The organism is Hyphomicrobium sp. (assembly GCF_041674905.1).
Classification (GTDB): domain Bacteria; phylum Pseudomonadota; class Alphaproteobacteria; order Rhizobiales; family Hyphomicrobiaceae; genus Hyphomicrobium_B.
In genome coordinates this window covers 1-57,372 of sequence record NZ_JBAYUV010000005.1, presented here as the reverse complement: position 1 = coordinate 57,372, position 57,372 = coordinate 1, and the positions used below count along the sequence as shown (strand labels likewise).

The window sequence follows — 57,372 nt, the reverse complement described above, 5'->3', positions numbered from 1 at the left end:
CGCACACCTGCACGGGTGACGGCAATGCCATGGTGCTCCGCGCCGGACTGCCGCTCCAGGACATGGAATTCGTGCAGTTCCACCCGACCGGCATCTACGGCGCTGGTGTTCTGATCACGGAAGGCGCGCGCGGCGAAGGCGGCTATCTGACGAACTCCAAGGGCGAGCGCTTCATGGAGCGTTACGCGCCGCACGCCAAGGATCTGGCGTCTCGCGACGTCGTCTCGCGCTCGATGACGGTCGAAATCCGCGAAGGCCGCGGCGTCGGTGCCGAAGGCGATCATATCTTCCTGCACCTCGACCATCTCGATCCTAAGATCCTGGCCGAGCGTCTGCCGGGCATCACCGAAAGCGCCAAGGTCTTCGCCGGTGTCGATCTACGCCGTCAGCCGATCCCCGTGCTTCCGACGGTCCATTACAACATGGGCGGTATCCCGACGAACTATCACGGCGAGGTTCTGACCAAGAAAGACGGCAATCCCGATCACGTCGTCCCCGGATTGATGGCGATCGGTGAGGCCGCGTGCGTTTCGGTGCACGGCGCCAACCGCCTCGGCTCGAATTCCCTCATCGACCTCGTCGTCTTCGGTCGCGCCGCCGGTCTGCGCTGCGCCGAAACCATCGAGTCCGGCGCGATGCAGCCGGAATTGCCGAAGGATACGGACGACAAGATTCTCGCACGCTTCGACCGCTTCCGGTACGCGAAAGGCTCGACGCCGACCTCGGCATTGCGTTTGCGTATGCAGAAGATCATGCAAGCGAACTGCGCCGTCTTCCGCGACGGTCCGGTGCTGAAGGAAGGCGTCGAAAAAATCGCGGCCGTCTGGCGCGACGCGGCCGACATTTCCGTCACCGATCGCTCGCTCATCTGGAATTCGGATCTCGTCGAAACGCTCGAGTTCGACAACCTGATCGCTCAGGCCGCCGTGACGGTTACGGGCGCGGAAAACCGCAAGGAAAGCCGTGGCGCGCACGCGCGGGAAGACTATCCCAAGCGCGACGACGTCAATTGGATGAAGCACACGCTCGCCTGGGTCGACTATGACGCGAAGTCGGTGAAGCTCGACGAGCGGCCGGTCCACACCCGGACGATGACGAACGAAGTCAAGTACATCGAACCGAAAGCCCGCGTTTATTGATCGTCTCGTTATGCGTGCGGTGGGTAGAAATAGCGCGTCGCCATGAAGACGCGGTATGGTGTGGCGCCTTGAGGAGCCGCATCCATTGAGCAAGTCCACATCAGAACCAGCCGACGAAGCCGACACACGCATGCCGCCCGATCCGTTCGCGGCCGTGCTGCCGGCCCTTGCGGCGTTGGGAGCGATAACCTCGATCGCCGCGATCAATTGGTCGGGCGAGGGAAAGCTCGCCGCGCGCACGCGCACAAAACGCAAGACCTCGGCTTCACTCCGCGATCTCGAAACGTGCTGCCTTGGCCTCGCTGAGATTTTCCGCCGCTTCCAGCGTCATCCGCGCGTCTTTGCGGGCGAAGGCGGACAGGCTTCGGCTCCGTTGAAGTTCGGCGTGCACGGCCAGCGCATCCGGGCCGACGCACAGCGGCTCTACCTGCAACTCATGAACGACATCGCGTCGATGCTCGTTCTTGCCGCCCAGAACGCATTCGACGTGATGACCGCGATCGAAGACGGCGACATCGACGCGCCGGAAGAGATCTTCTTTGCATTCGGAGAGCAGCAGGATCGTCTTAACACCGTGCTTCAGACGCGCGTGACGCTGCGCGCCGCCGTCGATACCGGCGCCGGCATCGCCGAACGTCTGGTAGACTTGGTGCGTGAGTTAAAAACCTATCAAAAGCCTGCCTAGAGTGCTTCCGGAAAGTGAGTATCGGTTTGCCGATAAGAAGTACGAGAAAACAAAAACCTGGAGCCATCCGCGATTCAACGAAAGGCGGAAAGGCTCTAGGGACCAAAGAACGGCATCCCGCGACGAGGGCTGCCGTTGACAGAGCTGCCCGATAGGGGCTTCTGTCTTGCCGGTCTTTTCTCGCACGCGGGGTCACCCGGCAATCACATGGTTCAGCTCACACTTCCGAAAAATTCCAAGCTCACGCGCGGCAAAACGTGGAACCAGCCCGACCACGAAGGCGACTGGAAAGAGTTTCGCATTTATCGCTGGAATCCGGACGATAGCGAAAATCCCCACATCGATACGTATCAGATCGATAAAAAGCAGTGCGGGCCGATGGTGCTCGACGCCCTGATCAAGATTAAGAACGAGATCGATCCGACGCTGACGTTCCGCCGCTCGTGCCGCGAGGGCATCTGCGGGTCCTGCGCGATGAACATCGACGGCACGAACACGCTCGCCTGCCTCAAGGGCATGGACGATGTCAAAGGGCCGGTGAAGATCTATCCGCTCCCCCACCTTGAGGTCGTGAAAGACCTGGTGCCGGATTTGACCAACTTCTATGCCCAGCACCGTTCGATCGAACCTTGGCTCAAAACCGACACCGCGACGCCGCCGACGGAATGGAAGCAGTCGCGCGACGACCGCAGCAAGCTCGACGGTCTGTACGAATGCATTCTGTGTGCATGCTGCTCGACGTCATGTCCAAGCTACTGGTGGAATTCCGATCGCTACCTCGGTCCCGCAATCCTGCTGCAGGCCTATCGCTGGGTCATCGACAGCCGTGACGAAGCGACGGGTGAGCGGCTCGATAATCTCGAAGATCCATTCCGTCTCTATCGCTGCCACACCATCATGAATTGCGCCAAGGCGTGCCCGAAAGGGTTGTCGCCTGCGAAAGCAATCGCGGAATTGAAAAAACTGATGGTCGAGCGCCGCGTCTGAGGCGGCGGAATACTTCGCGCGCCGGATCTCAGAAAGGGTCATGCTATGCAGGACATCCTCGATCACATCGGCTTTCCCATCGCCGATTACGCGCGTTCCGTCGCATTCTATAAGCAGTCACTGGCCCCGCTCGGGATCGCGATGCTGAAGGAAGTCAGTTTGTCGGAGGATGGCTCCGACGGTTACGCCGGATTTGGACGTCAGCGGCCGCAGTTCTGGATCGGCACCGGTTCACCGCTAAAAGGCCGGCTGCACGTGGCGTTCGCCGCCACCAGCCGCGAGCAGGTGCAGGCTTTTTACGAAGCCGCGCTCGCCGCGGGCGGCCGTGACAACGGTCCGCCCGGCCTCAGGCCGCACTATCATGAGAATTATTACGGCGCTTTCGTTCTCGATCCGGACGGCCACAATATCGAAGCCGTGACCCATTTGCCCGAATAAGCCGCGCTTTAAGCCTCGGATTTTATGCGAAAGCGGCTCTGAAAAGAGAAATGGCCGGTGACGCTAATCGCTGTCTCCGACCATTTAAAAAGTATTGACACCGAAGTGCCGGTAATCGGTTCACTCCCAAGTTCGAATGCCCAATCCGGAACCCGGGAGTTGCAAACCGAATTAGGCGGCTTTCCGCTTCGCGGTCTTCTTCACTGCCTTGCGCACCGTCTTCTTCGCGGCTTTCTTCGCGACGGGCTTCTTTCTCTTCGCAGGTGCCTTCTTTGCTGCTTTAGCCATAGGATTAGTCTCCCTCTAGAGTTCGAATCAGCTCGAACTCAACAAACATGAGCAAATTCGCGAAGTTTGTAGACAGAGAAGTTTGATATATCGCATAAAAAGGAGTTTATTAACGCAAATTGTTGCGTAAATGTCGCAATTTTTCTTATTTTCGCCGCCCTATTGGCCTTTCCGAAGATTGAGAGATGCGAATTCCCGCTGATTTCGATTCCCAATTTCGAATCCTGATTCGTATTTCTCGCCATTCATTAGTCGTCAAACCGATCAGATTTCTTGCGATCCTCTGATGCGCGTCTGCATGTCGAGCGCGGCGTGCAGATAGGCCATCGGCTCATCAATCATGTCGGCGACGAGAGATCCGTAGTCGGCGCGATTGGGAACGATGTCGGCGAAGATGGATCCATCTTCGATCTTGAGGTCCGCACCATAGTGGCGCGCGATCGCCTGCATCTTGGCATTGTTCGGCATACAGACGAGTGTGAGGTGGCTGTAGCCGCGATTGCGCGCCGTCCGGATGACGCGTCCCATCAATTGCGTCGCGATACCGCGATTGGCGAATGCTCTTTCGACGGAGAATGCGACTTCGGCATTCGCATTGCGCATCAACGTCCCCGGACGCAATTCAGCGACGCCGCGCACGACCCCGTCGACGAAATAGCCAAACGTCACGTTTCCGAAATCGCTGGCGTGCGCCGCATAGGTCTCGACGAAAGCATCCGAGACGTCATGTCCGAACCGCCGGTGACGCGCGTCACCGTCGAGACGCTGCAGGTGATCCCTGAACAGATAGCTTTCGCTCGCCAGGAGCCGCCGAATAAATCCGAAATGCGCGTCGTCTTCGACGTGAGCTTCATCAAGCATGACTAGCCTCTCGTAGTCTGGGGCCTACCGCCGCCGGGGCGCCAAGTCCTCGTAATATAAAAGGAAATGATGCTTAATTTGTGCGAAGCAACAAGTCTTTGCTGCAACGCAGTAGTGCATTTTCGGCCGACGGATGTCAGAAAAGCTCAGCGAGCGGCTCTTTTCCCGGGGTGGGGTATCCCCAATCGACCCATAGGTGACATTCGGTCGCGCACCGGGGAGACCAGCCGCGCCCTCGCGTTATTGCGTGCCGAGCTCCATCCCGACTACCGAGGCATTGCAGTTTGGGCGGGGCGCATGGGCACGATCATCGACGGTTACCGGGAACGTTTGGCGGAGCATGAGATCGAGCCCGATCCGGCGCAGGCTTCGCTCGCGGCCCGGCTCGACGCATTGCAATCGGATCTCGTCGCGAGTCACCACCACCGAGGTCTTTTCTCGCGCCTGCTGGGGAAGTCCTCGGCAGCCCCGAAGGGACTTTACATTTGGGGCGCCGTCGGCCGTGGCAAGACGATGCTGATGGATCTGTTTTTCGAAAGAACGGAATTCGAACCGAAGCGGCGCGCGCACTTTCACGAATTCATGGCCGACGTGCATGATCGGATCGGCGCGGCGCGCGAGAACACGCCCGGCGATCCCATCCCGCATGTTGCGAGCGCCATTGCACGCGAGGCTCGGCTTTTGTGCTTCGACGAAATGCATGTCTCCGACATCGCCGACGCGATGATACTCGGTCGGTTGTTTGAGAACCTGTTCGCGGCTGGCGTAACAGTGGTGGCGACATCGAATGCTCGGCCATCGGAGCTTTACAAAAACGGCCTCAACCGCCAGCTCTTTCTGCCGTTCATCGATCTTATTAGCGCAAATATGGATGTCTTCGCGTTGCAATCCGAGAAGGATTTCCGGCTCGACAAGCTGTCCGGCGCGCAGCTTTATTTTTACCCCGCCGATGCGGCCGCGCGCGCCGCGCTCGATGCGCACTGGGACCGCCTCACGGGCAAACATCCGGGCAAATCTCAGACGCTTGAGGTCAAGGGTCGCAAGCTCGTCGTGCCGCTCGCGTCCGTAGGCGTTGCCCGCTTCAGCTTCGACGAACTTTGCAATCGGCCGCTCGGCGCCAACGATTATCTGCACATCGCCCACGCCTTTCACACGGTTATCATTGACGACATCCCGGTTTTGACGCCGGACCGCCGCGACGTGGCGCGCCGCTTCATCAATCTGGTCGACGCGCTTTATGATGGCCGCATCTGCCTTATTGCGTCCGCCGCCGCCGAACCGGCCGCCCTCTATCCTGAAGGCAGCGGATCGGAGGCCTTCCAACGTACCGCCTCGCGTCTGACCGAAATGCGCTCGGAGGCCTATCTTGCCGGTCATTCGGGTGGCCGGGCCCGGCACTGAAGACAAGCACCGACGACATGTGATTGTCGTAGGTTTGCCAGCAAAGGGTTCATACCAAAGTTGCGGCTTGCCTTTGAGCCGCCAACGAACTTGATTAGGCCGGAGGGCGGAATGTTCGCCCGCATAGGCAACTGGTTAAAATTCCTTGGGGGTAGCACGAATGGCGCGCGCCAAAATCGCATTGATCGGCTCAGGACAGATTGGCGGCACCTTGGCGCTGCTCGCCGGCCTCAAGGAACTCGGCGACATCGTGATGACCGACATCATCGAAGGTGTCGCGAAAGGCAAAGCCCTCGATCTTGCGCAGGCCGCCGCCGTCGAAGGCTATGACGCCAAGCTGTCGGGCGCTGGACCCGATGGCTATGCGGCGATTGCCGGAGCCGATGTCTGCATCGTGACGGCGGGCGTTCCGCGAAAGCCGGGAATGAGCCGCGACGACCTCCTCGGCATCAATCTGAAGGTGATGGAGCAGGTTGGCTCCGCCATTGCGCAGCACGCGCCGAACGCCTTCGTCATCTGCATCACGAACCCGCTCGACGCGATGGTGTGGGCGTTGAGAAAATTCACCGGCCTTCCGGCCAGCAAGGTGGTCGGCATGGCGGGCGTGCTCGATAGCGCCCGCTTCACCTGCTTCCTCGCCGAGGCGGCCGGCGTGTCGATCGAGGATGTTCGGGCTTTGACGCTCGGCGGACACGGCGACGACATGGTGCCGCTGGTGCGCTATTCGACAATCGGTGGCGTCCCCCTCCCCGATTGCGTGAAGCTCGGTTTCTTCAGCCAGGAACAGCTCGACGCGATGATCAAGCGCACGCGCGGCGGCGGCGGCGAGATCGTTGCGCTGCTAGGGACGGGCTCGGCGTTCTATGCGCCGGCTGCGTCGGCGATCGCGATGGCCGAGAGCTATCTCAGGGACAAAAAGCGGATGCTGCCGTGCGCGGCCCATCTCGACGGCGAATACGGCATCAAGGACACCTATGTCGGCGTCTCCGCGATTATCGGCGCAGGCGGCATCGAGAAGGTCATCGAGTTCGCACTCGACGACAACGAAAAAGCGATGTTCGATAAGTCCGTCGCATCCGTTCAGGGTTTGATCGAAGCCTGCAAGAAAATCAGCCCGGCGCTCGCAAGCTGAGGAGGCGGACGCGCGCCGTGCACGCGATCCGCTCCAGGCATTGTCGCGTAAACGCGCCGGCGCGCGCTTCAGCCGAAATGAAAGACCTTCTTCAGAGCGTGGGACAGGGCCCCGCGCCTTTCCTTCCGGGCAACATCTTCTTCACTGCGAAGCCACGTCATCTGCACGACGCGGCGCTCGCCGACGAAAGGCGTATGGCCATGCCAGGAACAGTCGGATCGGCGGAACGCGAACACCGTTCCGGTCAGAGGGCTGATCTGCTCAACGTAGTCTTCGAAGTCCTTGCCATTGCGCAGAACGCGCAGGCATCCGGCAGCGGTGCCGTCCCATTTGTCGTTGAGGTAGGTGAGCATCGTCGCGATCTTGGCTTCACCGTCGGTGTGAATGCGGCCGTCTTTAGCCTGCGAGATCTTTCGGATTGTGATCATCTTCGGCTTGTCGACGAGATCGATATCGAGCTTTTCGGAGACAATCGCCGAAACCTCGGGGCTTTTCAGATCGTCGAGCAGCTTTGCAAACGCGCCGTGGGAGCGACTGCCAACATCGGCTTCGGTGAAAAAACCGGGCTCTCTGAGATCGGGATAGTCGGCCTTCAAGGGCTTGACGGCCTGCGGTTGGATGAAGTTCTCGCCGGTGAGGAAATTATATGGGTCGCGCCCGGTCCGCGCGGATTTCAAGCTATCGATGTCGATGCATGCAAATTCCTGAGACATGAATATCTCCCGTTGCCGACCATCCCATTTTCCAAACTGAATTCACGGGGGCGCAAAACACGCCGCAAAGGGCGCCGCTCCGGAAATTCAGGGACGAGGCGCCAACATCGATTTCACCGGCCTGAAAAACGGCCTAATGACGGCATGTGCGGTAAAATGTGCGTGCTGACTTTTCACGATATACCGCGAAACGGAGTCCAAGCATGAACATCCACGAATATCAGGCCAAAGAGCTTTACCGCGCCTACGAGGTGCCGACGCCGAACGGTTTCGCGGCCTTTTCTGTCGCCGAGGCCGTTGAAGCGGCAAAAAAACTTCCGGGACCGGTGTGGGTCGTCAAGGCGCAAATCCACGCTGGAGGACGCGGCAAGGGAAAATTCCTCGAACCGTCGGCGGGCGACAAGGGCGGCGTTCGCCTCGCCAAGTCGATCGACGAGGTGAAGGAATTCGCCGAGCAGATGCTGGGTAAAACGCTGGTGACTGTTCAGACCGGACGCGCCGGACGCATCGTCAATCGTCTCTATATCGAGGACGGTTCCGCGATTGAGCGCGAGCTTTATCTCTCCGCGCTCGTAGATCGCGCATCCTCGCGTGTCGCTTTCATCGTCAGCCAAGCGGGCGGCATGAACATCGAGGACGTCGCGCACGAGACGCCGGAAAAAATTCACACTCTGACAATCGATCCGGCAACCGGCTATCAGCCGTTCCACGGCCGCAAGGTCGCCTTCGCGCTGGGTCTCAAGGGAGATCAGGTGAAGGCGGCGGGCAAGCTCGTCGAAAACCTTTATCGCATGGTCGTCGAGAAGGACATGAGCCTGCTCGAGATCAATCCGCTGGTCGTCACGAAAGACGGAAAGCTCATTTGCCTCGACGGCAAGATGAACTTCGATTCCAATGCGCTTTATCGGCATCCCGAAATCGTCGAGCTGCGGGATGTGGGCGAAGAAGACCCGACGGAGATCGAAGCCTCGAAGCACGATCTCGCGCTCGTCAAGCTCGACGGCAACATCGGCTGCCTCGTCAACGGCGCCGGCCTCGCGATGGCGACCATGGACATCATCAAGCTCTATGGCGCCGAGCCGGCGAACTTCCTCGACGTCGGCGGCGGCGCATCCAAGGAAAAGGTGCGCGAAGCCTTCAAGATCATCCTCGCCGATCCGTCCGTGAAGGGCATCCTGGTCAACATCTTCGGCGGCATCATGCGTTGTGACATTATCGCTGAAGGCGTCATCGCGGCGGCCCGCGAAATGGACATCAAGGTGCCCCTCGTCGTGCGCCTCGAAGGCACGAACGTCGATCTTGGTAAGAAAATCCTGAAAGAGTCCGGTCTGAAGATCATTCCCGCCGACGATCTGGCCGACGCTGCCAAAAAAATTACCGACGAGCTGAAACAGGTGGCCTGATCTTCGCCGAACTGCGGAAATATCTGGCATTGGCACGATAGTTGGTCTTGCTGCACCGCAAAAGATGAGCGACATTCCGCGCCATGAAATGCGGTCAATGCGGGGATGGAATGTCAATTCTGGTCGACAAGACAACAAAGGTCATCTGCCAGGGCATAACAGGCAGCCAGGGAACGTTTCACACCAAGCAGGCGCGAGCTTACGGAACGAAGATCGTCGGCGGCGTAACGCCCGGCAAAGGGGGCACCAAGCACCCCGATGCCGAGCTTGCCGACGTGCCGCTCTTCGACAGCGTGGCGGAAGCCATCGCAACGACAGGCGCCACGGCGTCGTCGATCTATGTGCCGCCCCCATTCGCGGCCGACGCGATCCTCGAAGCCATCGATGCCGAAGTCCCGCTGATCGTCTGCATCACCGAGGGCATTCCGGTGATGGACATGGTGCGCGTCAAGCGCGCGCTCGACGGATCGAAGTCGCGGCTTGTCGGACCGAACTGTCCCGGCATCCTGACACCCGGTCAATGCAAGATCGGCATCATGCCGGGAAACATCTTCAAGCATGGCAGCGTCGGCATTGTATCGCGGTCCGGAACCCTCACATATGAGGCAGTGAAGCAGACGACCGATGTCGGCCTCGGCCAGACGACCGCTGTCGGCATCGGCGGCGACCCGGTGAAAGGCACCGAGTTCATCGATGTCCTCGACCTTTTCCTGTCCGACAAGGAAACACAATCGATCATCATGATCGGCGAAATCGGCGGCTCCGCCGAAGAAGATGCAGCGGAGTTTCTGATACGCGAAGCCCGCAAGGGCCGGAAGAAGCCGATGGCCGGGTTTATCGCCGGCGTGACCGCGCCGCCCGGACGGCGCATGGGACACGCGGGCGCCATCATCTCCGGCGGCAAGGGCAAGGCGGAAGACAAGCTGGCGGCGATGCAAGCCGCAGGCGTCGCCATTTCACCGAGCCCCGCCGCCCTCGGGCGTACACTTATTGAAATCTTGCGAGCGTAAGATCTCACTCAGCACATGGCCGAACCGATCGGCAGCGATTTCTTGATCTCGACCGTGCGCGTCATCCAGAGCCCTCGATAGGCAACCAAGCCTCAAAAGGACGAATCAGATGTCACGAAATGGCCAGAACGAAGCGTTTCTCCGCACCTCGTTCTTGAGCGCCGCCAATGCCCCCTACATCGAAGACATGCAGGCCGAATACGAACGCAATCCCGGCGCCGTCAGTGACGAATGGCGATTGTTTTTCGACAGCATCAAGGAGCCGGCCGCGGGGCAATCCGTTGCCGGCGGCCCGGCCTGGGCCCCGCCGCTCGAAGCGCTGCTGAACGAGACGGCCACCGATCACGATCTGGTCGGCGCGTTGACCGGCGACTACGGCGCGGCGGAACGCACCATTCGCGACAAGATCGAGCGGCGCGCGCAGATCTCGGGCTTCGAGATGTCGCCGGCCGCCTCGCTGCGCGCGACGCAGGATTCGATCCGCGCCCTGATGCTGATCCGCGCCTATCGCGTGATCGGGCATCTGGCCGCCGACCTCGATCCCCTCGGCATCGCGGATCGCCGCGTCCATCGCGAGTTGCTGCCCGAGACGTATGGCTTCACCGAAGCCGATCTCGACCGCCCGATTTTCATCGATCGCGTGATGGGTCTCGAAACGGCGACGATGCGCCAGATCGTGACGATCCTGCGCCGCACGTATTGCCGCCAGATCGGATTCCAGTTCATGCACATCACGGATCCGGCGCAGAAGAGCTGGATTCAGGAACGGATCGAAGGCCCGGAAAAGGACATCAGCTTCACGCCGGAAGGCCGCAAGGCGATTCTGCGGAAGCTCATCGAAACCGAGACCTTCGAGAAATTCTGTGATCTGAAATATACCGGCACGAAGCGCTTCGGCCTTGAAGGCTCGGAATCGATGATCCCGGCGCTCGAGCAGATCATCAAGCGTGGCGGCCATCTTGGCGTCAGGGAAATCGCGCTGGGCATGGCGCACCGCGGCCGCCTCAACGTGCTGGCCAACGTCATGGCGAAGCCGCTGCGCGCGATTTTCAAGGAGTTCAAGGGCGGCTCATTCAAGCCTGACGATGTCGAAGGTTCCGGCGACGTCAAATACCACCTCGGCGCCTCCTCGGATCGCATGTTCGACGGCAACGGTGTGCATCTTTCGCTGACGGCGAACCCGTCGCATCTCGAAATCGTCGACCCGGTGGTGCTCGGGAAAGTGCGCGCGAAGCAGGATCAGCAAGGCTGTTCCGGCGGCGACCGGACGCCGGTGCTACCGCTTCTCATCCATGGTGACGCGGCGTTCGCGGGCCAGGGTGTCGTCGCGGAATGCTTCGGCCTCTCAGGCCTGCGCGGTCATCGCACGGCGGGTTCGATCCATTTCATCATCAACAACCAGATCGGCTTTACGACGGCGCCGTATCACTCGCGCTCGTCGCCCTACTGTTCCGACGTCGCGTTGATGATCGAAGCCCCAATCTTCCACGTCAACGGCGATAATCCCGAAGCGGTCGTTCACGTCGCCAAGATTGCAACCGAATTCCGCCAGCGCTTCCAGAAGCCAGTCGTCATCGACATGTTTTGCTATCGCCGTCACGGTCACAACGAGACCGACGAGCCGATGTTCACGCAGCCGGCGATGTACAAGCAGATCAAGGCGCACCCGACCATCGTCGAAATCTATTCGCAGTCGCTCATCGACGAAGAGGTCGTTACGGTCGCTGAGTTCGATGAGATGAAAGCCTCCGTTCGCGCCAATCTCGATAATGAGTTCGCCGTCTCCGACGGCTACAAGCCGAACAAGGCGGACTGGCTCGATGGCCGTTGGTCGGGCATCACGCGGTCCGACAGCGATGATTGGCGCGGCAACACCGGTATCCCGATTGAAACGCTGAAGGATCTCGGCCGACGCCTGACCTCGATTCCCAACGATTTCCACATCCACAAGACGATTGCGAAGCTTCTCGAACGCCGCCGCGAAATGACCGAAGCTGGGGTCGGAATTGACTGGGCAATGGGCGAGCACCTCGCGTTCGCCTCTCTGTTGATGGAGCGATTCCGCGTCCGGCTATCGGGCCAGGATTGTGAGCGCGGAACATTTTCGCAGCGCCACGCCGTGTTCATCGATCAGGAGACGGATCGCCGCTTTGCGCCGCTCAAGCATCTGGCGCCCAATCAGGCGAACTTCGAGATCGTCAATTCGATGCTTTCCGAAGAAGCCGTGCTCGGTTTTGAATACGGCTACTCGCTCGCCGAGCCGAATGCGCTGACGCTTTGGGAAGCGCAGTTCGGCGACTTCGCCAACGGCGCGCAAGTCGTGTTCGACCAGTTCGTGTCTTCGGCCGAGCGCAAGTGGCTGCGCATGTCCGGTCTCGTCTGTCTTCTGCCGCACGGCTACGAAGGCCAGGGCCCGGAACATTCGTCCGCGCGCCTTGAACGCTATTTGCAGCTTTGCGCCGAAGATAACTGGCAGGTCGCGAACTGCACGACACCCGCCAATTATTTCCATATTCTCCGGCGTCAGTTGCACCGGAACTTCCGCAAGCCGCTGATTTTGATGACGCCGAAATCGCTGCTCCGGCATAAGCGCGTCACGTCGAAGATTGAAGAGTTCGGGCCGGGAACGAGCTTCCACCGCCTGCTCTGGGACGACGCGGAACGCGGTGTCTCCTCTCTCAAGCTTCGCCCCGACGATGAGATCAAGCGTGTCGTCGTCTGTTCCGGCAAGGTTTACTACGACCTATTGGATGCTCGCGACACGCAGGGACGTGACGACGTCTATCTGCTCCGAGTCGAGCAGCTCTATCCGTTCCCGGCGCGCGCTCTGATCCAGGAACTCGGTCGTTTCAAATTTGCGGAAATTGTCTGGTGCCAGGAAGAGCCCAAGAATATGGGCGCCTGGTACTTCATGGACGCGAATATCGAGTGGGTCTTGACTCATTTGGGGTATATTCACCGCCGCCCACGTTACGCTGGGCGGGCGGCGTCCGCGTCGACCGCGACCGGCCTCCTATCGCAGCATATCAAGGAACAGACCGCGCTCGTCGCCGACGCGCTCGGAGCATGACAAGCAACCGCGATCGGCGGCCGGCTCCGCGAAGTGGAGTCGCCGATCGCAAGCAATGATGTTCCGGACTCGTTGCCGATTGGCTCGGAACATGACAAGCAACCGCGATCGGCGGCCGGCTTCGCGAGGTGGAGCCGCTGATCGCAAGCAATGGTGTTCCGGGCTGATTTCTGACGCGCTGGGAACATAACAAGCAACCGCGATCGGCGGCCGGCTCCGCGAAGTGGAGTCGTCGATCGCAAGCAATGGTGTTCCGGGCTGATTTCTGACGCGCTGGGAACATGACAAGCAACCGCGATCGGCGGCCGGCTCCGCGAAGTGGAGTCGCCGATCGCAAGCAAAGGTATGAGGGCTGAGATGTCGATTGAGATTCGCGTTCCCGCGCTTGGGGAAAGCGTCACGGAGGCGACCGTTGGCAAGTGGTTCAAGCAGCCCGGCGACTCCGTGAATGCCGACGAGCCGCTGGTCGAGCTTGAAACCGATAAGGTGACAGTCGAAGTCCCGGCGCCGGCATCGGGCGTGCTGGGCGACATCCTCGTCAAATCAGGTTCGACGGTTGCCGTCGGATCGCTTCTTGCCGCCTTGAAAGCGGGCGCGGGCAAAGCATCGGCCTCCGCCCCTGCCCCCGAGGCAGCAAAGCCCGCCGTATCGCCGGCACAGCTGAAGCCCGAGCGCGTCGCGCCGAGAGCCTCAGAAGCCGGAGCAAGCGTAAGCGCCCCGCCCCCTCCGCCGGCGGCGCTCAAGGCGCTGACCGAAGCAGGCCTCGAACCCTCCGATGTTCATGGTTCCGGGCGCCGTGGACAAATCCTGAAGGAAGACGTCATCAACGCCGTTGCCGCCGCCGCTGCGAAGCCTGCGGCCACGCCACCGCCGCTCCGCAATACGTCGGGCGCGCCGATCTCTCCGAACGCTGTTGCAATTCCCGGCGCGCCAACGACGATTGTAATGCGTGACGTGCGGCTGCCGTCACCCGCCAACGACGCGACGCGCGAGGAACGCGTCAGGATGTCGAAGCTCCGCCAGACCATCGCGCGCCGCCTGAAAGAGGCGCAGAACGCCGCCGCGATGCTGACGACGTTCAATGACGTCGACATGAGCGCCATCATGGCGCTGCGCGCGCAATACAAGGATGTGTTCGAGAAACGGCATGGCGTGAAGCTCGGCTTCATGGGCCTGTTTGTTAAAGCTTGCATCCAGGCGCTTCGCGACGTGCCGTCCGTCAACGCCGAGATCGATCACGAGGATATCGTCTACAAGAATTACTATCACATCGGCGTTGCGGTCGGGACCGAGAAGGGTCTCGTCGTGCCGGTCGTGCGTGAAGCCGACCGGCTGAGCCTCGCCGAGATCGAGCAGAAGGTCGCCGAATATGGCAAGCGCGCCCGCGACGGCAAGCTGTCGATCGAGGACATGCAGGGCGGTACCTTCACGATCTCGAACGGCGGTGTCTACGGCTCGCTGATGTCGACGCCGATCCTGAACGCGCCGCAGTCCGGCATTCTCGGCATGCACCGCATCGAGGAACGCCCGGTCGTGCGCGGCGGCCAGATCGTGGCGCGTCCGATGATGTATCTTGCGCTGTCCTACGATCACCGCATCGTCGACGGTAAGGAGGCCGTGACCTTCCTTGTCCGCGTCAAGGAATGCCTTGAAGATCCGCAGCGCTTCATCCTGGAGCTCTGAGGAATGACAGCACCCTATGATTTGATCGTGATCGGCACCGGGCCTGGCGGCTACGTCTGCGCCATCCGCGCCGCGCAGCTAGGTCTGAAGGTCGCCGTCGTCGAAAAACGCAGCACGAACGGCGGAACGTGCTTGAACGTCGGCTGCATCCCGTCGAAAGCTCTGCTGCACGCCTCGCACGCTTATGATGAGGCCAAGCACGCGTTCGGCGCCATGGGCATCGATGCGTCACCCGTCCTCGATCTGCCGAAGATGCAGGCCTTCAAGCGCGAAGGCGTCAAAGGCAACGTCGAAGGCGTCGCTTACCTGCTGAAGAAGAACAAGATCGACAGCTATTTCGGGACCGGCCGCATCGTCAAAAGCGGTCAGGTCGCCGTCACCTCGCCCGGCGGCGAGACGCAGACGCTCGAAGCGAAATCGATCGTCATCGCGACCGGATCGGACGTTGCGCGCCTCCCCGGAATCGAGATCGATGAAAAACGCGTCGTGTCATCGACCGGCGCGCTGGACCTCGCGTCCGTTCCCCGCAAGCTGCTGGTGATCGGCGCCGGTGTCATCGGCCTTGAACTCGGCTCCGTCTGGCGCCGCCTCGGCGCGGACGTTCTGGTCGTCGAATATCTAGACCGCGTCCTGCCGGGCACCGACAATGAGGTTGCCCGTGCGTTCCAGCGCCTACTCGAAAAGCAGGGCATCGCATTTCGCCTTGCAAGCAAGGTCACGGGCGTTTCCGGCCCCGAGAGCTCCGGCAAACCGCTCAGTGTTCAGATCGAACCGGCCGCGGGCGGCGTCGCCGAAACAATCGAAGCCGACGTCGTCCTCGTTGCGGTCGGGCGCGTTCCTTATACCGATGGCCTGGGCCTCGCCGAGGCGGGCGTCGCGCTCGATGCGAAGAAGCGCGTACTCACCGACGGTCATTTCCAGACCAGCGCATCCGGCATCTTCGCAATTGGCGACGTCATCGCCGGTCCGATGCTGGCGCACAAGGCCGAGGACGAAGGTGTCGCCGTCGCCGAGATCATTGCCGGCCAGGCCGGGCACGTGAACTACGACGTCATTCCGAACGTCATCTACACGTCGCCTGAAGTCGCGAGCGTCGGCAAATCCGAGGAAGAATTGAAAGCCGCCGGCATCGCCTACAACGTCGGTAAGTTTCCGTTCACCGCCAATGGGCGGGCGAAATCGATCCGCATGACGGATGGCTTCGTCAAAATCCTCGCCGATGTCGCGACGGACCGCGTGCTGGGCGTCCATATCATCGGCGCGAACGCTGGCGAACTCATCGCGGAAGCGTGCGTGTTGATGGAATTCGGCGGCTCGGCTGAAGACCTCGCGCGGACCTGCCACGCGCATCCGACATTGAGCGAGGCCGTCAAGGAAGCGGCCCTTGCCGTCGGCAAACGCGCGATCCACCTCTAGGTCGTTCCCGGTGGCCGGGCTCGAACCCGGCCGCGAGGCGCTTACTCCACCGCCGTAACGGCGTAGCCGCGCTCACGCAGCAGCGCCACGAGGCCGGTCGGCCCGACAAGGTGCAGCGCCCCGACGGCGATGAAAGCGCTGCCGTCCTGAAGCAAGCGTTCGGCGGCATCGCGCATTCTGACGTTGCGATCTGAGAGAAGCGCCGTCTTGAAACCGTCGAAAGCCGAAGCCGGAACACCGGATTCGGCGGCCAGCGCCAATTGAAACGGCATCGCCGCGCCGATTTCTCGCCGCAGATACATCTGCACGATCGATTCCATCAGATCATCGGTGCGGTCGGCATACTTGAGCCCCACCTTCAGCATCTCGATCTGCTGATCGTCGGCAATCGAAGCCAGAGATTCGAGCTGCTGTTCGATGGTTTCCAGACCTTTGACCGTCAGGCCGTTCTTTTGCGCCTCCTGCGCGACTTGCAAATCGAGCACCTTGGCGCCCGACTCCACCTGCTTGCGTTCGCAATCGGACGTCGCGAGCATCATGCTGATGAGCCACGGCTTTATGAGAGCCGATGATTGTTCCGGCATGCCGGCCTGTTTGACGATGCGCTGGACGACTTTGAATTCATCGTCCGACAACTGCGAATTGAGCGTGCGCCCATCCGTATAAACGAGAAGGTGACCGGCCTTCAGCATCGCGTCGCCGACGGCTTTTTCTGACAGGTCGGCAACTTCAAGTGCCACCGATTTCGAATGCGCGATGAGATCTTGCTGCCGCGTAGACAATCGCGAAATGCGCGGATCGGAGAGATGCATCGTGCCCAGCAGATACGATGGCGCGACTTCAGGCTTCTCGATCTTCCACAGCACGGCTTCGGTGTTTGATGTCTGACGGCTTTCTTCGATTATGGTTTTGTAAGTGTCCGGCGACCGCGTCTGCAATTCCGCCAGCATGTCAGTGCCGCGGCACGGGGGCGGCGCGTCGTTTGCCCAAACAGTTGAAACGCCCGCGAAGAACAGGCTGAAACAAACAAAGAGAAACGTTCGAAAATTCGGTGTCATAGGGCACTCAGATATAAACGGTGAACGCTCAACCTCGAGCCGCGCGCGGGTGCGCCTGGTCGTAAACGGAAAGCAGGCGCTCTCGATCGACTTCAGTATAGACCTGTGTGGTCGAAAGCGAGGCGTGGCCCAAAAGCTCCTGAATTTGCCGTAAATCCGCTCCCGCCGAAAGCAGATGCGTCGCAAACGAATGCCGAAGCGCGTGCGGAGTCGCCGTTTCCGGCAGTCCAAGATCACGGCGCATGCGCTCCATCGCCAGTTGGATCAGACGCGGCGACAACGGCCCGCCGCGTGCACCGAGAAACAGCGGCCCATCGCCGGAAAGCGGAAACGGGCAAAGCCGCATGTACTTCGCGATGGCGTCTGAAATAATCGCAAGGGCCGGGACGAGCCGATCCTTGCCGCCCTTGCCCGTGATGTGCATCACGTCGCGACCGTTGAGCGGCGCCGAGTTCGGCGTCAGGCTCAACGCTTCGCTGATGCGCACCCCCGCGCCATAGAGCAAAAGCATCACCGCCGTATCGCGGGCTCCGATCCATTCGGCCCGGTCTTCATTTTCCGCCGTAACGAGTTCGGCGGCCCCGTCGACGGTCAACGGCTTCGGCACCGAATGTGGAATTTTCGGCAGGGCAACTTGCAGCACGGCGCGGTTCTGCAGCTTGCCCTCGCGTTCGAGCCAGCGAAAAAATGTCCGGAGCGACGAAAGCGAGCGGGCGAGCGACCGCGACACGACATCGGATTTGCGCCGATGCGCGAGGAACGCCCGAAAGACCTTCGTATCGATGCGGCCGAGATCGCCAAGGCATGGCACGCGTCCGAGATGCGTCTTCAGGAACGCCAGGAACTGCGTGAGATCGCGCGCGTAGGCTTCGCGCGTCGCCGGGCTTTGTCCGCGCTCGTTGATGAGATGCGCCAGCCAGTCTTCGACGGCGCGCTTGAGGTCGCCGCCCAGTGGCAGCTCAGCCTCGGTCGCCAAAATTTCGTCGAGTGAAGTCACCGGCAGCGCCCTCTTGTCGGAAAATCAGCGTTCCCCGACACGGTTACCAAACCGTTAACGCACGCAAGAGTTACAGCAATTTGCCCGGATTCAGAATGCCCTTGGGATCGAGCGCCTGCTTGATCGCGCGCATGACGTCGAGTTCGACCTGCGATTTGTGCAAACGCAGAGCCTCGCGCTTCATCTGGCCAATTCCGTGCTCTGCCGAAATCGAGCCGCCAAGCTCCGAGACAAGCTCGAAGATCGCGTCCGACATCGGCTCCCAAAGCGACAGGAATTGCGCTTTGTCTGCGCCCTCGGGCTGGCTGATGTTGTAATGCAGATTGCCATCGCCGAAGTGTCCGAACGGCACCGGACGCGCGCCCGGCGCAATCGCCTCGACGATCTCGGCCGCGTGCATCAGGAATTCCGGAATGCGCGCAATCGGCACGGAAATATCGTGCTTGATGCTGCCGCCCGCGCCTTTCTGCGCTTCGGAAAACGCTTCCCGCAAACGCCAGAAATCCTGCGCCTGATGTAGCGACCGTGCCATCGCCGCGTCGCGAACAAGCCCTTGCGCATGAGCAATGGTCAAAAGCGATTCAAGCGCACTCCCCGATCGTGTGCCATCGCCGCCGTGCGAAAGCTCGATCAGCACGTACCAAGGATGCGCATCGATAAACGGATCGCGCGTATTGGGCATATAACGCAGCGCGAACTCCTGCGCCCGATGCATCCAGAATTCAAATGCCGTCAGGGACGCTCCCGCTTCGGCTTCCGCAATCCGGAAGAGCTTCAATGCTGCTGACGGAGACTCGACGGCGACAATCGCCGTCTCGCGTTCCGCAGGAATGGGAAACAGCTTCAGGCTCGCCGCCGTGATAACGCCGAGCGTCCCCTCCGATCCGATCAGGAGGTCACGAAGATCATAACCCGTGTTGTCTTTTTTCAATCGCCGCAGTCCGTGCCAGACGCGGCCGTCTGCGAGAACGGCCTCAAGACCGAGCGCGAGATTGCGCGCGTTGCCGAAAGCGAGAACGGCGGTTCCGCCCGCGTTGGTCGCCAGCACGCCGCCGATCGTGGCGCTGCCTTCCGACGCGAGACTGAGCGGGAACAGCCGTCCCGCGCCCTCGGCCGCGTTTTGTGCCTCGGCAAGTGTCACGCCGGCTTCGACGATCATCGTGCCGCCCGCCGCATCGACATCGCGGACCTTCTTCATGCGCGTCAGCGACAGCACGATCTGATCCCCGGCAAGCGACGGAATTTGCCCGCCGACGAGACCCGTATTGCCGCCCTGCGCAACGATGTTGATGCCTTCATCGTGCGCCAGCGTTAAAATGCGCGCGACTTCATCGGTCGTCTGAGGGCGCAGCACGACCGGCGTCTTTCCCGTGTAACGATCCCGCCATTCGCGAAGATAAGGCGCCTTGTCGTCCGTGCCGGTCAACGCGTTCGCCGCGCCGACGATGTCGGCGAAGCGGGAAATCAATTCGGTAGAAAAGATTTTCGATGCCACGCGCGTTGATCCGAAACAGCGGCCGATGCCGCGATCACACGATTGTCTGACCCGTCTTCTTCCAGTCGTTGACGAAAGCCGTCAGGCCCGCGTCCGTCAGCGGATGCTTGACCAGTGCCTTCAGAATGGCGGGCGGAATGGTCGCGACGTCGGCCCCGATCATCGCCGCTTCCTTGACGTGATTGACGGTGCGGATCGACGCCGCAAGAATGTCGGTCGAAAGATCGGGGTAGTTGTCGTAGATCGTCCGGATCTCACGAATGACGTCCATGCCGTTCAATCCGATGTCGTCGAGCCGCCCGATGAACGGCGAAACGAACGTCGCGCCCGCCTTCGCCGCAAGCAACGCCTGGTTCGCCGAAAAGCAGAGCGTGACATTGACCATCGTGCCGTCGCTCGTCAGCACCTTGCACGCCTTGAGACCGTCCATTGTCAGCGGCACTTTGATCGTCACGTTCTTGGCGATCTTTCTCAGCACCTCGGCTTCGCGCATCATGCCCTGGTAATCGGTCGCGGCGACCTCCGCCGAAACCGGCCCCGGTACGACGGCACAAATTTCCTTGATGATATCCTTGAAATCACGCCCGGCCTTGGCGACCAGCGTCGGGTTCGTCGTCACGCCGTCGAGCAGGCCCGTCGCGGCTAACTCCTTGATCTCAGCCACATCGGCGGTATCGACGAAGAATTTCATTTCAGGCTCCTGGTTCGTCTCTTAACTTTTCGGCTTGCCTTTGGTGCGCCGCAACTTAAGGCAAACCTAGCACGCTCGATTCTCGGGAGAAGCTTCTAGTCCGTTGAACGTCCCTTTGGATAGTCTGCTCGAAATCCTGGATAACGGCGCCCCATCCGGCGCTCGCAGCGTGCCCGTGCTGATGCCGGTCGCGCTCGATCAGACGTACGACTATCTGGTGCCGGATGGCGTCGAGGTTCCTCCAGGTTCGTTCGTGCTCGTACCCTTCGGGCCGCAAACGCGCATCGGCATTGTATGGGACGGCCAACGTGGCGGCGGCAAGGCCGTCGATCCTAAGAAACTCAAATCCCTGACGAGCCTGATCGACGCACCGCCGCTGCCTGAAATTTCGATGCGGTTCGCCGAGTGGGTGGCGCGCTACACGCTGGCGCCGCTCGGCATGGTCGCGCGCATGATGATGAGCGCCGACGCCGCCTTCGAGCCGCCGAAACACCGCTTCGGGGTGCGGCTAGTGGAGGGCGCGCCGCTGCCGTCAAACATGACCCAGGCGCGCACGCGCGTCCTGGAGATTGCCGCCGACGGTCTCATCCGCGCCAAGTCGGACTTGGCGAACCTCGCTGCCTGCTCGACGGGTGTGATCGACGGATTGGCGGCCGCCGGAAACCTCGTCGAGGTCGCAATCCCAGAGCGCGTCTTTCCGCGTCCGAAGCCGGAGCACGCAACGACAGATTTCATCATCGAGCAGGCGCGCGCCGTCGCCACGCTCGTCAGCGCGGTGGACGCAAAGAATTTCTCCGTGACGCTGCTCGACGGCGTGACGGGATCGGGCAAGACAGAAGTCTATTTCGAAGCCGTCGCACGCGCGCTCGAAGTGGGCGATCAAGCTCTGATCATGCTCCCTGAAATTGCACTGACGAGCCAGTTTCTCGACCGTTTCGCGCAACGCTTCGGCGCGCCGCCCGTCGAATGGCATTCGGCATTAAGCCCGGCGGAACGCGGCCGCATCTGGAAAGGCGTCGCGCGCGGCGACGTGCGTTGCGTGGTCGGCGCGCGATCGGCGCTGTTCTTGCCGTTTGTGCAGCTCCGCCTCATCGTTATCGACGAAGAGCACGATCAAGGCTTCAAGCAGGAAGATCGCGTTCACTATCAGGCGCGCGACATGGCAGTGGTGCGCGGCAATCTCGGAAAGTTTCCCGTGGTGCTCGCCTCCGCGACGCCGTCGATCGAAAGCCACGTCAACGCACTCGTCGGCCGCTATCGCCACGCGGTGCTTCCGGGCCGCTTCTCGGGCGTCGCGATGCCGGACGTTTCGTTGATCGATTTGAAGGCCGAGAAACTCGAACCAGGCAAATGGCTGGCGCAGCGCCTTGTCGCCGGGATTACGGAAACACTCGAAAAAGGCCAGCAAACACTGCTGTTTCTCAATCGTCGTGGTTACGCGCCTTTGACGCTCTGTCGCGCTTGCGGTCACCGCCTTGAATGTCCGCAATGCACGGCATGGCTCGTCGAACATCGCTTCAAGAAAAAGCTCACCTGCCACCATTGCGGTTTTTCGCTGTCGCTTCCTGAGAAGTGCCCGAAGTGCGGCGAACCCGGAACGCTCGTCGCCTGCGGCCCTGGCGTCGAGCGCGTGCAGGAGGAAGTCAAAGAACGCTTTCCCGACGCCCGCGTCGCGCTGCTCTCGTCGGACCTCATCCCAGGCCTTACCGAAATGCGCGAAATCATTCGCGGCATCGAGGCGCGCGAATTCGATATTATCATCGGGACGCAGATCGTCGCCAAGGGTCATAACTTTCCTGGCCTCGCCCTCGTTGGTGTTGTCGACGGCGACCTAGGCCTCGCGCACGGCGCCGATCCACGCTCCGCCGAACGCACGTTCCAGCTCTTGCATCAGGTGACGGGCCGCGCCGGTCGCACGAGCTTCGTCGGGCGCGGCTTCGTCCAGACTTATTCGACCGATCATCCCGTGATGCAGGCGATCGTCGCGGGCGACCGCGATGCGTTTCTAAATTACGAAGTGAAAACCCGCCAGGCGGGCCTGCTCCCACCCTACGGGCGCCTAGCTGCAATCGTGATTTCAGCGCGCGACAAGGCCCTGACCGAAGTCACCGCCCGCGACGTCGCGCGACGGGCGCCACCCTCGGACGTGATCTCGGTATTAGGCCCCGTCGAAGCTCCCATTGCCGTTGTGCGCGGCCGTCACCGCTGGCGATTGCTGGTTAAAGCCCCGCGTGACGTGGACCTGCAGAGCTATCTCCGAGCTTGGGCTGGAACGATTCCAAAACTCAAAAGCGACGTTCGCATCACCGTCGATATCGACCCCTACAATTTCCTCTGACGGCGCTCGCTTAGCAGCGGTCAAATGCGGCATGTTTGCCATAGCCGAAAGCGGGCCTCCACAGCGCCGCGAAGCAGCGTTTCGCAGACACCACAAATCGGCTAAACGACCAGCAGGTGCCGACGCGAAGCTGCGGCATGAAATTGGCGTCTACAAGTCATCGAAAGACCTCCATGCCCCTACGCATTGCCGTGCAGATGGACCCGATCGATCGCATCGACATCAAGGGCGATTCGACGTTCGCGATCCTGCTCGAAGCGCAAAAGCGCGGGCACGAAATTTTCTATTACACGCCCGCCGATCTCTCGCTGCACGGAGACAAGCTGCTAGCGCGCGGCCAGAGCTTAAAAGTTGAAGACAAGCACGGCGCGCATTTTGCGCTATCGAATTCGCGTGTCGAAAATCTTGCGACCCTCGACGTCGTCCTGCTGCGCCAGGACCCGCCCTTCGACATGGCCTACATCACGACGACGCACCTGCTCGAGCGCATTCATCCGAAAACGCTCGTCGTCAACGACCCCGCGCACGTGCGCAACGCTCCGGAAAAGCTGTTTGTCCTGGATTTCCTCGACCTGATGCCGCCGACACTCGTCACGCGCTCGCTCGCCGACGTCCAGGCGTTCCGCAAAGAGTTCAAGGACATCATCGTCAAGCCGCTTTACGGCAACGGCGGCGCCGCCGTGTTCCGCATCAAGCCGGACGACGGCAATCTGGCGTCGCTGGTCGAACTCTTTCAAACCGTTTTCCGCGAACCGTTCATGGTTCAGGAATTTCGTCCCGAGGTGAAGGACGGCGACAAGCGCATCATTCTCGTCGATGGCGAAGTCGCGGGTGCGCTCAATCGCGTGCCGCAAGCCGGCGAAACGCGCTCCAATCTGCATGTCGGCGGAACGGCCGTCGCGGCCAAGCTGACGAAGCGCGATGAAGAAATCTGTGCCCGGCTGAAGCCCGAGCTCAAGAAGCGCGGCTTGATCTTCACCGGTATCGACGTCATCGGCCCGTATCTGACCGAAATTAATGTCACGTCCCCGACCGGTATCCGCCAGGTCAAGGCATTTGGCGGCAACGACATCGCCGCGATGATCTGGGACGTTATCGAAAAGAAAAGAGCACATGCTGCGTGACGTTCCGGCCGGAAGACGCGCGCCCAATCGCAATGGGAAGGTTGGCCAATCCATGACGTCACGAACCTTGGGATACAAGACAGCATCGCGGGTTTTCATGACAGCGTTCTTCTTTGCTGCGGGAAGCCTCGCGTCGCGAAGTGCCGATGCAATCGCGACGTCGCCGTTCGATGCGCTGGTTGGACGCTGGACCGGCGACGGCATTCTCGGCTTCAAGGAGAGCAAGCCTGAACGTGTCAAATGCCGGGCGACCTACCTGCTCGATGCGGCCTCGGAGAATGAGCTGAAACAGACCATTCGCTGCGCGACGTCCTCTGGCGCCATCGAAGTCATCAGCAATCTCAAGGAAGCGGCCGGCAAGCTCACCGGTCACTGGAAAGAAACGATTCATAATTTCGAAGGCGATCTGACGGGCGAGATCACGCCGAAGGGCTTCCGCATCATCGTCAAGGGCGCCGACATCACGGCAAACATGGACATCATCGTGCGCGGAACACTGCAGGCCGTCGAAATTCAGTTCGTCAATTCGTCTCTCGTCGGTCTGTCGATGGCGATGAAAAAGGGCTGAGCGAAACATCGGTTTGGAAACGATGGGACCCCTTTTCGCAATCCTGACCGCTGTCGTTTCGTTCGCGCTGTCGATCCCTCCTGCCGTCGAGCAGTATCGCTGGGATCGCAATGGCTTTTGGCAAACACTCAAGTGGATGGGTATCTACGCGCTCTATGTCGCCGTCGGTCTTGGCATCCTGCTGCTATCGGCCGACGGCCCCCAGCCGCCGACGAAAGCGGCGCTTGCGGCGCTCTTCATGCTGGGCTGGATCGCATACGGCATGGTGTGGTTGATCCGGTTGGTCCCGCGCTATCGCGAGCTTCCCGGTTGGGTCGGCAAATGGTGGCTCGACGAGCTGTTTGCGCTCGTGCTCGCGGGGCTGCTCGTCGCCTTGCTCGCGCTCTAAGATATACGAGTTCCTCTTTTGTTCTTTACGGCATGATCGGGATGCGATAGGGTCAGGTTTCGACCTGGGGGACCTCGCATGTACGGCCAGATTTCGACCCTTGCATTTATCGGTATCGAAGCGCGGCCAGTCGAAGTCCAGGTGCGGGTGACGCCCGGAGCGGCGGCGTTCGCCATCGTCGGCTTGCCGGACAAGGCCGTTGCCGAAAGCCGTGAGCGTGTCCGCAACGCCCTGCACGCTGTCGGTCTCGGTCTTCCCTTTAAGCACATCACCGTCAATCTCGCCCCGGCCGACCTGCCGAAGGAAGGCAGCCATTTCGATCTTCCGATCGTGCTGGCGATGATGTCGGCTATGGAAGCCATCGCCCCCGATGCCATTGCGAACTATGCAGCCGTCGGCGAACTGGCGCTGGACGGATCGATCCGCGCCGTGCCTGGAACGCTTCCCGCCGCCATCGGCGCCAATCAAATGGGAAAGGGTCTGATCTGCTCTGCGGCGTCCGGTCCGGAGGCCGCATGGGCGAGCGAAGACCTCGACATCCTCGCCGCGCCGCATCTGCTGTCGCTGGTCAACCACTTCAAGGGCACGCAGACCCTGTCGCGCCCGAAGCCTAATATTTTGCCGGCCCAAACCTCGTTCGCGGATTTGCGCGACATCAAGGGCCAGGAAACCGCCAAGCGTGCACTCGAAATCGCCGCCGCCGGAAGCCACAATCTTCTGATGATCGGCCCGCCCGGATCGGGCAAGTCGATGCTGGCGTCGCGCATGTCGTCGATCTTGCCGCCGCTCTCGCCGGAAGAAATTCTGGAAGTCTCGATGGTGCATTCGCTGGCGGGCGAGCTGCTCGGCGGCAAACTCACCATCGAGCGGCCATTCCGCGCCCCGCATCATTCCGCAAGCATGGCCTCGCTCGTCGGAGGTGGATCACGTCCGCGCCCCGGAGAAGTCTCGCTCGCGCATCATGGCGTGCTGTTTCTCGATGAGCTGCCGGAGTTCCAGCCGAATGTGCTGGATGCATTGCGTCAGCCGCTTGAAGCCGGCGAGACGGTCATCGCGCGTGCCAACCACCGGATTTCATACCCGTCACGCATCCAGCTCATCGCAGCGATGAACCCCTGCAAATGCGGCGGCGCCTCTCCCGGTGAAAGCTGCCGCCGCGGTCCGCGCTGCGCCGCCGACTATCAGGCGCGGGTTTCAGGTCCGTTGCTGGATCGCATCGATCTCCAGATCGAAGTCCCGGCCATATCAGCGGCGGATCTTGTCCTGCCGAGCCCAAGCGAAGGCAGCGCGGACGTTCGCGCCCGTGTCACCGCCGCGAGAGAGCGCCAGCGCGCGCGATTTGCGGCGCTCGGCGCCAAAGGCGTTCGAACCAATGCCGACTGCTCGACGACGATTTTGGAAAAAACTGCGACGCCCGATGAAGCCGGCGTCGCCCTGCTCCGTCATGCCGCCGAGACCCTGGGCCTCTCGGCGCGAGGGTTCCACCGCACGCTGAAAGTTGCGCGAACGATCGCCGATCTGGAGGGGGCTGAAATCGTCAGCCGCCCGCATGTCGCCGAAGCGCTCAGCTATCGCGGAGAAACGATGCGCCAGGCCCGCGCCGCGTGAGTAATCTACGACAGAGAACGCCGTAGCGATGACTTCGTGACGGTCCGGGTGATGGACTTTTTGAATTCTAAAGCCGCGTGGCTCAGACACTGCTGGCTCATCCAACCGCCGCGGCCGCGCAGGCGGCCATCCACGCCATCATGAGGCGGTGCATTGCGGGCTTATCGTCCGACGCTTTGATGCCATCGCCGGATCATTCCGCGAATAGTCCACTGCGCGCATCAGCGATCGGCACCGCTGTCGCGAGCGAAATAAATCGCCCAAAAACGAAAAACGCCGGAGCCATAAGCCCCGGCGCTAAGAATTGCGGAATAAACGAGCGCTCAGGCGAAGGCGGATTTCACGCCCGCAATCATTGCCGCCGCCTGCGCCGCATTACGCAAGAGGCACGCGATCGTCATTGGACCGACGCCGCCGGGAACGGGCGTGATGGCGCCTGCAACTTTCGCGCATTCGCCGTAGGCGACGTCGCCGACAAGCTTCGTCTTGCCGTTCTCGGACGGTACGCGGTTGATGCCGACGTCGATGATTATCGCGCCGGGCTTGATCCAGCTTCCCTTGACCATTTCCGGAATGCCGACGGCCGCGACGACGAGGTCGGCACGCTTGACCACGTCTTCGATGTTTTTCGTGCGCGAATGCACGATCGTCACGCTGCAATTTTCGCGCAGCAGCAACGCGGCCACGGGCTTGCCGACGATATTCGAGCGCCCGATCACGACGGCATCAAGCCCCGAAAGGCTCGGCAGCACGCTCTTCGCAAGAATAACCGAGCCCGTGGGCGTGCACGGCACGAGCGCGCGCTCGCCGACCCAGAGCCGCCCGACGTTGACCGGATGGAATCCGTCGACATCCTTGTCGGGGTTGATCGAGTTCAAAACCTTTTCGGAATTGATGTGCTTCGGCAGCGGCAGTTGGACGAGAATGCCGTGACACGCCGGATCGTTATTCAACTTGTCCACGAGCGCCAGCACGTCGGCTTCGCTGGTCTCGGCCGGAAGCCGATGCTCCCACGAGTTCATGCCGACTTCGACGGTTTGCTTGGCCTTGTTCGCCACATAAACTTTGCTCGCCGGGTCTTCACCGACCAGCACAACGGCAAGCCCCGGCTTTAGACCGTGCTCCCTTTGCAGCCGCGCCACTTCGGCCGCCACGTCGGCACGAACACTCGCGGCAATTTGCTTACCATCGATAATTTTCGCTTCGGACATCCCAATTCTCCCTGGTCCACTAGCGCTGTAATTCTCTGGTCTTTTTCTCCAATAATTTATCGAGCTCTCTAGGCTCGCCGTCGATCTGCAATGACTTGAGGCGCGACTTCCCGCCTTTTGCCAGCGAAACGGACCGCTTCGGCAAATCGAGCCAGCGCGCAACAAGCTGCTCGAGCGCCGCGTTGGCCGCACCATGTTCGGGAACAGCGCGCACCCTGGCCTGAAATGCCGGGCCGTCGCTTGTGGAGGTCACGCCTTCAATGGCGTCCTTGGAGGATTTTGGGGTCAGTCGGAAGTGGACAATAGTGCACGCGGCGCCGTGCCGCCAAGGTTTACGGTCAGGATATGCGGCATCGGCCTCGTCACTCAAACCACAGCCTTAGCAATGTTCGGAAGAACGACGCTTTGTAGGAAATAACACACCAGTAGCAGGATTACGGGCGAAATATCGATACCGCCCAGGTTGGGCATGGCGTTGCGGATCGGCGCGAGCAACGGTTCGGTGACCGCATTCAGCGCCTGCCAGATGGAGCGCACCATCGGGTTATGGGCGTTAATGACGCCGAACGCCATCAGCCAGGAGACGATCACGACCGCGATCACGATGTAGGTATAAAGCGTGATGAGATAGCTGATAAAACTGAGAAGTTCGAGCATCGCTGATCCAGAATGAGGCTGCCGCGGGCGTCATGTAGCCTCGTCGGGGCTGGGCTCGCAAGTGGCTGTTCCGCTGTGTCTGCTGCTTTAATGCGTAAATGCAGCCTCTAAGCGAAGAATACCCGGAAAATCCGCTGCCAAGTCTTGCTGGGCATGGCGCTTGTGTCGCCCATTGCGTCGCGCCGTATCCCCGCTCGGCTTTCTTGACAACGCCGAGGCCCGCCACCTAAATGCCCCCCGTTCGGGGCCGTAGCTCAGCTGGGAGAGCGCTGCAATCGCACTGCAGAGGTCAGGAGTTCGATCCTCCTCGGCTCCACCAATTAAATCAATAACTTACCGTTTTCCGAAAACTTAAACTGGTTTCGTTTCACGCCTGCCGCACGCCGACGCAGGTCCGGCGATGTTGATCCTTGCACGCCTGTGCTCGTGCAGCGCTTCACCGCGAGCGTTTGCGCGCGCGTCATGTGCGCTGCAGGGAGATCAAATGATCTTGCGGGCTGGTGTCGAGCGCGAAGACTCAAGTGCATCCCGCGCTTAGCGTGCGGTATCGGAGTCCAACCCGGTCGCGCTATAGGTGCCCTTGTCTTTCAGCCTGCCGTTCGATGGTGTCTGGATTTCTTACGGCAGACCTGTTGCTCCTGGCGGATATTCTGGCTCTGATGTTGCGGTGTGTGATGCCGGACGAGCAATAATATCCTCAGCCTGCTTGTGTTCGGGCCGTTTTGTCTTCAGGACGCCAAGAACAAAGACGAAGAACGCGGGCACGAAGATGATGGCAAGGATCGTGGCCGAGATCATGCCGCCAAGAACGCCTGTTCCGATCGCGTTCTGGCTCGCGGCGCTTGGCCCCACTGCGATGGCAAGAGGGACGACGCCGAGCGCGAAGGCGAGCGATGTCATGATGATGGGGCGTAACCGAATCCGCGCCGCCTCGACGGCGGCATCGATAAGCGACCTGCCTTCAGCGTAATAGTCCTTGGCAAATTCTACGATCAGGATGGCGTTCTTTGCCGATAGGCCAATGATCGCGATGAGACCAACCTTGAAGTAAAGGTCGTTGGGCATTCCCCTCAGCATGACCGCGATCACTGAGCCAATTACACCGAGCGGAACGACAAGAATAACCGCGAGGGGAATAGACCAGCTCTCATAGAGGCCCGCAAGCAGCAGGAATACGAAAAGGATGCTGAGTGCGAGAAGGAATGGCGCCTGCGCGCCGGACTTGATCTCCTCAAGCGATTGTCCGGTCCACTCGAAGGCGAATCCCTTCGGCAGCTGATAGGCGAGGCGTTCCATTTCCGCGATCGCCGCCCCTGAGGAATATCCCGGAGCCGACGCACCCGATATGCGTACCGAAGGATAACCATTGTAACCGACGATTTGCGCCGAGCCTTTTCGCCATTCGGCGGTTGCGAAGGAGGACAACGGAACCATGCCGCCGCTGGCGTTGCGCACGTTGAGCTTTAAGAGATCCTCCGCCTGCAAGCGGCTTCGATCCTTCGCCTGCACCACGACGCGCTGCATACGCCCGTCGTTCGGGTAGTCGTTGATGTAGGAGGAGCCGAGATTCGCGGTGATGGTGTTGTTGATGTCGGCGAACGTCACACCAAAGGTGTTGGCCTTCTTGCGATCGATAACCAGCATGAGTTGCGCGGCGTCTGGCATACCTTCCGGGCGAATGCCGGTAATGATGCCGCTTTTTGAAGCCTTTTCGATCAGTTCGCCTGCAGCCTGGTTGAGGGCATCCTGACCCAGTCCGCCGCGGTCCTGCAAACGGAACGAAAAACCATTGGTGGTGCCGAAGCCTTCGATCGGCGGCGGCGAAAGCGCAAAGGTGGTCGCATCCTTGAGCGCGAAGAGCTGCAGGTTGACCCGGTTCGCGATGTCCTGAGCGGAGTTGCCGGCGCCGCGTTCCGACCAGTCCTTCAATGTCGGAAACACGAGGGCCGCGTTCGGCCCATTGCCGGAGAAGCTGAAGCCCTGCACGGAAAAGACGTTTTCGACTGCCGGCTCGCCTTTGAAGATGGCCTCGATTTTCTCAAGCGACGCCACGGTTCGGTTCTGACTCGCCTCGGGCGGTCCCTGGACGTCGACAATGATGTACCCCTGATCCTCATCGGGGACGAAAGCGCTCGGCAGATTGAGAAACAGATATCCGAGGCCAGCAACCAGGGCGAGATAGACGACCATCATCCGTCCTGCTCGCTTGGCGAAGCCGGTCACGCGTCGCGAATATCCCGACGTCAGTCGATCGAAGGCTCGGTTGAACCAGCCGCCGAGTCCTTTCTTCTCCTGATGCCCCTGCGGGATGGGCTTGAGGAGCGTTGCACAGAGCGCCGGTGTCAGTGACAGCGCTAGAAACGCTGAGAACAAAATCGAGACGACCATCGTCAGGCTGAACTGCCGGTAGATGATTCCGGTGGAACCGGGGAAGAAGGCCATCGGGATGAAGACGGACGCGAGGACCAGCGTGATGCCAAGAATGGCGCCCGTGATCTGGCCCATGGCTTTCCGTGTTGCGTCTTTTGGCGATAACCCTTCTTGGGCCATGATGCGCTCGACGTTTTCGACAACGACGATGGCGTCGTCGACAAGGATGCCGATGGCGAGCACCATCGCGAACATTGTCAGGACGTTGATGGAAAAGCCGGCGGCATACATCACAGCGAGGGTGCCGAGCAGCGCCACGGGCACGACGAGCGTCGGGATGAGTGTGTAGCGGAAGCTCTGCAGGAAGACGAACATGACGATAAAAACGAGAATGACGGCTTCGACCAGCGTGTGCAGAACCTTTTCGATCGACGCCGAGACAAAGGGGCTGGTGTCATAGGGTATCGAATACGCGACGCCCGCTGGAAAGAAGCGGGACAGTTCCTCCATCTTGGCTTTGATGGCCTTCGCCGTCGCGACGGCATTGCCGGATGTCGAAAGCTGAACACCGACCGCGGCGCTCGGCTGGCCATTCAGGCGGCTCGCAAAACTATAGGTTTCCGCGCCGACCTCGACGCGCGCGACGTCGTGCAGGCGCACCGTCGATCCGTCCGGGTTGGCGCGGAGAATGATTTCGCCGAATTCCTTGGTGTCGCTCAGCTGCCCTTTGACGAGAACGGTCGCAGTCAAGTCCTGGGTGATCGGATTGGGAGCGGCGCCGATCTGCCCCGCCGCGACTTGGGCATTTTGCGCCAGGATTGCATCACTGATATCTGAGGCAGTGATGTTGTAGCCGACCATCTTGTCCGGATCGAGCCACACACGCATGGCCCGCTGTGCCGAGAAGAGCTGGGCACGGCCGACGCCGTCAATGCGCCGGAGTTCGCCAAGGACGTTGCGGCTTAAATAATCGCCGAGCGCGATTTCATCCGTCTTTCCATCCGTCGACGTGAGCGCGATGAAAAGCAGAAAGCCTGTGCTCGCTTCTTCAACCGTAATGCCTTGGGCGGTTACAGCTCGAGGAAGGCGTGGCTCGACGCGCCGGAGTGCGTTTTGAACGTCGACAGAGGCTTGGTCGATATCGCTTCCAGGTTTGAAAGTGGCCGTAATGTTGATCGCACCGGAAGTGTCGGACGTCGATTCAAAATAGACGAGCCGATCGACGCCATTCAACTCTTCCTCGATCTGGCGCGTGACTCCCTGGTAGATCTCTTGCGGAGAAGCACCGGGATACAGCGTGGAGATCATAACCTGCGGCGGCGCGACTTTCGGATATTGCGAGATCGGCAGGAAGGGCAAGGCAATCATGCCCGCGATCGCGATGAAGAGTGCGAACACCCACGCCAGCACCGGCCGGCCAATGAAGAACTGAGCCATCGAAGCGCGCCTATCGAATTGTTTGTGTTGCCGCTTTGTCTGCCGGTACCGGCAGCGCATTGTCAGCGGGTTTCCAGGCTTCGACGGTAACTTTGCCGCCCGGTTGCGCCTTCTGCACGCCATCGACGATAATTTGCTCGCCGCTCTTGAGGCCTGCTTCGACCACCCAGTCCGAACCGAATGTTTGTCCGAGCGTTACGGCGCGCGCCTCGACCGTGCCGTCGCTCGCGACAACGTAGACCTGGGCTTTGCCATCCTGCGCGCGGAGAATCGCTCGCTGCGGAACGGTGATCGCTCCGTCGCGGACAGCTTGCTCGATACGGATACGGACATAGAGACCCGGCAGCAGATCGCTTTTCGGATTGGGGAATTCGGCACGCAGGGTGACCTGACCGGTCATAGCGTCGACGCTTGCGCTCGAGAACAGCAGTCGTCCCGGCTGCGCATAGATCGTGCCGTCATCGAAGACGAGTTCGACGCGAGCTTGGCCCGGCGCTGGGCTCGCGAGCTTACCGTCCGCAACAGCGCGCTTCAGCGCGAGCAACTCGGCGGAGGACTGCGTGAAATCCGCATAGACCGGATCGATCTGCTGGATAAGCGCGAGCTTCTGGTTGGCGTCCAGTGTCGTCACCAGCGCGCCTTCGGTGACGAGAGCTCCTCCGATGATGCCCGTGATCGGAGCGCGGACTTCGGTATATCCAAGATTGATCCGCGCTTCTTCCAGCGCCGCTTCGGCGAGCGCGACATCTGCGTCCGACTGTGCGAGATTTGCCGCGGCAGTGTCAAAGCTGGCGCCGCTCGCAACGTCCCGCGCCCGCAATTCCTTTTGGCGATCAAATTGCTGCTTAGCATTGGCCTGAAGGGCTTTTGCCCTTTGCAGGGTTGCCTCGGCGCTTGCTACTCGCACCCGAAATAGATCGGGATCGATGCGGTAGAGGACGTCGCCCTTTTTAACGAACGTACCCTGCTCGAATACCCGTTCTTGCAGAATTCCCGTGACCTGCGCCCGCACCTCTGCAACGCGCGTCGCTGCAATGCGGCCCGGGAGTTCGCTCATAACTGGAACGGGATGCGAGGAGAGCTTGAGCACCGCGACCGCCGGCGGCGGTATCTCGCCGCCCTCTTGAGCAAATGCCTGCCCCATCGCCAGAACGGCAAGTGAGAGAGCGCCAAAACATGTCGCAAACCATCGATCGGAAACGGCAGGTAGGCGGCGGGCATTGAACATGTTGACGGCCTTTGTGGTCCTTAAGTTCAAAAAAGAAATATGCGCGCGCTTAACGGGAAGGGCGCCAGCGGCTAGTGCATTGTGGAGTTCGAAAACGCGTTGACCATGACCACGCCCCCGACGATCATCGCAATTCCGGCGATCGCTGCGGGATCCAGCGTCTGACGAAAGACCGTGACGCCGATCAAGGCCGTGAGAACGATGCCTGCGCCGCCCCAGACGGCATAGGCGATGCCGATTGGTATCGCCTTCAAGGCATGCGACAAGAAAAAGAACGAGCCCGCGAAGAACAGGATCATAAAGAGAGTTGGCGCGAACCGCGTGAACTGCTCGGACTTCTGCAGGAGGGTGGTGCCAATCAGCTCGCAGACGATGGCGGCGCCGAGCGCGCCATAGTAGAAAAGGGTGGGTTTCATGACGCCCTGCATGGCATTACGTGATGAGATCAGTAAAGATACCATCCGGACGGTTTTTCAAGAACGAAAGAGAATATGTGGCTTGAACTCGAGGTTTTGTGAGTTGCCAAACTTGGATGGCTGATAAACCGGTCGATATAAACACTTGCCTGTAGCCCCGAAGCTTTGACGTTCTCTGGTCGCGACGCGCTCGGCCGGCATAGCCGGGGCAGAGGAAATTGAAGAGATAAAATCCTTATGAGCCTTGCTCATCGTAGAAAGAAGCGGCCAGTCGAAGTCCGCAGCCAATTGCTCGATATGGCGGCGAGACTCTGCGCCGAGGTTGGAATTCTCCACGCTACCCTCGATGCGATTTCGCAACGCGCTGGCGTCAGCAAGGGCGGGCTCCTGCACCATTTTCCGACAAAGCAGGCGCTGATCGTGGCGCTCGTCGACAAGCTTCTCGACGATCTTTTGGTGAGTGTTGAAAGCTATATCGCCAAAGATCCCGACCCTGTGGGCCGCTTCACGCGCGCGTACCTAATGACGTGTCTTGAAAGTCAGAACAGTCCAGATGCGGAGCACTGGAATACGCTTGGGATCATGCTCGCTACCGAAACGGCGATGCGCACTCAGTGGATAAAATGGCTTTCGAAGCAGATGAAGAAGCACGGCAATTCCGACGATACGATCGATTGCCTGATCGTAAGAATGGCGGCCGACGGTGTCTGGTTCTCAAGAACAGTCGGCGTCACGAGCGTTTCGGGCGCGCGAAGAAAAGATTTTATTGAGCGGCTCAATCGTATGACTCGCTGTGGAAATCATACTTTGCCGACACGTATAAGACGCCGGATCTAGGCGAATTGGTTGAGCTGACCAAACCACGTCATAAGCAATTGTTTGCGAATGTGCCCAAGTCGGCAATTCAGCCATGCGATTGTTCGCCGAAGCTTACGTTTTCGCCAGATAGTCGTGCAGAACGCGTCCGTACGGCAGCGTCAGATCGGCGATGAAGTGGTGGGCTCCAACGATCTTTCGCACGGGCATGTCCGCAACAGGCGCATTGACGTGCGGGACGAGGTGCAACCGCCCTGGTCCGAGCCAGGAGCCTTTGATCGTGATTTCCGTGAGATTGTAGGCAACGAGCTGGCAGATGCCGGGCTTGCCGTCAACGCCGGGAATGAGCTTGAGATTGACTTGCGTCTTGGACAAGGTTGCTGTTGTGCGCTCCCCGTTTCCCGACGTCTTTTCGTGCTTGTAACCCATCGTGCCCATGGCGACGAGTTGGCCCGCATATTCGAGAGTGCCGGTCAACGTGTCCTTGATGACCTCAAGCTTGGGATGCGCGTATTTTTTCGGGAAGCCCCAGATTTCGCGTCCGGCCGCAATCGGCGGGTCGTCGTCGAGATACATCTGCGACGAAGTTGACCTCTTCATTTCCAAAGCGGCACGGAATGAGCGTGCCGGATTCCGTGTAGCGTCCGAAACCCGAACTGTCGGGCACGTTGATCCACTCATAGTGAACCAGTGGCCGGTCTAAAGGGGCGAGCGGCTCGGGCAACTGCTCGCGGATGAGTTCGGGATCTGTTTCGTAAGTGATGATCATGTATTCGCGGTCGACGAACCGGTAAGGCCCATCCGGATAGCTCGGCCCCGCGAGCGGCATCGACGGAAGTTCTAGAATCTGATCGGCGCGCACGCGTCGCTCCATTGGCTTGGTTCAGTGCGTTTCGAATGTCAGATGACGGATTGTGCCAGCGCTAGTGCGCGGTCCAGCCGCCGTCGATCGGAATGTCGGCGCCGGTGATTGATGCGGCGGCGTCGGTGCACAGGAAGAGCACAAGCGCCGCGACCTGATCGACGGTCACGAACTGCTTTGTCGGTTGCGCTTCGAGCAGAACATCATAAATCACCTCTTCGCGCGTCAGGTGGCGAGCTTCCATCGTCGCGGGAATTTGCTTCTCGACGAGCGGTGTCCAGACGTATCCGGGAGACACGCAATTGACGGTGACACCGAACGTCGCGAGTTCGAGAGCCGCGGTTTTTGTTAGACCCGCAACGCCGTGCTTGCGGCGACGTAGGCGGCCTTGAACGGAGAAGCGACAAGCGAATGCGCCGACGCGGTGCTGATGATGCGGCCCCACTTCCGCGCCTTCATTCCTGGAATGGCCGCGCGCATGGCATGAAACGCCGCCGAAAGGTCGATGTCGATGACCTGCTTCCACTTCTCCGGCGGAAAATCCTCGATCGGAGAGACGAACTGAACGCCGGCGTTGTTAACGAGAATGTCGACAGATCCGAGTTCGCGCTCGGCGTTGCGTACCATGTCCGCGATGTCCTCGGCGCGAGACATATCGGCCGGCGAGTAAAGGCACGTCACGTTGAAGTCCTGCTCTATCCCGGCGCGCTCAGCCTCGATGTCTGCTGCATCGCCGAAGCCGTTGATAACGACATTGGCGCCTGAACCCCGCAAGCGAGCGGGCGATGGCTAGTCCGATGCCGCTCGTCGAACCTGTGACGATGGCGTTGCGTTGTGACGGCGATGCTTTCTCTGGCGAATTCGATGAAGGATTGACGATCGCGTCCACGCGGCTCTCCCTGGGTTGGGCGTCGAGATGGACTGCCATGACACCCACCCGTAACAGCCGTGTGACCAAAGCCCCGTCGCACGCCTGTAATCTATTCCCGCGAAAATGGCGCGACGTGTCTTGCCCGAAATAGTCGTCTCCGAATATCGCAAGAATTTTTATTCAAAGGCATCCGATGACCACGAATCTCAATGGCTCGAACGGCATCCACGCAAAGACGTCTTGGCCGGAGCAAGAGGGCGTCAGCGACATGACGGCGGGCAGCGAAAAACATTCGCCACGTGTTCGCCATCCGCGATCGGCGATCGGCTGGCGCCCAGAACGCTGCGATCGCATCGCGCTCATTTTTCAGGGCGGCGGCGCGCTTGGAGCCTATCAGGCCGGCGTTTATGAGGCGTTGCACGAAGAGGGGATCGAACCGGATTGGGTTGCTGGCGTGTCGATCGGGGCGATCAACGCCGCGATTATCGCCGGCAATTCACGTGCGCACAGAATCGAAAAGCTCAGGGATTTCTGGCACCGTATCACCGAGCGGAAAGTCTGGCATTAAACGCCCGACGGTGACATTTACCGCCAGCTTCGCAATGCCACGAGTTCGATGATGACGATGACGATGGGATTGCCGGGCTTCTTCCAGCCGCATCCCGTCAATCCTTGGCTGAGCCCAACGGGAGCAATGACCGCGACGAGCTTTTACAATTCCGATCCGTTGAAGGAAACGCTCCTCGAACTTGCCGATTTTTCCTTGATCAATGATCGATCGATGCGGTTTGCCGTCGGCGCGGTGAACGTCCTCAGCGGCAACTTCATCTATTTCGACAACTACCAGGAAGAGATCGTGCCGGAGCACATCATGGCTTCGGGGGCGTTGCCGCCGGCGCTTCCGATGGTCAAGATCGGAACCGATTTCTATTGGGACGGAGGTATCGTCTCCAACACGCCGCTGCAGCACGTTCTCGATAACGAGGATAACCTCAATACGCTTGTATTCCAGGTCGACCTGTTCAGCGCGTGCGGAGAACTGCCGCGCGATATGGAAAGCGTGCTTGGGCGTCACAAGGACATCATGTATTCCTCGCGCACGCGCCACAACACGGATGTGTTCCGCCGCACGAAGCAATGGAAGAGCCACCTCTACAAGGCGCTTTGCAAGATACCCGAAACCGATCTGAACGACGAGCAGTTGCGCCTGAAGGTAGAACTCAGTCAATCGCCGGAAATCACGATCCTGCACATGATCTACCAGCAGAAGGCTTATGAAGGTCACGCCAAGGATTATGATTTCTCCGGGACGTCGATGCGCGAGCACTGGCAATCCGGCTTCGAAGACACCCGCCGCTCGTTGAAGCAGCGCCACCGGCTCGAAATGCCGCCGCCTGGATCGGGGATCGTCGTTCACGACGTCCATGCCTATTCGGCATAGCCATGTTCAGCCGAGACGCAAAATCAGATATATGAGCGCCGAGGTTTGGCGCTCTATTTTCGACTGCTGCCGATGAAGCAGTCAGTTGGCGATAGCGATGCTTTGCAGCGCGGCTTCCAGTGCATCTTTGTCGGATGTGTACATCGTCTCCGACACGTCGGCGCGGCCATCCCCGACGACCTCGAACAACCATTCGTCCTCGTCGAATGCACCCTTGTAGACATTGACCGTCAAATGCTTGCCATTGACATGGATCGCCCTGCTCAAAGGCGAGGTCACAATCTTGTCTTCGACTTTCATTCCTGCCTCGACTGCCAAATCGACCGCCAATCTATTCGTCTGGCGCGAATCCCATGCGCTTGAGAGCTTTCTGTCCTAGCGCCTTGTCGTCCCCGCCGCTTCGTATGAGTTTGTCCAGACGCGACGCGATACGAGACAGATTGCGTTGCATCGTTCGCGAAAAAACATCCGACCCAGATCTTCATCGCGTAGCGCCAGGATCGCCTCGGCTTCTGATCGCGCTTCTTCAAGCTTTTTCATCGCACCGATTACTCATTGTCGTAACTCACATCCGTGAAAAGCATGCGAACCACTAGACAATACCTCTCCATCGGCGCTCGCAACTGTCATATTTGAAATTCGGTAAAGTGGTCCGCGCGAGAGGCAATCGCGGTCAGCGCTGCAATCGGCCAGCATCAAAACGGCAGCGACCGCAACAGATGTTTCAGAAGAGGAATGCGGAACCAAAAACGGGCCGCGCCAGTGAAGCCCGGCTAGATTGGCTCCGCCGCGATCAGATAGTGCTGGCCGTGTGCAAGATGTCCGTCTCGCTCGACAATCTCGGCAGCTCGCTGGCGTAGAGTCACCGCTTGCTCCGATAGCACTCTAGCAAGTTGATTTTCCGGAAGCAGATTTATGAGCGCTCGACTGTCAGCAAGCTGACGATTGATCCATCCGAGATCATGGGTGCTGGGAAACCGCCGCGAGAATAGAATTCGCAGTCCGACGTGCGGACGCAATCTCGCGAAAAGCTGATATTGGAAGTAGGGCGCATATCCTTCGATCGCTCCGAGCAGATACTCCGCCAACACCGTATCGAAGACGTCATTGGCGAGAAAGTTCGCGTCGCTCCAATTGCCGACGATCAGGCGATCGACGGCGCGTATTTTGGAACTGACGGCGTCCCGCGTTTCGGCGAGATGCCCCGCGTCCGCGCTAACCGCGGTCCAACGCGTACTCGTGAGACCGGCGATCCAGCGTGCGGACTGCGTGCCCGTCCCCGCGTCGAGCACTGAGCCCTACGGAACGTCGCCTTGGATGCGTTCGATGACATCGAACAAGCCTAAACGGCGCTGCGGCGAAACGATATCAGACATGGCCGATTGCGGGCTCTTTCAGTTCAACGCCGTGCGCGGGATCACGAGGGACATGGCACGCGAGATTCGTGCCATTTGTTTCTGTAAAAAGTACATTATTTAATTTTATAATGGTGAGAAGGGAGCGCGTCGAGAGCCGATTGGTTGACGGCAGGATTGGGGCTGCAGCAGCTGCTGTTGGAGACGGCCAATACCTTCCTTGCGCATACGCGCAATGGCCCAGCTCGAGATAGGGAACACACCTCATTGTAGTCCGTACACGGTTGGGTCTGCTCTGCTTGAGCAGCGTGCAATTTGGATGAGCTTCGGGCAGGATTGCGGCCGCCGATTTTTTCATAGAAATAAATTATACCTATGATGCATTGGCCAAGCCCTATCCAAGCTTATAAAGGGCTCGGGCGTGCCGATGGCTCTCTTTCACTGTGGGCGATAGGAAGACTGGATTTTCATGAAAATCCTATTGGTTGAAGATCATCCGATCGTAATTTCGGGGTGTCGCCGGCTCTTCGAAGAACAGGCGGAAAGCACGCTTATCGAGGCATCGACGATCGCCGATGCGCGCAAGGAACTCGATACCCATCGGCCGGACGTCATCGTTGTCGACGTCAACCTTCCCGACGGCTCCGGGCTCGATCTCATCCGCGAGGTGGCCGCCAAGAACGGAGCGCCCAAGGCGATCGTCTTTTCCATGTGCGACGACCCGCATGTCGCGAAAACCGCAATCGACGCGGGTGCTCGTGGCTTCGTCAGCAAATTCGATAGCGCCGCCGCGCTTTTGGGTGCTGTGAACGCAGTGAGCAGCGGTGGAACATGGTTATCTGACGATCTGCTCCAGAAGCTGGCGTTTATGCGCATGGCGCCGGAACGCAAGCCGCCGCCTCTGACCAGACACCAGAAGAATGTTCTGAAACGTCTCGCCTGCGGCAGCCGGTTGTCCGAGATCGCGGCCGAGCTCAACATGTCGCCGAAGGCCGTCTCTGCGGACTGCGCGGTCATGAGGAATAAGCTCAATGCGCGCACGAACGCCGAAATGCTCGTCATCGCGACGAAGCTGGATCTGAACTGAGAACTAACCGGCGGTGGCGTGCGCGGGCCGGCACGCGAAATGACGAGCGACCAATCCCGCCGTCACCAGAAAAGCAATCAACGAATAAAGCAGCACGATCGGATTGAAGGCGAAGCCCGACCACTCCGGCATGATGATGTCGGCTGTGCTGAACGGCTCGACGCCATTTGCGCAAATTTCAAGCGCCGATTCTTCTCGGATCATATCGATGCTCATCCGCGTTGCGAGCTCTCGGACCGCAGCAGGATTGGGAGAGGTGCGCTCAAGCTGATGCAACAATGCTTTGCTGGCCGCGAGATAGGCATGCGAGCACGCGTTGAAGGGGCTGTTCTCGTTCGAGAGGCTCCCTGGAACGAGGCCCCACACGCAATAGGTGAACTGCAGATTGATGAAGTTCTGAAGCGTTCGCGTCTCGGTATCGGGGCGTAGCTGCTGATTGGCAAGATCAAGAATGGCGTTCTTGTACGTCGCGATGACCCGCAGCTGACCGTGCGAGAGATTGGGGATCATGAGCCCCGCGGTACTTGCGGCTTTTCTTTTATGGTGCGCTTCGGCAGGGGTTTCGAACGTGAGAAAGACCCCGAACAACGACGCGACAACCCACAGCAATGCCGATTGATGGCCGTTAACATCGCGGCAATGCGACCGGCGCCACTTTCCACCCGCCACGTGATCAAACTTTCGCCAAGGGTGCTGACGCCTGATCGCTCATTGTTTCTTGCTCGCCGTCTTGTCCAATTTTATCGAACAATCTGCATATCCGCGCTTTGCGCAATTAGCAAATCGCTGACCTCTAAAGCCGCGCCGCATCGTGGTCTCACGGGATTGCGATTTGAACATCATTAAGGCCCCACATATGCATGCTTTACCGTTGCGACACGTTGCGCAAAGCATGCCGATGGAGGGCTCGTGAGGAAATGGATCCAACGGGAAAATGGGATAGGTGCATAGATGCCGCCCATGAAATATCCCCGCTCGCGCTCGCTCATTGCCATGATAGGAGCGGGCGTAGCTGCCCTGCTCGCTGTCGTGTTTCTCGCATATGAACCGCTCTCCCAGCCCTCGCCGCCCGCGCGTCAAGAGGCACGGGAAAAGCCGATCCCCTCGCTAAACTGCGTATTCTACGACTTTACGCGCGCAAGCATTGTCGTGGGCTTCGATTTCGCCGCCACCCTGTCGGAAGGCGCGCCGCCGCGATTCGAGGAGCGCGCTAAAGCCTCGCGCGACGGCAATCAATCGATATTCGAAGCCGGAGATCGGCCGGTCTGGGCTTACGCGCAGGACGACGATGGGCACCCAACGATTACGTCGCCTGATGGCGCCACGCGCGTCGTGCTCTATGGATTGAAACTCGATGCGGTTGGGGCGTTTTTCATCGAGGCCGGTCTGCGGAGCACCGAATACCGAAACCTCAACGGGCAATGTCAGCAGGCCAATTTTGGCGGCGCGCTGGCAAGCATGTCGAAGGAAAGCAGCCCCGCTGCCCAATGACGAAAGGGCATGGGGGTGTTCGCGCCACTTTCAGCTCGCGACCTAGCCGATAGGCATAGGCCAATTGACGCCAGCTCATCCTGAGAAAAATTGGAAGCTTTGCCATTGCGAGAGTCCGGAGAAAGGCATCCGTTGCTCGGCCGACAAAAAAACGGCGAACAACGCAAAGGTCGATGACCTCCGGGAGAAAACGCAATGACCAACAAATGGCTCGCTTTCGCTTCCTTTTTACTTCTCTCCAGTGCAGGCGCCTATGCTGACGATTGGGCCAGCAAATTCAAAACGATCGATGCGGATGGCAACGGCTCGATCAGCCGCCCCGAATGGGAGGCAAATGCATCGAAGTTGAAGATTGATCCTGTGCCGACGTTCTCCGCCATGGACGCCGATGGAAACAACAGCATCGACGAACAGGAATGGGCAGAAGCGGAGAAAATGGTGAAAGCTTTCCCTGACGGCTGTAAATCGTCCTCTGAATCGTGGTGCCCAAAGAAGTACTGAGTCCCAATGCTGCGCTTGACTTCGAAACCCGGTTCCGTTCCGGGTTTCGAAACGTGAGCAGGACCGCGTGTCAGCGGTGACCGGAAACTGTTGCCCCGATGACATTAGGCCATGGCGGCAATGGCGGCAGGCCGAGGACGGCGCGCACCGGTGCAAAGGAACGGCGATGAACCGGCGATGCGCCGAGCTTGCGGAGCGCCGCGAGATGCTCCTTCACCGGATAGCCTTTGTGCTTGGAAAAGCCGTAACCCGGATAGTCGCCGTCCAGCTTTCGCATCAGCGCATCGCGCGCGGTCTTGGCCAGGATGGACGCGGCGGCGATCGTCAAACTTTTGGCATCGCCTTTCACGATCGGTTGCTGAGGGATAGTAAGGTCTCTGATACGCCGCGCGTCGATCAGAACATGTTCAGGTTGCGTCCGGAGCCCGTCGACGGCGCGCCGCATGGCCAGTAGGCCCGCCCAATAAATATTGATGCGGTCGATCTCCTCGACCTCTGCGAAGCCGACGGCCCAGGCGATCGCCGTCGTCTTGATTTCCACCGCCAGCCGTTCGCGCGTCGCCGCATTGAGTTTCTTCGAATCGTCGATATCGGCAATTCGAGCGCCTGGCGCAAAGATGACGGCGGCGGCTGAGACCGGTCCTGCTAGCGGGCTCATTCCGGCTTCGTCGACCCCCGCGACGAGCTGCACGCCGGTTGTCCAAAGCGAAGTTTCATAACGCAGCAACTTGCGAATGCGCTGCCCCTCGGACCGGCGATCGAAGCGTCGTCGCGCGATCGCACTCAGGATGGCCTTCGCACCAGGCCGCGGGTCGGCGATGAGCGCCGCCTCGGTTGCCGAATCCAGCGGTCGACGCTCGAGCACATGCCAACGCCGGATTTCGGATAGAACCAACTTCGTCACGATGGCAGCCTTCGGTCTTCTGCACGCACCATTCGGAAAAGGCTGGATCGCAATGCGAACCTAGTCGCGCGCGGGCCGCCGCCGCTCATGAAACCACGGCCGATACTCCGCCATCTTCTGTCGTTGCGCGCCCGACGCCTGCTTCTTGCACGTTGCCGCTTCGTCGCTGCTTTTCGGTGCGCCCCAGCGGCGCTCAACGCAATCGTTGACGTTATACGCCATTTCAAGCTCGGCTGTACGTTCGACCACGTCCTTGAGCGCCAGCTGCCACGGCGAGCCGTCGCTGCGCGTATAGGAAAATTTGCGCGTTGCCAGCTCGGACGCAAGCGTGCTGTCGAGTTCCGCCTTCACGTCGGCAGGGCTCTTGCCCGCAGGCATCGCATAACGCTCCGGCCGCCGCGCCACGCGATCCGGAAACGACCGAACAACGTCGATTGCGATCAGCAGACGAAGATCGCGTGAGGGCGTCGAAAAATCTTCCCAAGCTCCTGTCGTCTCGAAAATCGACGCGCCGTTCGGTATGGCGACTTCGGAGCCGCCGCCACTCAGATACTTCCGGCCATTCTCGACGGACGTGACGCGCGTCTTCACCTGTTCCTCGAGCGCCGTGATGACGTCCTGCATCGCCCGCAGCGGATCGAGAGGCTCAGGGGACATCACATCGTCCATGCGATCGTAAAAGTCCTCGATGCCGAACTTCGATTGCTCGAGAGAAAAGTCACCGTAGTTGGTATCGTTGGCGATCTCGGCGTTCGCGAGACGACGCAGGGTGCCGTTCTTATAGGCGACAATCGGCCGGAAGCGCTTGAAACCCGGACTGCCGAGCGCCGGATTTTGCGCGAACAGGAAATTTCCGTGCCAGAAGCGTTTGCGCGCGACCGTGCCGTCCGGCTGCCCATCAACGGCAAGAAATACGCCTGCCGCATCGTTCGTCTGCGCGATGCGTTTCACAAGGACCAGAACATGTCCGTAAGGATCGGCATAAATCGTTCCGGGGCGCAGCGTGTCCTCTTTCAACGCAACAGGGTAGTAGTCGGTCTTGTCATCGTCCGCCGCCGTTCGTCCGCCGCCCGAGTGCACGGCGTTTGCGAGCGTCGTTCGCAAATAATAGCCGAAACCGGGCACGAGCCCCGCCGGTCTTGACGAAGCACGGACTGGTGCGGGCGTCGCCGCGGCGTCACCGAATAGTCCGGAGATCAAACCGGACTTCGCCGCGGCAACTTTCTGTTCTCCATTATCGACTCGCGGTTCGTCGTTCCGGATACTCCACCATTGCGGGCATTTCGGTGGCTTGCCCCCGCCGCCGCGCGAGCACTTCGAATATCCGAATGGCAATCCCATCTTGAAGGCGAAATAGGCGCGCAGAAAGTAAGGAAGATCGGCGCAATCGGGGCGGATGACCAAACCCTTCCTGTCTTCGGCGAGCCCCAGATGATCGAACAAGACATTTCGAGATTGATCGCGCAGCACGTCGTGTAGCGCGGCCCACGACGGCGCTTCCTCGAGTGGCGCGTCGAAGAGCTTTTCGATCCAGGCCGAATACAGATTTTCGGTCTTGCGGGTCCATGATTGGCGCACAGGCCAGACGCCTTTGTCCGAGCTTTGCGCGGCAGGCTTCGCGGCGCTTCCGACAACGATCTCGCGCGTAATCTTGCTGCACGCCGCTGAGGAATTATCGGAGGTGAGTGTCGCGAGCCATGTTCCGGTGACGGGCTTTGCGATCTCCGCGAACCAGAAATAGGGTGGACCGCCAAGGCGTTTCCTCGACTTGAGGGCGACGCTGCCATCGGGCGCGATCAGCGAAAGCTCACCTTCGAACGGCTTCTCGACGGTGAAAACGACGCGCAGCGACGTGCCCTTCCACGGCGACTGAGGCGATACGAGAACGGCAGGTTGCGCCGTTGCCTCACAACTATCGGACGCCTCCTTGGCGGAGGCCTGAATTACCGGAGCAACAAAGACAAACAGGCTTGCGGCCAATAGCAAACGCCTGGGCGCGGCAGCAAAATGGCGTCGATAAAACACGTACAGTCCCCCCGATGCCGTTCGCCACGGTCATGCGCGCGAAAGCCTTTGCCTCAACAATGGCAGAATTATCACGACACACAATATTGCCGAGCAATAGACCGGAACGATGCCGGAAATGGTGAGAGCAACCACCGAGGCCGTTGACGAACGGCGAAATCGGGTCGGGTGTCACCCGGGCGTAAGCTCGATATTCACCGAGCCCACGCGCGCGAATTCTGTCGAGAAGACTTCCGGAAAAGTGGGAACCGGTTTTCCGATAGGAAGCACGATAAAATAAGGACCTAGAGCCGATCCGCGATGCAACGAAAAGCGGAAAGGCTCTAGGAGTTTCGCGCTTTAGCGCGCTTTCTTGCGCACGAGCTGCCGCGCGACTGCAAATGCATCGTTGAAATCGAGCATCAGCGATTGATCCGTACGCAGCATGCTGCGCAGAAGGCCGGCCTGGGTCTTGTATTTGATATCGCCGATCGCGAGAGGACCGACGGACAGCAATCCGCGCTTCCCGATCGGGCGGCCGAAATCAAACAGCTCGACGCCTTCGATACCCGCCGGAGGTACCGCGTTGACGTCAGCGATCACGACGGTCCGTTTCGATTTTTCGAAGTGCTTCGCTTTCAAGACCTGAACGCCCGCCGCGGCCGCGCAAAGAACGACGTCCGCATTCGCGACGATCTTGCCTTTGTCTGAATCCCGGCCACCCAACACCGGCTTCAGCGTAACGCCGAAGCGCTTCTTGGCGGCGCTGACGAGCGGCTCAAGCGCGGCGAGGCCGATGTGCGAAACAACTTTGACATCGGCGCCACTGCGGGCTGCGATGACGGCTGATGCAAATCCGACGACACCGGTCGCGCCGAAAACGGCGACGCTGGCGCCGTCGAGCGTGCGCGAGGTTTTTTTCTGGTAGACGCTTTCGACACAGGCGACCATCGCCGCAGCCGTGGTGAAAGAGCCGCCAGGATCCGCCAACGCCGAGAGCTGGAACGGCGGCACGAGCGACGTCTTGGCGACCGTAAGCATGTCGAGCGCCATGAGAGCGTCCTTGCCGCCGATGAAGATCGCCGTGCGGCAGCCATGCTCAGGCGGTCGCGAGAAGATGGCGTCTTGCACAAGAGCTTGCGTGTCGTTCAGCCGCACGCCGGTATGAGGAACCACAACTTTGTAGCCGGCGTCGACGGCCATGTTGATATCGAATGGACTCGCGAAGGATTGGGTCGATAGAAAATGCAGAATGGGCGTTGCCGTAATCGGCTTTTTCTTCTTTTTCGTGGATATCGGATTACCGGATCTCTTAATGGGAAGAATGTCGGTCGTCACATCGAGATCGGCAAAGCCCTGGTCGAACTGTGCGACATCATCCATTGGCATCACGAGATACTCCGCTACATTATTCAGCACGTAGGCCGATTGTTTTTATTTCGCGCGTCGCATGAATCCGCTCGCTGCAAGCAAGCAAAGTCATCGCTATGTGGCTTGTGAAAATGCCGCTCCGGAAGGCGGCCGAGCGGGGAAGGGCGTCATGCCGTCGATGCTTTTAGGCATCGCTTCGCTGGGCAATAGTTTTGCCGATTAAAGCGAAATAATGCGTTAAGGCCAGGATGAGTGTTTTTGCGAATTTAATACTCAATACGGAGTAGAGAGAGATTGGAATGCCGCTAAAAAATGCGGGCATCGACATGAATGATTTGCGAATAAGAAAAGATTGCGAAAAAGGAATTAATGGCAGGGCTGAGAAATATTAAAACTGTAGCATTTCGAAAAATGCGCGTCCGTGCTCGTTACCGGCTCGAGCACATAAGGAGCAATCTGAACCCGCAGTCTGCGATCTGGCGAGATCGCGTTGACGATGGCCGAGCCTGACGATAAGCCGCCGAAGATCGAGCCGCCACTGAACCTAGGCGCCGCGACGGCTTGCATGCCGCATTTCCGCTCTCGTTGGCGTAATAGGAACGGCGTCCGATTCGGCACGAATATTCAGAGACAAAAATGAATGAACTAGAGCGCGGCGATAACGCGCCCGCCTCGGCCGGATCGCCGCAAGCGCTGCACAATTTATCATTCGTCGAATTCGTCGTGCTGACGGCGGCGATGATGGCGCTGACCGCGATCTCCATCGATATCATGCTGCCGGCGTTGCCCGAGATCGGCAACGCACTTGGCGTCGCGAGTGCCAACGATCGGCAGCTCGTCGTCATTCTCTATATGGTCGGCTTTGCGGCCGGACAGCTTTTCTTCGGGCCGTTATCCGATCACATCGGCCGTAAACCGGCGCTGATGGCGGGGCTCGCGATCTTTATCGTGGGCACGATGGCCGCCCTTGTATCGAACGAGTTTTCAATGCTTCTCGCGGCGCGGCTGGTGCAAGGCATTGGCGCCGCATCGCCCCGTGTCATCGCGATCGCCGTGGTGCGAGACCTTTACGGCGGGCGGCAGATGGCGCGCGTGATGTCGTTTGCGATGATGGTGTTCATCGTGATTCCGGTCCTCGCGCCGTCGATCGGACAAGCCCTGATCCACATCGGCAACTGGCATTGGACGTTCTACGCCCTGCTGGTGATGGCGACCCTGATTGCCGTTTGGGCCGGTCTTCGTCTGCCGGAAACCGCAGCGCCTGCATTAGGCCTCGAACGTCCAATGAGTTTGCGCAACTCGCTTAAGGCAGCGATTTTCGATCCTCAGACGATGGCCTACGGCGCCGCCGGCGGCTTCATGTTCGGATGCCTTCTTGCCTATGTCGCGAGTTCCCAGCAGGTCTTCGTCGAGGTTTTCGGGATGGGAGCGGCGTTCCCGGTTGTCTTTGGGGCCATCGCGTCGGTGATGGCTGTTGCATCCTTTGTCAACGCCCGGCTTGTCGGCCGCTTGGGTATGCGATGGCTGTCGCATGCTGCGCTTCTGGGGTTCGTCGCGCTATCGCTTTGCCTCGCATGCGCAGCGGCGGCAGGCGTCGCGGGCATCTTGGTCTATGCGGTCCTGCTCGCCGGCGCCTTCTTCCTGTTCGGGCTCATCGCGCCGAATTTCAATGCGCTCGCGATGGAACCGCAGGGTCATAACGCCGGAATGGCCTCCTCGGTGACCGGTTCGCTGTCGACCGCGATCGGCGCTATGGCAGGTGGCTTAGTTGCGCACGCGTTCGACGGTACGGTATTCCCGATCGCCATGGGGTTCGTCGCTTGCAGCCTCATCGCCACCCTCATCATCTACGCCGTTGAGGGTAAACGCAGCTTTTTCGGCCGCAATCGGCGGGCATGATGGCGCTGACCGTAACGATAGCGCTCTGTTGCATCGTGCGCGCTTCGCCAACGCGTTGTATGCTGGGAGCGTCGCGGGTTTCACCGCGCTCGAATATCTCATGAGCCGTACGCATCGGGTCGATAAAAATGCGAATCTTGCTGCTTGAGGACGACGCCAACACGGCGGCCTACGTCTCGAAGGGCCTCGAAGAAGAGGGGCACACCGTCGATCATCTGGCCGATGGTCGCGATGCGGTCGCTCAGGCCGTGGGCGAGACGTACGACGTCGTCATTCTCGATCGTATGCTTCCGGGTCTCGACGGCCTGGCCATCATCAAGGACATCCGCAGCGCCGGGCGTCGTGTGCCGGTGTTGTTCCTGACGGCGCTCGGCGGCGTCGACGATCGCGTCGAGGGTCTGGACGCAGGCGGCGACGACTATCTCGTCAAACCGTTTGCGTTCTCGGAGCTGCTTGCGCGCGTGAATGCGCTCGCACGCCGCCCCCATACCAAAGGCGAAGAGACGCGGCTCAAGGTTGGCGATCTTGAGATCGACCTCGTCAGCCGCAAGGTGACGCGCGGCGGCGACACGATCGACCTACAGCCGCGCGAGTTCCGCTTGCTTGAGGTTCTCATGCGGAACCGTGGTCGCATCGTGACACGGACGATGCTGCTCGAGCGCGTCTGGAGCTTCCATTTCGATCCCAAGACCAGCGTCGTCGAAACGCATATCTCGCGCCTGCGCGCAAAGATCGACAAGCCCTATGGCAAGGAGCTTATTCACACGATCCGCGGCAGCGGTTACACCGTGAACGATGGTGCTTGACGTTGCAGGACCTTTTGAGACGCACGCCATTTCGCTTGGCCGCCGCTTTCTCGCTGTTCTTCATTACGACGGTTCTCGCGCTCTTCACCGTGATTTATCTGGTGTCGAGCGCACGTCTCGTCAGTGACATTCGCGATCGCGTCCGCACGAACATTGAATCGCTGGCCGTCCTCGACGGAGAAAGAACGTTCGACGATCTGGTGACCGTCGTCGCTGAGGAAAGCGAGTCCGTCCGCGATCCCGACTTCATCATCGAACTTGTCGACAAGGACGGAAAATTTCTCGCCGGCAATGTTCGCGGTGTGCCCCAGTCCACGCAATGGATGACGCTGAAGCGCTCAAGTCTCAATTTCTCGATGGATCGCGGCGAGCCGACCGATGAATTCCTCGCGATCTGGAAGCCGCTTGCGAAAGGAAGCCTACTGGTTGGCAGCGACAATAGCGAAGTTAAGCAAATGAAATTATTTTTGCTGAAGCTTCTCGCTTACGGTTTGCTCGCGACGACGATCGCGATCACGCTATGCGCGATCTACTTCGCACGCCAAACTCAGCACCGCATCGACGCCTTCGCAAATCCATTGGCGCGCGTTTCGCGAGGCCAAATTTCCGCGCGCGTCCCGATTTCCGGTCTGCGCGATGACGTCGATCAGATCGCCGGGCAGGTCAACGGCATGCTCGGCAACCTGCAGAAGCTGATCGAAAACGTCAATCAGTCGTCATCCGACATCGCACACGATCTGAAGAAGCCGCTCGGGCGGCTGCGGCAACGCCTCGATGACGCGCGTCGCGAGGCGAAAAGTCCGGCGGATTTTCAATCCGCAGTCGACGCGGCGTTGCTCGAAATCGATTCGATAACGGAAACATTCGACGCCCTGCTTCGGATCACCCAGATTGAAGCCGGGGCGCGCAAGGATAAGTTCGTCGCCATCGATTTGCGCATGCTGCTGGCCGACGTGCATGACGTCTACGACATCGTTGCCGAGGACGCGGGCGACAAGCTGACTATGGCGAGTGACGTCGCGCATCCGGCGGTCGTGCAAGGAGACCCCGAGCTGCTGATGCAGGTGTTCGCAAACCTCGTCGAGAACGCCATCCGCTATTGCCCGCCGGGAACTGAGATCGGCTTGCGGCTGTGTGCTGCTCCGGGAAGCTATCGGGTTGACGTGACGGATAGCGGTCCCGGCATACCGGAATCTGAGCGCGAGAATGTTTTTCGCCGGCTTTACCGCCTGGAGCGTGCCCGCTCGACGGACGGCAGCGGCTTGGGACTGAGCCTTGTCGCGGCGATCGTCGACCTGCACGGCGCTAAGATCGCGCTGGCCGATAATGCACCCGGGCTTCGGGTCGAGGTCAGTTTTCCTGCGAAATCGGCTTGAAGGAAGAATAGACAGCGGGCCGGACGGCTGGGGTTTCATGCGGACCCGGCCCGCTGTCGACGTGCGTAGAGCGGCGAGACGGGATGTCATGAGCTCTAACACGTTTCGTAAACCGGGTATGATCTCCGCCCGGCTTGTTTGGTGGCGGCGCCTGCACGCGCCGCGCGTTCGCTATTTGCTGAGGATGAGCTTTCCAGCCTCCGTGATGCGCAGACGATAATCCTGTCCGCGGTGTTCCAGGATGACCTCGCGCCCGCCCTGCATCAGCTCGCTCACAAGATACCTCGTGAGCGAGCTGCGCTTCTCGGCAGCGTCAGTTCCCCCCGTCGCGACCGGTGCAGGCATATCCATCTTTTCCGACACGTCCTTTTTGCATCGGCCAGACGGCCGGCGCTCCCCACAAAACATGCGCTAATGCAGATAAAGCGCCTGAACGGTTTGAGATTCGAATTCGGCCGTCTGATCCGGCTGCGGGACCGAGTGCTGCATCTGCGTATCCACGAGACAACGGACGGCAAGCCGGGTCCGCTCCGTTGCCTGGCCATTGTTGAGCAACAGCGCGATGCCTTTCTCGAAACCGAGCCGGTCGGCGGTTCGCGCTGCTTTGAGCAATCCGGTGACCGTCAGCTCGTCCGGAGAAACGTGCCGGCAGCCGACGCTGAGATAGGAAAATCCGCTGCCGCGTTCCAGACGAAGCGCGCGCATGAGCGCGGTGACGCGGGCAACAAGCAATGGTCCATCGACGGCGCCGAGCTGTTCTTCCGCGAACCTTATTGCAACTTCCCAGCATTGCGCCGAGGCTGTCGCATAGACGTCGCAAATGCAGCGAAAAACATCGAGGGTGACGTTCTCGATCGATGTGAATCCAAGCTCGCTTTGAAGCGGAAAGCCGAGCGCCTGCCCGGCACACATCGGTTCCTCGTCCGGGTTCGCCGACGACATCGATTCGAGATTTTTAATCTTAAGCATCCGTCGGGCTCCCGGCGTTGGAATAGAAATGATGTGACGGATGATGAGCAGCGGCGTTCACCGCGCTTTCGGGAGAGCGAGCGTCGTCTGAAATATTTGAAAGCATGCGATCGAAGACTGCGACATGCCCTGTGGCAAGGTCCCAGATCATGCCGACGGATGCGGCAAACATCGATGCAGTATAGGCAGCGTTCGATACGTCACGCGCATCGAACCGTTCACCGTCGAGGTGCGAACGCTTCATCGTCTTCCCCAAAGTATCGGGGTTCAAGGCCCCGCAAATGGCAGATGATGCATTTAAGCTAATCTATACTTATGGAGTAAAGTTTAAAGTTGCGTGTTGCCCCCTTCGCCGATCGTTTTCTGAAATCCGTATAACGTCGGACGACTTGAAAACGCTGGGTTTAATTCGCATCTCCCTGTTGCCAGGCAATTGAGGGGGAAGGGCGGCAACCGTCATGTACGTTCGCGACACATCACAGGGTTACGGGGTTGTCTCGCGTCTGTTTCATTGGAGCATGGCCATCGCGATCTTCGCCATGTTCGCGCTCGGCGTATGGATGGTGACGCTCGACTATTACAGTCCCTACTATAACGCTGCCCCGAATTTTCACCGCAGCCTCGGAATTCTTCCCCTGATCGGGTTGCTGGTTCGCTGGCTCTGGCGCGCCACGAACGTCAAACTGTCGTCGGATGATCTGTCACCCTTCGAGCGTAAGGCGGCACACGCAACGCACGGGGGATTATACGTGCTCATGCTCGGGTTGATGATCAGCGGTTATCTGATATCAACGCCTGATGGGCAGCCCATCGACGTCTTCGGCTGGTTTGAGGTCCCCCCAATCATCAAGATGCCCGGCCTCGAAAGCAGCGCCGGATATATCCATCGCATTATCGCTTATGTCGTGATTGCGCTCGCGGTCCTTCACACGCTCGCCGCTCTGAAACATCATTTTGTCGATAAAAGTCAGATTTTGAATCGCATGTGGTTTGGGCCGCCGCGCCCGGCCATCAATCCAGAAGGGGAAAGTCACTGATGAAGATCGTTATGACCGCCTTTGCCGCCGCAGCATTTGCATCTGCGCTGACGACGGTGGCGACGGCCGCGGATTATGTTGTCGACACGAAGAATGCGCATGCGTCGGTCAACTTCCGCATCAAGCATCTCGGGTTCAGCTGGCTTGCGGGACGCTTCGACAAGTTTTCCGGCACGTTCTCTTACGATGACAAGAATCCCGATGCGTCGAAAGTCAAAATCGAGATTGATACAACCAGCGTCAATAGCAATCACGCTGAACGCGATAAGCATCTCCGCGCCGCAGATTTGCTCGATACCGATAAGTTTCCGACCGCGACCTTCGAAAGCACGGGCGTGAAATCCTCGAGCCCGGAAAAGGCGACGATTTCCGGTAAGCTCACGCTGCACGGCGTGACGAAAGACGTCGTGATCGAGGCGCAGCGCGTCGGCGGCGGCAAGGATCCGTGGGGCGGCTATCGCGACGGCTTCACCGGAACGACGACGCTGAAGCTCGCGGACTTCGGCATCTCGCGCGATCTCGGACCGTTTTCGAAGGAAGTCGAGCTGACGCTCGACGTCGAAGGCATCAAGCAGTAATCACCACCTGAAGACGGCGGCGCCGCCTGTCAGTCCGGCCCCCGCCGCCGTCATCAGAACGATATCGCCTTGCTTATAAGCGTGCTCTTGCGCCGACGCCGACAGTGTCAGAGGTATCGTCGCGGCTGAGCTGTTTCCGAACTCCGCGACGGTCGTCCGAAGACTTTCGGGCTTCACGCCAATCTGATGCGCGACGGTCTCCATCATGCGCGCATTGGCCTGATGCGGAATGAAGTGTTCGACGTCCGCAGCCGCGATGCCGGCTTTTAGAAGCGCGATTTCTGCGGCATTCGTCATCATCGCCACGGCTTTGCTGTAAACCGCTTGCCCGTCCGACAGGATCATCAGCGTTTCGCTGGCATCGAGATCGCGCGTGAATGGCTTGCGGCTGCCGCCAGCCGCGATTGAGATAAGATCATAGTGCTCGCCCTGCGCGGCAAGATGCGCGCCAACGACGCCGCTGTCGTCACGCGGGCTCGGCGCCAGCAGCACGGCGCCCGCCGCATCCGCGAACAACACGCTGCTCGCCCGCTCGGCCGCATTGATACGGCGCGAAAGGATGTTGGCGGCAATGACGAGGACCGTTGTGCCTTGGCTGCGCACAAAGCTGTCCGCCAGCGTCAATGCATACATGAAACCGGCACAGGCACCGGCCATGTCGATGCCTCCGGAATTGGTGAGGCCGAGACGGTGCGCAACAAGCGGCGCAGTCGGCGGCAAGAGATGATCGGGCGTCGACGTCGCCAGCAAAAGCAGGCCGATGTCCTCGCGAGCAAGCCCGGCGCGCGTGATCGCCATGTCGCCGGCGCGGATCGCAAGATCGGACAGTGCCTGATCGTTCGCCGCGTACCGTCGCGCATCGATGCCGGTGCGCCGCTTGATCCATCCGGCGTCGAGGCCGAGACGCGCTTCGAGTTCGGCGTTCGGAACAATGCGCTCCGGCGCATAATGACCAAGCCCGATGATTTCGACGCCGCTCATGGCCGAACCTCATCAGCAACTTCGGAAACGGCCGCGTAGACGCCATTCAAATCGTCGGCTGTCGCGCAATAGGGTGGCATGACATAGATCGTCGCGCCGAGCGGCCTCAGCAGAACGTTGCGATCGAGAAGTTTCCGCCGCAGCGAGAGCGCTACGTCCGCGAGATAACCCGTCCCCGCCCCTCGGAATTCGAATGCCGCGATCGTCCCGATCTGGCGAGCATTCTCAAATCTCGGATCATTTGCGATCTGCGCGACACACGCCGCCTGCGCTTTCGCTATCGCGCCAATGCGCGCCAGGACAGGTTCGCTGCGCCAGATGTCGAGGTTTGCAACCGCCGCCGCGCACGCGATCGGGTTCGCGGTATAGGAACTCGAATGAAAGAACATGCGCGAACGGTCTTGTGAATAATGCGCATCGAATATCGCACTGGTGCACAGCGTCGCCGCAAGCGGAATGGAACCGCCCGTTATGCCCTTTGCGACGCAGATGATATCCGGCGCAATGTTCGCCTGCGCCGACGCAAATAACGTTCCCGTGCGCCCGAACGCCGTCATCACCTCGTCGGCGACGAAGAGAACGTCATGACGCTTGCAGATGCGGTGCATTTCGGTGAGCGTCGCGGCGTCGTAGATCAGCATTCCGCCCGCGCCGAGGATCAACGGCTCGCAAATGAATGCGGCGACGTCGCCCGCGCGGCAGGCACGTTCGAGCGCGTCGAACGTCTGTTGCTCCGCGCCCTTTGCGGGAAACGGAATGCGGCCGACGTCGAACAGCAGCGGCTCATACGCCGCGTTGAATACGCCACGCTCACCCGCCGACATCGTACCGATCGTGTCGCCGTGATAGGCATGTTCGAGCGCAAGAATGCGCGTGCGCGCCTTGCCGGTATTCTTCCAATACCCGAGCGCCATCTTCAGCGCGACTTCGACCGACGTCGAACCGCTGTCGGAAAAGAAAACATGGCGGAGCCCATCCGGCGCGATGTCAATCAATCCGCGCGCAACTGCTTCCGCAGGCTCATGCGTAAAGCCCGCGAAGATCACCTGATCGAGTTTTCCGGCCTGCTCTTGAATGGCGCGCACGATCTTCGGATGACGGTGGCCATGCGTGATGACCCACCACGACGAAATGCCGTCGAAAATGCGCCGGCCATCGGCGGTTTCGAGCCACGCGCCGTCCGCACGCGCGATTGCGCGCATGTCCGGTTCGAGACCGTGCTGCGTGAAGGGATGCCAGACGGGCGAACGGCTCATGGTCCCGAGGCTCCGACACCCAAAATGTTCGCAACGGAAAAGTTCGCCGCAAAAGCGCGACGGAGCGTTTCGCGGTTCAAGTCGGAAATCCGTGGCAGCCGCCCGAGCCGCCGCACGCCGCCGAACGCCGGGATGACGGTTTCCGTATCCGGAATTTCCTCTCCGATGAAAGCGATGCCGAGAATGGGGATCGCACGTCGCTTCAGTGCCTCAATCGATAGAAGCGAATGATTGATCGTTCCGAGGCGCGTGGAACTGCACAGGAGCACGGGAATCTTCCACTCCGCAAGCAGATCAATTTGTAATAGACGTCGCGTCAGCGGTACATCGAGACCTCCGGCAAGCTCGATCACCAGCGGCGCCGGATGGTCCTGCGGGCGCAAACGCGTCGTATCGATTTCGATGCCGTCACGTTCCGCAGCAAAGTGCGGCGATGCCGGCGTGTTGAGCCGGTAGGCTTCGGGGAGAATGCGCGACGCCGGAAGCCCGCTCAACCGCGCGACGGTTTCCGAGTCCGTTTCTGCCGCAAGGCCCGCCTGAATCGGTTTCCAGTAATAGCCGTCGAGCGCTTGCACCAGCGCGGCAGAAAAAATCGTTTTGCCGATACCGGTGTCGGTCCCGGCGACGACGATACGCGTGCTCATGCGGCGACCTCAGCTTCGGCGGCAACAAGATCGCTGATCAGGCGTGAAAGAACGGCTTCGTCGGTATTGAGCGTGATAGTCATGCGTAGCCGGGCAGTGCCTTCCGGCACGGTCGGCGGCCGGATGGCGCGAATATCGTAGCCGTGCGCCTTCATCGCGGCAGCGAGCGCCAGGGCAGAGCTGTCGGCACCAACGATGATCGGCTGGATTTGCGAGCACGACGGCACGAAGCGCGTTTTCGATTTCAATTCGCGCTCCGCGAAGCCGATCAGTCGATGCAACTTTTCACGCCGCTGCGGCTCGTTCTTGCAAATCTGAAGCGCCGCGCGAACGGCGGCGGCAACGAGCGGCGACGGCGCGGTCGCATAAATGAAAGCGCGGGCGCGATTGACCAGAAAATCCCGCATCGTCTTCGGCGCCAGCACCAGCGCGCCCATGACGCCAAGCGCCTTGCCGCAGGTGTGCAGCGTGATGATGTTGGCAGCGCCTTCGAGATGCGCCGCAAGGCCTCGACCCTCGGGGCCGAAGACGCCCGTCGCGTGCGCTTCATCGACGATCAGCACCGCATCGTAGCGCGCTGCAATCCCGGCAAGATCGTCAATCGGAGCCCGGTCTCCGTCCATGCTGTACAGACTCTCGACGACGATCCACGGTTGCCCGGTGCCGCCCGCCGCGCGCCAGGTTTTGATCGCGTCTTCGATGCTTTGCGGATCGTTGTGCCGGGCCGCGGTCGCCTCGGTTTTCGACAGACGCATGCCGTCGTGCACGCTCGCATGAATAAGCTCGTCGTAGACGATCAGATCTCCGCGAGACGGCAGCGTCGCCATCAGCGCCGTGTTCGCGATGAACCCGCCGCCGAAGAACAGCGCCGTTTCCGCACCGAAAAATCGCGCAGCCTCCGCCTCGAGCGCCTCATGCTCCGGATGGTTGCCGCGCAGCAGGCGTGAGCCTCCGGCACCGACCGGCACGCCGCGTTCGATCGCGGCGACAACCGCGTCCGCAAGCTCCTGCGATTGCGCCAGGCCGAGATAATCATTCGATGTGAAATCGATCCCGGCCGGCGTGTCGAGCGATCTCAGTCGGCCACGGCGCAGCAAGGCGTCGAGGGCACGCTCATGATTGGAGGGCATCCTGTCGACCCGCGCAAGCCGCGGGCTCATGGTCTTGAGTTGAATCGGTGTCGAGTTCGAGCGGTGCGAGACCAAGCTTGGCGAAGAGGCGGCTGTCCTTGTCTTCGCCGGGGTTGTCGGCCGTCAGCAGCGTGTCGCCGACGAAGATCGAGTTGGCGCCCGCGAAGAAGCACAGCGCCTG

At 60.1% G+C, this 57,372-nt stretch carries 50 protein-coding genes, 1 tRNA gene and 4 pseudogenes (1 of these 55 only partly in view); 27 read left to right on the top strand and 28 right to left on the bottom strand.

Annotated features, from left to right (window positions below; genetic code table 11):
• From sdhA to WC026_RS03390, 4 genes are all read left to right on the top strand, one after another.
• Window positions 1-1,139, top strand: the 3' portion of a protein-coding gene (gene sdhA / locus WC026_RS03405) for a succinate dehydrogenase flavoprotein subunit (protein ID WP_372709397.1). It extends 709 nt beyond the left edge of the window; only the last 1,139 of its 1,848 coding nucleotides appear in the window; its start codon lies off the left edge, out of view; it ends in the stop codon at window positions 1,137-1,139.
• An 85-nt stretch (window positions 1,140-1,224) separates the two neighbouring features.
• On the top strand, window positions 1,225-1,824 hold the full coding sequence (locus tag WC026_RS03400) for a hypothetical protein (RefSeq protein WP_372709396.1): 600 nt from the start codon (window positions 1,225-1,227) through the stop codon (window positions 1,822-1,824).
• Between the two features lie 207 nt (window positions 1,825-2,031).
• Window positions 2,032-2,811 carry a succinate dehydrogenase iron-sulfur subunit gene (locus WC026_RS03395; RefSeq protein WP_372709395.1) on the top strand — a complete coding sequence of 260 codons (780 nt, stop codon included), beginning with the start codon at window positions 2,032-2,034 and terminating at the stop codon, window positions 2,809-2,811.
• Window positions 2,812-2,856: 45 nt separating this feature from the next.
• Entirely contained in the window at window positions 2,857-3,249 is a 393-nt protein-coding gene (locus WC026_RS03390; RefSeq protein ID WP_372709394.1) for a VOC family protein, read from the top strand.
• A gap of 552 nt (window positions 3,250-3,801) precedes the next feature.
• On the opposite strand, the gene WC026_RS03385 is transcribed toward WC026_RS03390, so the two are convergent.
• Entirely contained in the window at window positions 3,802-4,398 is a 597-nt protein-coding gene (locus WC026_RS03385) for a GNAT family N-acetyltransferase (protein WP_372709393.1), read from the bottom strand.
• Window positions 4,399-4,695: 297 nt separating this feature from the next.
• Between WC026_RS03385 and zapE the strand changes: the two genes are divergently transcribed.
• Both zapE and mdh read left to right on the top strand, forming a co-directional pair.
• Entirely contained in the window at window positions 4,696-5,799 is a 1,104-nt protein-coding gene (gene zapE / locus WC026_RS03380; protein WP_372709392.1) for a cell division protein ZapE, read from the top strand.
• A 160-nt stretch (window positions 5,800-5,959) separates the two neighbouring features.
• Window positions 5,960-6,931, top strand: a complete 972-nt coding sequence (mdh, locus tag WC026_RS03375) for a malate dehydrogenase (protein ID WP_372709391.1) — start codon at window positions 5,960-5,962, stop codon at window positions 6,929-6,931.
• Between the two features lie 68 nt (window positions 6,932-6,999).
• Here the strand turns inward: mdh and WC026_RS03370 are convergent, their stop codons facing one another.
• Entirely contained in the window at window positions 7,000-7,644 is a 645-nt protein-coding gene (locus WC026_RS03370) for a 2OG-Fe(II) oxygenase (protein WP_372709390.1), read from the bottom strand.
• A gap of 203 nt (window positions 7,645-7,847) precedes the next feature.
• On the opposite strand from WC026_RS03370, the gene sucC reads away from it, so the two are divergent.
• The 5 genes from sucC to lpdA all read left to right on the top strand — a co-directional run bounded on the left by sucC (window position 7,848) and on the right by lpdA (window position 16,226).
• A complete protein-coding gene (gene sucC, locus WC026_RS03365) occupies window positions 7,848-9,047 on the top strand; it encodes an ADP-forming succinate--CoA ligase subunit beta (RefSeq protein WP_372709389.1) in 1,200 nt (399 codons plus the stop codon).
• Between the two features lie 110 nt (window positions 9,048-9,157).
• On the top strand, window positions 9,158-10,057 hold the full coding sequence (gene sucD / locus WC026_RS03360) for a succinate--CoA ligase subunit alpha (RefSeq protein WP_372709388.1): 900 nt from the start codon (window positions 9,158-9,160) through the stop codon (window positions 10,055-10,057).
• 109 nt (window positions 10,058-10,166) lie between these two features.
• Entirely contained in the window at window positions 10,167-13,127 is a 2,961-nt protein-coding gene (locus WC026_RS03355; RefSeq protein ID WP_372709387.1) for a 2-oxoglutarate dehydrogenase E1 component, read from the top strand.
• A gap of 357 nt (window positions 13,128-13,484) precedes the next feature.
• The gene (gene odhB, locus WC026_RS03350; protein WP_372709386.1) at window positions 13,485-14,810 is read left to right on the top strand and encodes a 2-oxoglutarate dehydrogenase complex dihydrolipoyllysine-residue succinyltransferase; all 1,326 of its coding nucleotides are present in this window, start codon (window positions 13,485-13,487) and stop codon (window positions 14,808-14,810) included.
• Window positions 14,811-14,813: 3 nt separating this feature from the next.
• Window positions 14,814-16,226, top strand: coding sequence for a dihydrolipoyl dehydrogenase (lpdA, locus tag WC026_RS03345; protein ID WP_372709385.1), 1,413 nt, complete (start codon window positions 14,814-14,816; stop codon window positions 16,224-16,226).
• A gap of 41 nt (window positions 16,227-16,267) precedes the next feature.
• Here the strand turns inward: lpdA and WC026_RS03340 are convergent, their stop codons facing one another.
• The 4 genes from WC026_RS03340 to fsa all read right to left on the bottom strand — a co-directional run bounded on the left by WC026_RS03340 (window position 16,268) and on the right by fsa (window position 20,467).
• On the bottom strand, window positions 16,268-17,176 hold the full coding sequence (locus WC026_RS03340) for a TraB/GumN family protein (protein ID WP_372709384.1): 909 nt from the start codon (window positions 17,174-17,176) through the stop codon (window positions 16,268-16,270).
• Window positions 17,177-17,312: 136 nt separating this feature from the next.
• Complete coding sequence (locus WC026_RS03335; protein ID WP_372709383.1) at window positions 17,313-18,281, bottom strand: tyrosine recombinase XerC; 969 nt, start codon at window positions 18,279-18,281, stop codon at window positions 17,313-17,315.
• Window positions 18,282-18,351: 70 nt separating this feature from the next.
• Window positions 18,352-19,776, bottom strand: a complete 1,425-nt coding sequence (locus WC026_RS03330) for an FAD-binding oxidoreductase (protein WP_372709382.1) — start codon at window positions 19,774-19,776, stop codon at window positions 18,352-18,354.
• Between the two features lie 34 nt (window positions 19,777-19,810).
• Window positions 19,811-20,467, bottom strand: a complete 657-nt coding sequence (gene fsa, locus WC026_RS03325; RefSeq protein ID WP_372709381.1) for a fructose-6-phosphate aldolase — start codon at window positions 20,465-20,467, stop codon at window positions 19,811-19,813.
• 103 nt (window positions 20,468-20,570) lie between these two features.
• Between fsa and WC026_RS03320 the strand changes: the two genes are divergently transcribed.
• The 5 genes from WC026_RS03320 (at window position 20,571) to WC026_RS03300 (ending at window position 26,493) form a co-directional block, all read left to right on the top strand.
• Window positions 20,571-22,805: a primosomal protein N' gene (locus WC026_RS03320; protein WP_372709380.1), complete on the top strand. Its 2,235-nt coding sequence runs from the start codon at window positions 20,571-20,573 to the stop codon at window positions 22,803-22,805.
• Between the two features lie 173 nt (window positions 22,806-22,978).
• On the top strand, window positions 22,979-23,929 hold the full coding sequence (gene gshB / locus WC026_RS03315; protein WP_372709379.1) for a glutathione synthase: 951 nt from the start codon (window positions 22,979-22,981) through the stop codon (window positions 23,927-23,929).
• Between the two features lie 52 nt (window positions 23,930-23,981).
• Window positions 23,982-24,497, top strand: a complete 516-nt coding sequence (locus tag WC026_RS03310) for a hypothetical protein (RefSeq protein ID WP_372709378.1) — start codon at window positions 23,982-23,984, stop codon at window positions 24,495-24,497.
• A 22-nt stretch (window positions 24,498-24,519) separates the two neighbouring features.
• Window positions 24,520-24,885, top strand: a complete 366-nt coding sequence (locus tag WC026_RS03305) for a hypothetical protein (protein ID WP_372709377.1) — start codon at window positions 24,520-24,522, stop codon at window positions 24,883-24,885.
• A 78-nt stretch (window positions 24,886-24,963) separates the two neighbouring features.
• The gene (locus WC026_RS03300; protein ID WP_372709376.1) at window positions 24,964-26,493 is read left to right on the top strand and encodes a YifB family Mg chelatase-like AAA ATPase; all 1,530 of its coding nucleotides are present in this window, start codon (window positions 24,964-24,966) and stop codon (window positions 26,491-26,493) included.
• A 323-nt stretch (window positions 26,494-26,816) separates the two neighbouring features.
• On the opposite strand, the gene folD is transcribed toward WC026_RS03300, so the two are convergent.
• The 3 genes from folD to WC026_RS03285 are packed head-to-tail and all read right to left on the bottom strand — an operon-like array spanning window position 26,817 to window position 28,361.
• Entirely contained in the window at window positions 26,817-27,704 is an 888-nt protein-coding gene (gene folD / locus WC026_RS03295; RefSeq protein WP_372709375.1) for a bifunctional methylenetetrahydrofolate dehydrogenase/methenyltetrahydrofolate cyclohydrolase FolD, read from the bottom strand.
• Window positions 27,705-27,723: 19 nt separating this feature from the next.
• Window positions 27,724-28,074, bottom strand: coding sequence for a DUF167 family protein (locus WC026_RS03290; protein ID WP_372709374.1), 351 nt, complete (start codon window positions 28,072-28,074; stop codon window positions 27,724-27,726).
• Window positions 28,071-28,361 carry a YggT family protein gene (locus tag WC026_RS03285; protein ID WP_372709373.1) on the bottom strand — a complete coding sequence of 97 codons (291 nt, stop codon included), beginning with the start codon at window positions 28,359-28,361 and terminating at the stop codon, window positions 28,071-28,073. The genes WC026_RS03290 and WC026_RS03285 overlap by 4 nt, the downstream gene beginning before the upstream one ends.
• Before the next feature lie 243 nt (window positions 28,362-28,604).
• On the opposite strand from WC026_RS03285, the gene WC026_RS03280 reads away from it, so the two are divergent.
• Window positions 28,605-28,680, top strand: a tRNA-Ala gene (locus tag WC026_RS03280).
• A 299-nt stretch (window positions 28,681-28,979) separates the two neighbouring features.
• Here WC026_RS03280 and WC026_RS03275 read toward each other — a convergent pair.
• The 3 genes from WC026_RS03275 to WC026_RS03265 form a co-directional block, all read right to left on the bottom strand.
• Window positions 28,980-32,168, bottom strand: a complete 3,189-nt coding sequence (locus tag WC026_RS03275) for a multidrug efflux RND transporter permease subunit (RefSeq protein ID WP_372709372.1) — start codon at window positions 32,166-32,168, stop codon at window positions 28,980-28,982.
• A 10-nt stretch (window positions 32,169-32,178) separates the two neighbouring features.
• Window positions 32,179-33,396, bottom strand: coding sequence for an efflux RND transporter periplasmic adaptor subunit (locus WC026_RS03270; RefSeq protein WP_372709371.1), 1,218 nt, complete (start codon window positions 33,394-33,396; stop codon window positions 32,179-32,181).
• Window positions 33,397-33,467: 71 nt separating this feature from the next.
• On the bottom strand, window positions 33,468-33,812 hold the full coding sequence (locus tag WC026_RS03265) for a multidrug efflux SMR transporter (protein WP_372709370.1): 345 nt from the start codon (window positions 33,810-33,812) through the stop codon (window positions 33,468-33,470).
• Between the two features lie 237 nt (window positions 33,813-34,049).
• Between WC026_RS03265 and WC026_RS03260 the strand changes: the two genes are divergently transcribed.
• Window positions 34,050-34,649, top strand: coding sequence for a TetR/AcrR family transcriptional regulator (locus tag WC026_RS03260; RefSeq protein WP_372709369.1), 600 nt, complete (start codon window positions 34,050-34,052; stop codon window positions 34,647-34,649).
• A gap of 93 nt (window positions 34,650-34,742) precedes the next feature.
• Here the strand turns inward: WC026_RS03260 and WC026_RS03255 are convergent.
• Together WC026_RS03255 and WC026_RS03250 are read right to left on the bottom strand one after the other, a co-directional pair.
• Window positions 34,743-35,457 (bottom strand): annotated as a pseudogene (locus tag WC026_RS03255) (acetoacetate decarboxylase).
• Window positions 35,458-35,551: 94 nt separating this feature from the next.
• Window positions 35,552-36,418: pseudogene (locus WC026_RS03250) on the bottom strand (3-hydroxybutyrate dehydrogenase).
• A gap of 211 nt (window positions 36,419-36,629) precedes the next feature.
• Between WC026_RS03250 and WC026_RS03245 the strand changes: the two are divergent.
• Window positions 36,630-37,802: pseudogene (locus WC026_RS03245) on the top strand (patatin-like phospholipase family protein).
• 81 nt (window positions 37,803-37,883) lie between these two features.
• Here WC026_RS03245 and WC026_RS03240 read toward each other — a convergent pair.
• Complete coding sequence (locus tag WC026_RS03240) at window positions 37,884-38,102, bottom strand: hypothetical protein (RefSeq protein WP_372709368.1); 219 nt, start codon at window positions 38,100-38,102, stop codon at window positions 37,884-37,886.
• Window positions 38,103-38,575: 473 nt separating this feature from the next.
• Window positions 38,576-39,094 carry a hypothetical protein gene (locus WC026_RS03235; protein ID WP_372709367.1) on the bottom strand — a complete coding sequence of 173 codons (519 nt, stop codon included), beginning with the start codon at window positions 39,092-39,094 and terminating at the stop codon, window positions 38,576-38,578.
• Window positions 39,095-39,626: 532 nt separating this feature from the next.
• Between WC026_RS03235 and WC026_RS03230 the strand changes: the two genes are divergently transcribed.
• Window positions 39,627-40,244: a response regulator gene (locus WC026_RS03230; protein ID WP_372709366.1), complete on the top strand. Its 618-nt coding sequence runs from the start codon at window positions 39,627-39,629 to the stop codon at window positions 40,242-40,244.
• Between the two features lie 3 nt (window positions 40,245-40,247).
• On the opposite strand, the gene WC026_RS03225 is transcribed toward WC026_RS03230, so the two are convergent.
• Window positions 40,248-40,754: a hypothetical protein gene (locus WC026_RS03225; protein ID WP_372709365.1), complete on the bottom strand. Its 507-nt coding sequence runs from the start codon at window positions 40,752-40,754 to the stop codon at window positions 40,248-40,250.
• Between the two features lie 450 nt (window positions 40,755-41,204).
• Between WC026_RS03225 and WC026_RS03220 the strand changes: the two genes are divergently transcribed.
• Both WC026_RS03220 and WC026_RS03215 read left to right on the top strand, forming a co-directional pair.
• Window positions 41,205-41,735 (top strand): hypothetical protein, encoded by a 531-nt coding sequence (locus tag WC026_RS03220; RefSeq protein WP_372709364.1) that lies wholly within the window; start codon window positions 41,205-41,207, stop codon window positions 41,733-41,735.
• A 195-nt stretch (window positions 41,736-41,930) separates the two neighbouring features.
• Complete coding sequence (locus tag WC026_RS03215; RefSeq protein ID WP_372709363.1) at window positions 41,931-42,236, top strand: hypothetical protein; 306 nt, start codon at window positions 41,931-41,933, stop codon at window positions 42,234-42,236.
• A gap of 70 nt (window positions 42,237-42,306) precedes the next feature.
• Here WC026_RS03215 and WC026_RS03210 read toward each other — a convergent pair whose 3' ends face one another.
• The 3 genes from WC026_RS03210 to WC026_RS03200 form a co-directional block, all read right to left on the bottom strand.
• Window positions 42,307-43,140 carry a ribonuclease HII gene (locus WC026_RS03210; protein ID WP_372709362.1) on the bottom strand — a complete coding sequence of 278 codons (834 nt, stop codon included), beginning with the start codon at window positions 43,138-43,140 and terminating at the stop codon, window positions 42,307-42,309.
• Window positions 43,141-43,200: 60 nt separating this feature from the next.
• On the bottom strand, window positions 43,201-45,165 hold the full coding sequence (locus WC026_RS03205) for a hypothetical protein (RefSeq protein ID WP_372709361.1): 1,965 nt from the start codon (window positions 45,163-45,165) through the stop codon (window positions 43,201-43,203).
• Between the two features lie 339 nt (window positions 45,166-45,504).
• A complete protein-coding gene (locus WC026_RS03200) occupies window positions 45,505-46,533 on the bottom strand; it encodes an NAD(P)-dependent methylenetetrahydromethanopterin dehydrogenase (RefSeq protein ID WP_372709360.1) in 1,029 nt (342 codons plus the stop codon).
• Between the two features lie 618 nt (window positions 46,534-47,151).
• On the opposite strand from WC026_RS03200, the gene WC026_RS03195 reads away from it, so the two are divergent.
• The 3 genes from WC026_RS03195 (at window position 47,152) to WC026_RS03185 (ending at window position 50,596) form a co-directional block, all read left to right on the top strand.
• Entirely contained in the window at window positions 47,152-48,414 is a 1,263-nt protein-coding gene (locus WC026_RS03195; protein WP_372709359.1) for a multidrug effflux MFS transporter, read from the top strand.
• Window positions 48,415-48,542: 128 nt separating this feature from the next.
• The gene (locus WC026_RS03190; protein WP_372709358.1) at window positions 48,543-49,220 is read left to right on the top strand and encodes a winged helix-turn-helix domain-containing protein; all 678 of its coding nucleotides are present in this window, start codon (window positions 48,543-48,545) and stop codon (window positions 49,218-49,220) included.
• Between the two features lie 35 nt (window positions 49,221-49,255).
• On the top strand, window positions 49,256-50,596 hold the full coding sequence (locus WC026_RS03185; protein WP_372709357.1) for an ATP-binding protein: 1,341 nt from the start codon (window positions 49,256-49,258) through the stop codon (window positions 50,594-50,596).
• Window positions 50,597-50,767: 171 nt separating this feature from the next.
• Here WC026_RS03185 and hemP read toward each other — a convergent pair whose 3' ends face one another.
• The 3 genes from hemP to WC026_RS03170 form a co-directional block, all read right to left on the bottom strand.
• A complete protein-coding gene (hemP, locus tag WC026_RS03180; RefSeq protein ID WP_372709356.1) occupies window positions 50,768-50,941 on the bottom strand; it encodes a hemin uptake protein HemP in 174 nt (57 codons plus the stop codon).
• A 66-nt stretch (window positions 50,942-51,007) separates the two neighbouring features.
• Window positions 51,008-51,565: a hypothetical protein gene (locus WC026_RS03175; protein ID WP_372709355.1), complete on the bottom strand. Its 558-nt coding sequence runs from the start codon at window positions 51,563-51,565 to the stop codon at window positions 51,008-51,010.
• A complete protein-coding gene (locus WC026_RS03170; RefSeq protein ID WP_372709354.1) occupies window positions 51,558-51,809 on the bottom strand; it encodes a hypothetical protein in 252 nt (83 codons plus the stop codon). The genes WC026_RS03175 and WC026_RS03170 overlap by 8 nt, the downstream gene beginning before the upstream one ends.
• Before the next feature lie 214 nt (window positions 51,810-52,023).
• Between WC026_RS03170 and WC026_RS03165 the strand changes: the two genes are divergently transcribed.
• Window positions 52,024-52,602 (top strand): cytochrome b, encoded by a 579-nt coding sequence (locus WC026_RS03165; RefSeq protein WP_372709353.1) that lies wholly within the window; start codon window positions 52,024-52,026, stop codon window positions 52,600-52,602.
• A complete protein-coding gene (locus WC026_RS03160) occupies window positions 52,602-53,180 on the top strand; it encodes a YceI family protein (protein ID WP_372709352.1) in 579 nt (192 codons plus the stop codon). Before WC026_RS03165 ends, WC026_RS03160 begins: the two co-directional genes overlap by 1 nt.
• Here WC026_RS03160 and WC026_RS03155 read toward each other — a convergent pair whose 3' ends face one another.
• The 5 genes and pseudogenes from WC026_RS03155 to WC026_RS03135 form a co-directional block, all read right to left on the bottom strand.
• Complete coding sequence (locus WC026_RS03155; protein ID WP_372709351.1) at window positions 53,181-54,161, bottom strand: beta-ketoacyl-ACP synthase III; 981 nt, start codon at window positions 54,159-54,161, stop codon at window positions 53,181-53,183.
• Window positions 54,158-55,417, bottom strand: coding sequence for an adenosylmethionine--8-amino-7-oxononanoate transaminase (locus WC026_RS03150; protein ID WP_372709350.1), 1,260 nt, complete (start codon window positions 55,415-55,417; stop codon window positions 54,158-54,160). Before WC026_RS03150 ends, WC026_RS03155 begins: the two co-directional genes overlap by 4 nt.
• Window positions 55,414-56,061 (bottom strand): dethiobiotin synthase, encoded by a 648-nt coding sequence (gene bioD, locus WC026_RS03145; protein WP_372709349.1) that lies wholly within the window; start codon window positions 56,059-56,061, stop codon window positions 55,414-55,416. Before bioD ends, WC026_RS03150 begins: the two co-directional genes overlap by 4 nt.
• On the bottom strand, window positions 56,058-57,191 hold the full coding sequence (locus WC026_RS03140) for an 8-amino-7-oxononanoate synthase (RefSeq protein ID WP_372709348.1): 1,134 nt from the start codon (window positions 57,189-57,191) through the stop codon (window positions 56,058-56,060). Before WC026_RS03140 ends, bioD begins: the two co-directional genes overlap by 4 nt.
• A pseudogene (locus WC026_RS03135) lies at window positions 57,175-57,372 on the bottom strand (biotin synthase); the annotation flags it as partial. The pseudogene WC026_RS03135 and the gene WC026_RS03140, both read right to left, overlap by 17 nt.

What these genes read in the sequence shown, in the direction of transcription:
- WC026_RS03275 (WP_372709372.1), bottom strand. Translation starts at nt 32,168, where the DNA reads ATGGCTCAGTTCTTCATTGGCCGGCCGGTGCTGGCGTGGGTGTTCGCA.
- mdh (WP_372709391.1), top strand. Translation starts at nt 5,960, where the DNA reads ATGGCGCGCGCCAAAATCGCATTGATCGGCTCAGGACAGATTGGCGGC.
- WC026_RS03230 (WP_372709366.1), top strand. Translation starts at nt 39,627, where the DNA reads ATGAAAATCCTATTGGTTGAAGATCATCCGATCGTAATTTCGGGGTGT.
- WC026_RS03390 (WP_372709394.1), top strand. Translation starts at nt 2,857, where the DNA reads ATGCAGGACATCCTCGATCACATCGGCTTTCCCATCGCCGATTACGCG.
- WC026_RS03395 (WP_372709395.1), top strand. Translation starts at nt 2,032, where the DNA reads ATGGTTCAGCTCACACTTCCGAAAAATTCCAAGCTCACGCGCGGCAAA.
- WC026_RS03190 (WP_372709358.1), top strand. Translation starts at nt 48,543, where the DNA reads ATGCGAATCTTGCTGCTTGAGGACGACGCCAACACGGCGGCCTACGTC.
- WC026_RS03260 (WP_372709369.1), top strand. Translation starts at nt 34,050, where the DNA reads ATGAGCCTTGCTCATCGTAGAAAGAAGCGGCCAGTCGAAGTCCGCAGC.
- sucC (WP_372709389.1), top strand. Translation starts at nt 7,848, where the DNA reads ATGAACATCCACGAATATCAGGCCAAAGAGCTTTACCGCGCCTACGAG.
- zapE (WP_372709392.1), top strand. Translation starts at nt 4,696, where the DNA reads ATGGGCACGATCATCGACGGTTACCGGGAACGTTTGGCGGAGCATGAG.
- WC026_RS03175 (WP_372709355.1), bottom strand. Translation starts at nt 51,565, where the DNA reads ATGCTTAAGATTAAAAATCTCGAATCGATGTCGTCGGCGAACCCGGAC.
- lpdA (WP_372709385.1), top strand. Translation starts at nt 14,814, where the DNA reads ATGACAGCACCCTATGATTTGATCGTGATCGGCACCGGGCCTGGCGGC.
- WC026_RS03160 (WP_372709352.1), top strand. Translation starts at nt 52,602, where the DNA reads ATGAAGATCGTTATGACCGCCTTTGCCGCCGCAGCATTTGCATCTGCG.
- WC026_RS03285 (WP_372709373.1), bottom strand. Translation starts at nt 28,361, where the DNA reads ATGCTCGAACTTCTCAGTTTTATCAGCTATCTCATCACGCTTTATACC.
- WC026_RS03385 (WP_372709393.1), bottom strand. Translation starts at nt 4,398, where the DNA reads ATGCTTGATGAAGCTCACGTCGAAGACGACGCGCATTTCGGATTTATT.
- odhB (WP_372709386.1), top strand. Translation starts at nt 13,485, where the DNA reads ATGTCGATTGAGATTCGCGTTCCCGCGCTTGGGGAAAGCGTCACGGAG.
- WC026_RS03270 (WP_372709371.1), bottom strand. Translation starts at nt 33,396, where the DNA reads ATGTTCAATGCCCGCCGCCTACCTGCCGTTTCCGATCGATGGTTTGCG.
- WC026_RS03150 (WP_372709350.1), bottom strand. Translation starts at nt 55,417, where the DNA reads ATGAGCCGTTCGCCCGTCTGGCATCCCTTCACGCAGCACGGTCTCGAA.
- WC026_RS03300 (WP_372709376.1), top strand. Translation starts at nt 24,964, where the DNA reads ATGTACGGCCAGATTTCGACCCTTGCATTTATCGGTATCGAAGCGCGG.
- WC026_RS03305 (WP_372709377.1), top strand. Translation starts at nt 24,520, where the DNA reads ATGGGACCCCTTTTCGCAATCCTGACCGCTGTCGTTTCGTTCGCGCTG.
- WC026_RS03310 (WP_372709378.1), top strand. Translation starts at nt 23,982, where the DNA reads ATGACGTCACGAACCTTGGGATACAAGACAGCATCGCGGGTTTTCATG.
- WC026_RS03170 (WP_372709354.1), bottom strand. Translation starts at nt 51,809, where the DNA reads ATGAAGCGTTCGCACCTCGACGGTGAACGGTTCGATGCGCGTGACGTA.
- WC026_RS03195 (WP_372709359.1), top strand. Translation starts at nt 47,152, where the DNA reads ATGAATGAACTAGAGCGCGGCGATAACGCGCCCGCCTCGGCCGGATCG.
- WC026_RS03165 (WP_372709353.1), top strand. Translation starts at nt 52,024, where the DNA reads ATGTACGTTCGCGACACATCACAGGGTTACGGGGTTGTCTCGCGTCTG.
- WC026_RS03265 (WP_372709370.1), bottom strand. Translation starts at nt 33,812, where the DNA reads ATGAAACCCACCCTTTTCTACTATGGCGCGCTCGGCGCCGCCATCGTC.
- gshB (WP_372709379.1), top strand. Translation starts at nt 22,979, where the DNA reads ATGCCCCTACGCATTGCCGTGCAGATGGACCCGATCGATCGCATCGAC.
- bioD (WP_372709349.1), bottom strand. Translation starts at nt 56,061, where the DNA reads ATGAGCACGCGTATCGTCGTCGCCGGGACCGACACCGGTATCGGCAAA.
- folD (WP_372709375.1), bottom strand. Translation starts at nt 27,704, where the DNA reads ATGTCCGAAGCGAAAATTATCGATGGTAAGCAAATTGCCGCGAGTGTT.
- WC026_RS03240 (WP_372709368.1), bottom strand. Translation starts at nt 38,102, where the DNA reads ATGAAAGTCGAAGACAAGATTGTGACCTCGCCTTTGAGCAGGGCGATC.
- hemP (WP_372709356.1), bottom strand. Translation starts at nt 50,941, where the DNA reads ATGCCTGCACCGGTCGCGACGGGGGGAACTGACGCTGCCGAGAAGCGC.
- WC026_RS03370 (WP_372709390.1), bottom strand. Translation starts at nt 7,644, where the DNA reads ATGTCTCAGGAATTTGCATGCATCGACATCGATAGCTTGAAATCCGCG.
- WC026_RS03155 (WP_372709351.1), bottom strand. Translation starts at nt 54,161, where the DNA reads ATGAGCGGCGTCGAAATCATCGGGCTTGGTCATTATGCGCCGGAGCGC.
- sucD (WP_372709388.1), top strand. Translation starts at nt 9,158, where the DNA reads ATGTCAATTCTGGTCGACAAGACAACAAAGGTCATCTGCCAGGGCATA.
- WC026_RS03200 (WP_372709360.1), bottom strand. Translation starts at nt 46,533, where the DNA reads ATGCCAATGGATGATGTCGCACAGTTCGACCAGGGCTTTGCCGATCTC.
- WC026_RS03340 (WP_372709384.1), bottom strand. Translation starts at nt 17,176, where the DNA reads ATGCTGGCGGAATTGCAGACGCGGTCGCCGGACACTTACAAAACCATA.
- WC026_RS03220 (WP_372709364.1), top strand. Translation starts at nt 41,205, where the DNA reads ATGAAATATCCCCGCTCGCGCTCGCTCATTGCCATGATAGGAGCGGGC.
- fsa (WP_372709381.1), bottom strand. Translation starts at nt 20,467, where the DNA reads ATGAAATTCTTCGTCGATACCGCCGATGTGGCTGAGATCAAGGAGTTA.
- WC026_RS03140 (WP_372709348.1), bottom strand. Translation starts at nt 57,191, where the DNA reads ATGCCCTCCAATCATGAGCGTGCCCTCGACGCCTTGCTGCGCCGTGGC.
- WC026_RS03215 (WP_372709363.1), top strand. Translation starts at nt 41,931, where the DNA reads ATGACCAACAAATGGCTCGCTTTCGCTTCCTTTTTACTTCTCTCCAGT.
- WC026_RS03355 (WP_372709387.1), top strand. Translation starts at nt 10,167, where the DNA reads ATGTCACGAAATGGCCAGAACGAAGCGTTTCTCCGCACCTCGTTCTTG.
- WC026_RS03225 (WP_372709365.1), bottom strand. Translation starts at nt 40,754, where the DNA reads ATGATCCCCAATCTCTCGCACGGTCAGCTGCGGGTCATCGCGACGTAC.